Genomic DNA, 57,671 nt, shown 5'->3' on the forward strand with positions numbered 1-57,671 from the left:
CCGTAGGCCATGCCGAGGCTGCCGTCCACGAGCTGCGCGCCGAGGCCGACGAGCGCGAGCAGGGTGAGGGTCTTCACAGGGCAGAGCTCCGGAGGCGGGGGACGCGCCCGGATCCCACCGCGAGCACGTCTCGTCGGGTCGGTTCGGGTGTGTCCACGGGAACTCCTCACGGTGGCCGCGGTGTCTGCGGTAGTGGACAGCTTGCTGGCGCCGCCTCGGCCGCGGCAGCCGTCCAGCGGGGGGACGCCACTCCCACAACTGGGGGAGCGGGACGACGTCCGCCCTGCTCATCGCGCTGGACTCTCCGTCGCCACTGCAGGGTCAGCCGGCCGGGGGACGTCGACGCGCGGCCGGGGCCTGCCTCAGCGCGTGGCGGGCAGGACCACGACGCCGTCGTCGTCCGCCCACAGCTGGTCGTGGGGCCGGAACTCGATGCCGCCGAACGTCACCGGGACGTCCTGTTCACCAGCGCCGGTCTTGGTGCTCGTGCGCGGGTTGGAGCCGAGGGCCTTGATCCCCATGGGGATGCCCGCCAGGACGGCGGTGTCGCGGACGGCGCCGTTGACGACGACCCCCGCCCAGCCGTTGTCGGCCGCCGTCCTGGCGATGACGTCGCCCATCAGGGCGGTGTGCACCGACCCGCCGCCGTCGACGACGAGGACCCGGCCCCGGCCCGGTTGCTGCACCGTCGACTTCACCAGCGCGTTGTCCTCGAAGCACCGGATGGTCGTCACGGGTCCGCTGAAGCTGCGATGCGCGCCGAACTGGCGGAACTGCACGTCGCAGGACGCCAGGTCCGTGCCGTGTTCGTCGTACAGGTCAGCGGTGGTGAAGCCCATGCTGGTCCTCGTCTTCGTGGCGGTGCGGGAGGGAGCAGGCTCGCGTGACCGGGCGACCCGTCCCTGGGCAGGCCGCGGGAGAGCGTAGCGACGACGGTCGGCCGTCCGGCGCTACGGTCCGGGCTCGTGACGTCCCCGTACGACTGGTTCGCGGACTGGGTCGAGGACCACGTGATGGTGACGCTGACGGCGACGCGGGGCCCGGACGCGGCGCGGTTGCTGGCCGAGTTCGGCCGGTACGGCTTCGACCAGGGCGAACGCACGCTGGACGCGACGTACGCCCTGTACGAGCCGACCGTCCGGATCGGGTCGGCAGGGGCCTGGGTCTACGCCGTCGAGCCCAGCACGGTGCACGGAGGCGACCCCGCCTTCTCGCAGCGCCTGACGGCGGACGGCGGCGACGCGCTGGCGTTCTGCCTGACCGCGACGATCAGGGCCCTCCACCACTGCCGGGACGGCGAGTACGTGTTCGGCGTCGACATCGACCTCCCCCACGTCCGCTGGGGCCGAGATGAACACGCCTACGACCAGCAGATGGCCGACGCCGGACTGCTCACCCGTGACGGACCTCGACCCGTCGCGGCCGCCGCGGGATTCGTCGATCGCGTCTTCGGCTTCCCCGTCTCCCGCGGCATGCTGGAAGCCCGGCTGCCGTGCGCCACGGTCCGGCCGATCGGAGGCTGACCTCGACCGGGAGCCGGGCTCGCTCCGAGGCCGAGGTGCTCAGGCCTCCTGCTCGACCGTCGCGTGCTCGGCGAGCCATGCGGCCCTCCTGCGGGCGGAGGCCTGGGCGAGCCAGGCGTCCTGCACCAGTTCGGCCAGCTCCTGCCTGGTGATCTCGCCGAGCCGGCTCGCCTGCACCAGCACCGAGTCGTGCCCGTCGAAGTGCGGCGTGGTGAAGAACGGCGTCGTCTCGTCCTGGACGAGGGCCAGCTTGTCGGCCTCGGACTCGACCCAGAAGACGATGACGTCGGGGAGACGTTCCCCGGTCGTGGCGTCCACGGCGTCCGGCCGCGGGGTGCGGAAGAAGACGAAGGACTTCCCACCCACCTGGTACACGGCGTTGCCGCGCGTCCCGTGGACGACGGTCACGTGCGGGAGCCCCATCGCGAGCTCGTGCACGTCCTCCACCCGTGCCGGCCGATCAGCGGTCACGCCGGGCAGCGTAGGAGCCGATCCCGCGGCTGGGCAGGGACAGCACCATGGCAGAGCGGACTCGCGGGATCGTGTGTGACGTGCACCCAGGGGAGCGAGGCGGCGACGGAGGACGTGACGTGAGCGACGAGTCGGCGGTGAGGGTCCGCTCGGCGGAGGCCCGCGATCTCGACGGGGTCCTCGCGATCCAGGAGGAGGACCAGCCGGAGAACGGCGGAACCCTCTCGGCGCGCTTCTCGCGCGAGTGGTTCGCGCAAGCGGCGGAGGACGAGTTCCTCATCGTCGCGGAGGTGGGGGATCGCGTCGCTGGATACGTGGCGTTCACCCCCCGTGAGGCGCAGGCCCACGTCGGGGTCGTCCGCGCCATGCTCCGTGCCCACCCCGACCCCGGCGCGTACCTGCACGGGCCGATCTGCGTGGGCCGCGAGTTCCGCCGGCGCGGGCTGGCGGTCGCGCTGTTCCGCGCCCACCGTGAGCGGATGCACGGTGCTCCCGTCATGGCCTTCATCCGTGCCGACAACGTCTCGTCACGAGCCGCGCACGTGGGGATGGGGATGCGCGAGGTGGCCGAGTTCGAGTGCGACGGCGTCCGGTACGTCGTCGTGGCGGCGTGAGCCGGCGCGCCCACCCGCGTGAGAGTTCCCCCTTCCGCCCGGTGTCACGCCGGGTCCAGGTCGGTCTGGTGCAGGACGGTGCCCCCGACGTCGCGCAGTTGCACCGCCATGACGCCGCTGTCGCCGTCGATGCGGACGTGGCCGAGGAACTGCAGCCCGTCGCTGGGGGGCTGGACGGGTCGATCGGCGGCGCGCGAGAACACGACCTCGGGACCGAAGGTGCTGTCGAGCTCGGTCCGCGGGAAGGTCCCCGCGTGCAGCGGCCCGGACACGAACTCCCAGAACGGGTCGAAGTCGGGAACCGCCGCGCGCTGCGGGTCGTAGTGGTGGGCAGCGGTGTAGTGGACCTCGGCGGTGAGCCAGACGACGTTGCGCACGGCGGAACGCCTCAGGTCCGACAGCAGCCGGGCGATCTCCAGCTCCCGGCCGGATGGCCGGCCGGGGTCCCCGTTGGCGATGCCGTCGTGGGCGACCGGTCCGTCACCGGCCACGAGCCCGATCGGCATGTCGGAGGCGATCACCTTCCACAGCGCGCGGGACGCCCGCAGCCTGCGGCTCAGTGCGACCAGCTGCTCGTCGCCGAGGATGCGGCGGTCGACCGGGCCGTCGTCCCGACCGGAGCCGTCCGGACCGCGGTGGGAGCGCGTGTCCACGCTGAAGACCTCGACCAGGGGCCCGTACCCCAGCACCCGGTCGATCCGGTCCCCGACGAGCGGGACGTACTCGAGGAAGGCCCGGCGGCCCCGGGCGGCGAGGACGTCGACGTCGGTCACCGTGTACCGCTCGTCGGACAGCGTCTCGCCGGGATACCAGTTGTTCGTCACCTCGTGGTCGCTCCAGTGCACGACCGAGGGGACCTCGGCGGCGCAGCGGAGCACGTTGTCGTCGAGCCGGTTGTACCGGTGCTGGCCGCGGTACTCGTCGAGCGTCTCGGCGACCTTGCTCTTCTCCGGCGTCACCACGTTGCGCCACACGCGCCCGTCGGGGAGGTCGACGCGCTCGGCCAGCGGGACGTCGGCGTACACGCTGTCGCCGCAGTGGACGAAGAAGTCCGGTTCCAGCCGGCGCACGGCCTCGAACCCGGTCATCCCGCCGGTGTCGGGAGCGATGCCCCATCCCTGCCCCGCGACGTCCCCGGACCAGGCGAAGCTGACGTCCCGCCGGTCCGTCGGCGCGGTGCGCAGCCGACCGGTGAGCGGCGGGCTGGCGGGGCCCTCCGCGGCGAAGTGCACCCGGTAGAAGAGCTCGGTCCCGGCCGGCAGGCCCTCCAGCAGGACCTTGCCGGCGTGGTCGGTGTCCGGTCCGACGTCGACCGACCAGCGCCCCCGGACGGTGCGGAAGCTCTCCGTCGCGGCGACCTCGACGTCCATCCGGGCGGGGCGGTCGGTCTTGGACCAGATGACGGCCGACGTCGTCGAGACGTCGCCGCTCTGCACACCCCACCGCACCTCGGGCCTCGACCGCCCCAGCGCCGGGACGCCGCTCGTCGTCGGGGCGTTCCCCGTCGTGGGCGGGGAGCCGCCCCCGGACGTGCAGCCGCCCACGCCTCCCGCGACGACCGCAGCCGCCTGCAGCAGGCGCCGGCGGGACAGTCCCGGTGCCGGTGGAGCGCCGCCCTCGGGCGACGGGAGATGGGGAGCCGAGGTCCGGGGCCACTCACTCGTCATGCCGGCGGCGTCCCGTCGGGGATGACGATCCGCGCGGTCACGCCGAAGTGGTCCGACGCCCACAGCGGCGGTGGGGTGGTGCGGAACGGCTGGTCGCCGGTGCGCGCCACGTCGGTGACCGACAGGTCCTCGGAGGCGAGGACGAGGTCGACGCGCGTGTTCTCGCGCCCGACGGCGTCGGCGAACGACGGGGGCTGGCAGCACGTCCACCCGGGGTCGCCTGGTCGCGCCGAGGCCCACGCGTCGTCGAGCACCGCCGTCAGGTCCCGGTAGGTCGGCAGGGTCGCGCCGTCGGCCGGTGAGTTGAAGTCGCCGAGCGCGATCACCGGGTGGGGACTCGCGACGATCCTCGTCACGAACTCCTCGCCCTGCCGGTCCTGGGTCGTGCCGGTGATCGGCTCGACCACCTCGAGGTGGGTGTTGAGGATCCGTACCGTCCGCGTCGGGTCGGGTCGGTAGTCGATCGAGGTCCAGCCGCGGATGGAGTCGGCCCGGCCGATCAGGAAGGTCTCCCGGAACTGTGCGGCATAGCGTCCGTCGTCGGGGTTGCCGACCCTGTCGGCCAGGTCGGCCCGCACCATGAGCACGTCACGATCGGTGAGCCGCACGTCGACCAGGCCGGCTCCCGGGTCCTGCCGCGGGAACTCGACGTCGGTTCCCGTCGACGTGGCCACCGCGGTGTAGGGGACGTCGCGAGCGGTCAGTTCTGCTTGGAGGATGGCCAGGAAGTCGAAGGCCACGTGCGTCGCGTCCGGCGTCGGCTGGGTCAGGACGTCGCCGGGCGTCTGGTCGCGCCAGAGCGTGGCCTCCTGCAGGCCGACGACGTCCGGACGGGACCGCGCGATCTCGTCGGCGAGCGCCCCCGCCCGCGTCGGGAAGTCAGTCGCGAGCAGGTCGGCCCACGCGCGGGTCCCGGCCGCGAGGAGCTCCGGCGTCGACGCCGCCCGGAAGACGTCGCCCACGCTCGCGCCGACGTACAGGTTGCGCGTCATGACGGTCACCTGCACGGCCTCGGGGACCTCGGGGCCCTCGTCCGCCCCGGCGACGCAGGCAGCCAGCGTCGCGACGAGCAGCGAGCCGACGGCGAGCAGCGACCGCGAGCGCAGCGGACGTGCTCGGTCAGGACTCACGGCGGCCTCCCGGGCTGCCCGGACCCAGGCGCGCCGGCCCTCCCGCGAGAAGGGGGTGCGGCCCTGCTGGTCTCGGCCTCACCGGCGTCGGGCTGTGACGAGGTGGCCGAGGTGTTCGATCTGGCGTTCGGTCGAGGGCCGCCAGGGGAACCCGGTGTTCAGGCGCACGAAGTCCCGGTAGCCGCCGCTGGGCGAGAACATCGGGCCGGGGGCGATGCGGATGCCCGCGGCTGCGGCCGCTCCGTGGAGCTCGAGGGCATCGACCCCGTCAGGCAGCTGGAGCCAGAGGACGTGCCCGCCGTCCGGTCGGGTGGCGCAGGTCTGAGGCGGGAAGTGGCGGCTGACTGCGCGGAGGGTGGCGTCCATCTGGTCGCGGTACATGCGGCGCACCCGGCGGAGGTGACGGTCGAAGCCCCCGCCGTCCACGAAGGCGGCGATGGCAAGTTGCGGAGCGGGCGCGGTGGCCTGGTTGACGACCAGCTTGAGCAGTTGCAGCTGATCGCGGTAGCGGCCGGGGATGGCCCAGCCGACCCGCAGGCCCGGGGAGAGCGTCTTGCTGTACGAGCCGCAGTAGAGCACCAGGCCGCGGCGATCGAAGGCCTTGACCGCCCGGGGGCGGGGCCCGGAGAAGGCCAGGTCGCCGTAGACGTCGTCCTCGACCAAGGGGACGTCGTGGGTCTCGAGCAGCCGGACCAGGCGGGCCTTGGCCGCGTCGGGCATGCAGGAGCCGGTCGGGTTGGCGTAGGTGGGGACCAGCGCGACGGCGGCGACCGGTTCGGTGCGCAGCACGTCGGCGAGCTGGTCCAGGTCGATGCCGTGGCGCGGGTGGCTGGCGATCTCGACGGCTCGCAGGCCGAGGGAGGCGAGAACCTCGAGCAAGGCGTAGTAGGTGGGGGACTCGATGGCCACGGTGTCGCCGGGGCGGGTCACCGCCCGGATGGACAGGTAGACGGCCTCCTTGGCGCCGCTGGTGATGACGACGTCGTCGGGGGACACCGCGTAGCCGGCGTCCAGGCCCCGGCGGGCGACCGTCTGCCGCAGGGCGAGGGTGCCCGGCGGGGCGTCATAGGAGTGACAGGCTGACGGCTGGAACCGCAGGGCCTGGCCCAGCAGGCGGTTGAGGGCGTCGACGGGCACCAGCTCGATGCCCTGGACGGCGGCCCCCAGGGTGGGCTCGTGCGGATCACCGATGCCGAGGTTGAGCGTGACCGCCAGAGAGGCGTCCACGTGGCACGCGACGCCCGGGGGAGTGGAGGGCTCCGGCTCGCGCAGGTGCAGGCGGTCGGGTGCGCGCACGTAGTGGCCCGACTGCGGGCGGGCCGCCACGAGTCCCCGGTTCTCCAGGACCTGCAGCGCCGCGAGGGCCGTGGCCACGCTGACCCGGTGCTGCTCCCGCAGCTTGCGCACCGACGGGACGCGGTCGCCGGGCCGGTAGACCCCGGACCGGATGTGGGCCTGGAGGGTGTCGGCGATCTGCTCGTAGAGCGGGGCTGCGCCCGCGGCGCTCACCCGGCGGACTGTATCGGCCTCAGTCGGGCAGCGGCCGGCTTCCGGGCCCGACTGTGCCGGTCCCGAATGGGGCCAACTGTGCATGTCCGGTCGGCGGGCGCGACCCTAGCGTCGGGGCATGCGGACCAGCAGTGAGCGGATCCTGACCACGCACACCGGCAGCCTGCCCCGTCCGGCCGGCCTCGACCGCCACGACCCAGAGGCCGTGCGGGCCGCGGTGCAGACCACCGTGCGCCAGCAGCTGGCGGCCGGCGTCGACAGCGTCAACGACGGCGAGGTGAGCAAGCCCAGCTACGCCACGTACGTGACCGAGCGGCTGTCGGGCTTCGAGGGGGAGCCCGTGCCGCTGGACATGCGCGGTTTCGACGTCTTCCCCGAGTTCGCCCAGCGCACGTTCGGCGACCCGGACCTGGCGGCCGTGATGGCCAACCCCAGCTGCAACGGGCCGGTCGCCTACGTCGACCCGACCGAGGTCCAGGCCGACATCGCCAACCTGCAGGCGGCAGCCGGGGATGCCGGCGAGGTGTTCATGTCCGCGGCGTCGCCCGGCGTCATCGAGATGTTCATGCCGAACCGGCACTACAGCAGCACCGAGGCCTACATCGCGGCGCTGGCCGACGCCATGAAGACCGAGTACGACGCCATCGCCTCCGCCGGCCTGGTCCTCCAGCTCGACTGCCCCGACCTGGCCTGCGCCTGGGCCATCGGCCCTGAGCCGACGCTCCCGGAGTTCCGCCGGGTGGTCACCCAGCGCCTGGAGGCCCTTGACCACGCCACCCGCGACATCCCCCCGGAGCAGATGCGGCTGCACCTGTGCTGGGGCAACTACGAGGGCCCACACCACACCGACATCCCGCTGGCCGACATCATCGACCTCGTCCTGGCCGCCCGACCGGCCGCCATCTCCTTCGAGGCCGCCAACCCCCGCCACGCCCACGAGTGGAAGCTGTTCGAGGACGTCAAACTGCCCGACGGCAAGGTCGTCATCCCCGGGGTGCTCGACTCGAAGACCAACTACATCGAGCACCCCGAGCTGGTCGCCGAGCGTCTCCTCCGCTATGCCGACCTCGTCGGCCGGGAGAACGTCATCGCCGGCAGCGACTGCGGCTTTGCGACCTTCGCCGGGTTCGTCCCCATCGACCCGAGGATCACCTGGGCCAAGCTGGCCGCGATGTCCGAGGGCGCCCGCCTGGCCAGCCAGCAGCTGTGGGCCACATCCAGCGTGCCCTGAGCGGGATTGACCGCACAGCTGTCGGGGCCTGACCACCACCAGGGAGGACGTCGGACCGGCGAAGCGCGGTGGTTTCACCGAACCGCAGACCGCCGAAGGTCAGGTTCTGTGGTCTACGCGCAACGGGGTGTCGACTCCGCTCACGACACGCGTCGGGGGGAGACCAGCCTGTGGCGGTCTCCCCCCGAGTTCTGGCGGTCAGAGACGGCAGTAGCGCCCACCGTCGTTGTAGACCCTCTCCACGAGGCCCGTGTGGTTGAACCTGATCCGCAGGCACCCGTAGCCGGTGTTGGCGGCCTCCATGACACTGCTGAACTGGTTGAACAAGGCGTTGATGAGGATGCTGCATCCCGCACCGGCCGCGTGAGCGACGACTGCCGCGCCAGGGCCGGTGTAGACCGTCACCGCGCCTCCGATCACGGCGCACGCGGCGTATGCACCGGTGTCCACAGCGACCTGGACAGCCAACCGCCACTGCAGGAACGCGTCAGTGAGAGCCTGGGTCTGAGTGCGGGTGAGGTACAACGATCCGGTGCGGATGCCCCAGTCGAAATTCGCGCGGGCAGCTTCAGCCGGGTAGGCCCGGTAGTAGTCGACCATCAGGGCGAACCGGGTTGTGTTGTTGGCATACCGCAGGTCGGGGATGCCGCGCTGCTGCTGGTACGCCTGCAGCGCAGTGATGGTGCTGGGTCCGGCTTGGCCGTCTACGCGAAGTCCTGCGTTTGCGATGGAGTTGAGCGCTCGCTGGAGGACCGCGACGCACTCGCCCTGGGTGCCCATGCCGACGTCGCCGCACATCGGCATCATCGGGTCGAAGCGCCATTGCTGGCCGGTGTCGGTGGTGAACGTCTCCCCTAGGTGGGGCAGGGGCTGAGCGGCGTTCGCGGTGGCGGGGGCGGTGAGGCTCATGCCCAGGAGGATGGCTGCGGCGATGGCGGTGGCGATGAGGCGCTGCCATACCGGTTGACCGGCGGTCCAGGTGAACCGCGTGCGGGTGTCGAGCGCGCCAGTGGACTGCATGGCTACGTCCTTCCTTGAAGTTGCGGCGGGCCGGGTGGTGCGAGGAGGGGTGGTTCAGGAAGCGGCGGGGCGAGTCCGGTTGGTCCACTGCTGGCCGTCGAAATAGCGCTCGACCCCCGCAGTTGCGGACGGGTCCGGCCACCAGCCACCCGAGGTGGCGCCTGCGTTCTGCTGCGGCTGGTAGGAGCCGGTCGTGGGGTAGCCGTGCGCTCCGATGATCACGGGCATACCGGTCATGAGGGAGGGGACGCTACGGCTGGCCATGGCGAGGGAAACGACCCAGCCGATCAGGCTCCAGCCGAGGAGGACGTTGATGACCGCGACGCTGCCCCGATCAGGGACGCGACGCGTGAACGCGATGATCGTGGGGAGCAAGTAGAAGCCCCCGGCGATCAGGAGGAGAATCAGCAGCGCACCGCTGCCGTCGTCACTGGTGGCCGCGTAGATGTCCATGAGGATCGCCTTTTCATCGGGTGAGGCGGCGCCAACGGCACCGATCCGGTGGACAAAGCATGTTGGAAATGGGGGTGGCGGTCTTCGGGAAACTTCTCCAAGTGCAGCCAGTTCTCTTGCCTCACCTACGAACTGACTGACCAGCGGCGGGCCTGGCCTCTTGGGCCAACAGCAAGACATCCTCGCCAGATCGGCCTCTAGGTCTTAGTGCCCGGCCGGGGGGCAAGGGGCAGCCTGGCTAGGCTTGCCCTCCCGCGGTGAGCGGATGGGGAGATGATGGCCGGGCTCGAGGACGACGAGGTCACCGGAAGCTGGTACGACCGTTCCCGTCGCATTGCGGCGTTCGCGTGGCTGTATCACGCCGGCCTGGTGCAACTCGCGGCCGTCGTCCTGCACGGGCGCGGGGACAGGCGGACCCGCGCGGTCTGGTCCAGCTTGGTCGTGCGCGACATGGTGACCGCCGCGCTCTGGCGGCGGCGCACTGCCCCCGCCGCTCTGGCAAGCGTCGCGCTGCTCACCGATGTCGGCGCGGCTGCACTGCTGCGGGACCGGATCTCCGCCTCTCGCATGCAGGCCGACCGATCCATAGGGCAGTTCGGCGTCGCGTCAGGGTGGGCGCTGCTCCTCGACCAACGGAAGGCACGAGTCACCCCGCTGTTGCTCATCCCGCTGGTGCAACAGATGGCGTACTGCCGGATCTGGCGACTCGATCGTCGCAGCACTGCCCAGTACCTCCTGCGGGAGATGGCTTGGGCGACGGCCTCGTTGTGGGCGGTTGCGGGCCTGCGGTCACAACTGGAGGCGGCAGCCCGCACCGAGCAGCGGATCGCGGACGTTCAACGGGAGACGAGAAAGCTGCAGGAGGAGGAGGCTGCCGAGGTCGGGGTGTGGTTCCGTTTCCATGAGCGGCTCTCCGTCTTCAGCAACGTCCGTTCCCGGGCCCAGTTGCAGAGCCTTGCGCAGCCATCGGAGGCACGACCCGGGTACGAGCGGGTCGCGGACCTGGCTCAAGCGGAGCACCACCGCTTCCGGCGTGACCCGTCCTTGATGACACTGAATGCGCTCGTCGCCAGGATGTTGGCCAGCCGACCCCCTGGTGAGGGTTCGTCATGGGCCGATGCACTCGGCAGCGACGAAGTCGTCGAACTGGAAGTCCACATCGACGACGTTCGGTGGCTGGTGGACCTGGCGAAGTCATCGACGAGTCCTTTTGTGATCCAGACCGACATCCGACCCACCGCCGTACATGTGGAGGTCCGTTCGGCACGGTTCGACGTGATGGAGGCGCCCGACGGCTGGTCGGTCGTTGCCGTGGACGCGGGGTCGGTTCTGCGTGGTGCTCTGCCCAGGCTGCTGGCATGACGGCCGAAGACCCGGACCGGTACGACGTCGGACTCGGGTCCTATCGCAGCGTGCTCTTCGGGATCCTCCGTGTGATCGGGACGGAAGCCCTCGCCTGGACCACCTTGGGGATGATCAAAGGTCATACAGCGCCGCGCCGGCTGTTGATCTGCGCCGGGATGAACACCGCCGCAATCGCCAGGCTCGCACGGAAGTTGCGGGCCAGACCTGAGCTGCTCGACGACGCCGGCTGGATCCAACGCGAATCACTGCTGGCGTTCTGCCGATATCTGGTCTACCCGGCCATCACCACCAGACGCAGCTACTGGCGTCGGCCCGCCAGTGACGCGCCGTTCTTCATACAGACCTGGACGCCGATCGCTCTGTACGGAGCAGGGCTCGGAGCTCGCGGCGCGCTCGTCGCAGGCTCGGTCTACGGTCCGCTGGCGCACCTCGCGGCTGCCGCGTTGAACGGGGAACGACAGGATTCCCCGGTCGAGGTCCGCCGTAGCGTTCTCGGGTACTCCGTCGGCACGGTCGTCGCCGGCGTCTTTACCGCCAACATGGCATCCACGCTAAAGGCTGCCCGGACAGACGAGTTGGCGGAGCAAGTCGCTCGCCACGAGAGGCAGCGTGCCGTAGCCGAGAAGGAACTCGCCGAGGTTGCATTCGGTCGATGGAAGGACTCGCTGGCCGACCTCGCTGAAGCAGTCGTGCGTCAACTCGAGCCGGCGGACGCCGTGCAGTTGCTCCGTGAGATAGACGCCGAACTGACCCCGGACATCGATACGGCCGTGACCGCGCGTGGGACCGTCGAGGAGGTGATCGACAGGGCTGAGCGCGACCACGCAGTGCAGGTGACGCGCGACGTCCTCGGGCCCGACCAGGTCAGTCTGCCGTCCCTCCAGGCGATCCACCTGGTGATACACACCGCCCTCGGCAACGTCCGTCGGCATTCTGGAGTAGCGGCGGCCCGGGTGGCCTATCGAGCCTGGCCCGACGGCTTCACCGTCGTCGTCGAGGACGCCGGACGCGGGCCCGGAGAACCGCTCGACATCTTCGACCCACACCACGCGCTCGGCCATGCCGACGCCTATCTGCGCGGCCTCGGCGGAGGACTGAGCCTCGAGCCACGACCAGGCGGCGGGACGATCCTCACTGCTACATGGACGGGAAGATGACAGAACCGACCGACGACTCACCGACCGCAGTTCTGCTGATCGATGACCGCAGTGTGATCCGCGAAGCGGCGGAAGCGCTTCTCCGACCGCACGGCTTCGACGTCCACACCGTCGATGCGGTGGACGCCTTCGAGCGGGCCCTGACCAGCAGGACGTTCGCCATCGTGATGATCGACTACCTCCTGCAGTCCGATCCGGTGAAGCGCCGCGCCGAAGGCACGCCCAATGGGTTGTCTCTGGTGACAGCGGTCCGCGCGACGCAGCCGGGCGCCCGCATCGTGCTCTTCTCCGAAGGCCTCGAGCAGGAGATGGTCCTACGCCAGGCCCGCGAAGCCGGAGTTGACGGGATGATCACAAAAGGAGACACGTGGGAACGGGTGGCCCACGGCTTGAGACAGGTGCTGGATCCGGGTGTCGTCGAGTACGTCTCGCCATCTCTACGCCGGCCCAGCACCCCGCGGCAGACAGGGTTCGGTGCATTGACGCCCGCAGAGGTGAGCTTTCTCAAGAGGTTCGTCGCGCATCCGGGCACGCGCGCGCAGATGATGGCCGACCAAGGTCTGACCCCAGGAAACTTCGACGCCCTGATCAACAGCATCAAGCGCAAGGTCACCGACCACATGAACCTGAGCGGGGACCCGCGCGCCACCGGGGACCGACTGATCTCCAACGAAGTCCTGTTGCAGTGGGCGATGGAACGCGGCGTCGAGTAAGGGGTCATCTCCATACCGCGAATGTGGCGGTGCTGGTCGGGTCGAGGATCCGTCCGCACCCGCTGCACACATCGGGCCACACCATCTTTGCCACCTCGATGGCTGGAACGCCGGCACAGCGGCCGTGGACGGAACCGAGACAGGCCGGACGGAGAAGACGCACGACCCGGGCCTGGTCGGGTTCCCCTCCGCGGGCACGACTGTCATCGCAGTGGCGTCGCCTCGAAACTGGCGTCGGTAAGGCCGCCTTGCGTGACGTGCACGACCGGGCGAGTGGTCCGTCCTCCAAGTCGCGGCAATACCGGGCCGGCGTCGGCCCGATAGCTCAGCGGCGCGAGCGGCAGCTTCGCATCTTCTCCGTGCGTCAAACACTGGCCAGAGCCGCTGATCAGCGGTCAACAGGGCCAGCACCGCCAAGGCACGGAAGGGCGGAGCAGGTCCGGCGCAGCTGCGCAACTGGGCATCTGTACTGGTCGCTGCGTGGAGCGGGTGACCGGGATCGAACCGGCATGGCCAGCTTGGAAGGCGGGGCCTTGTGACCCTATCTGTCCTGGTCAGCGGCTTGCTGAAGCCGCCCGGAAGCCGGATATGACCTATTCATGACCTATCGCTCGGAGGTGGTCCCTCGCTGCCCTTGTCTGGTTCTCCGTCGGCGGCGTGCTGGTAGACGTGGGCGGCGGCGGGGAGGAGTGACCGCCGGCGCATCAGTTCCTTAGAGCTCATTTCAGAATGGCATCCAGGTGCCGGAAGCAGATCAGCGCGCAGGCCAGCTGGAGGAGCCCGAGGTGGAGGTCGGCGCGCCGCTCGTATCGGGTGCGTAGTCGTTTGAAGGCGTGCAGCCAGGCGAAGCCGCGCTCGACGACCCAGCGCTGTTTGCCCAGGCCGGAGCCGTGCGCGACGCCGCGGCGGGCGATCTTCGGGGTGATGCCCCGGTCGCGGAGCTGGCGGCGGTGGATGTCGTAGTCGTAGCCGCGGTCGGCCAGGAGCTGCCGAGGGCGGCGTCGTGGCCGGCCGCGTAGCCCGCGGATCGGCGGTATGGCGTCCACCAGGGGCAGCAGCTGGGTGACGTCGTTGCGGTTGCCGCCGGTGATGCTCACCGCCAGCGGGAGGCCGCCGGCGTCGCAGATCAGGCGGTGCTTGCAGCCAGGACGAGCGCGGTCGACCGGTGATGGGCCGACGTGGGCCCCCTTTGAGCGCGCGCACGTGGGAGCCGTCGATCGCGCAGACGTCGAGGTTCAGCTCGCCGAGTGCGCGTAGCTGGGCCAGCAGCTGCTCGTGCAGGGCGGGCCAGACGCCGGCGGCGGTCCAGTCCCGCAGCCGCCGCCAGCAGGTGATGCCCGAGCAGCCGACCACCGAGGCAGGGAGCTGGTTCCAGGCGATGCCGGTCTTGAGCACGAACACGATGCCGGCCAGGGCGGCCCGGTCATCGACCGGCCGGCGACCCGGATGCCGGTAGCGACGGGGCTTGGGCGGTGGGAGCAGCGGAGCGATCTGCTTCCAGAGCCGGTCAGGGACGAGGTCCTTGATCACCTCCCCGAGGGTCGCCAGCAGCCACCGAGGCGCGAAGCAGACGCGCCGACGTCATTCAGAAACGATCTCTTAGTCGTCGCACCGGTCGCCGGAGCAAGGGTGGCGCTGGTGTGGCGGAGCTCGTGGGGCCGGACGGCCGGCAGGTCGATGGCGTCCGTGGCGCGCCGGAACGTCGAGTTCCAGTGGCTGCCCGCTAGCTAGCCGCCGACCTGGTGGCGAACAGGAGCGCGTCTGGAGTAGCGACGACGTCCTTCTCCAGAGGCTGCTCTAGGCGACCGCAACGGCGTCCAGGAGGTCGCGGTGGAGACGTCAACCAGCGTACCCCTGATGTCGACTTGCTTTCCGGGTCATCGCACCATCACTATAGCTGCGTCGACTCTAGGGGGAGGTCGAGCGTGGCCATCGGATATAACGACGGTCGACTCCTTATTCATCTTCACTTTCAAAAACCGAGCCGCTGGATGCACAGGCGTGTAGAGCGCGTCGACTTCATAAGCGACAACCTGTGTAGACACCACGTCAGCCTAGATTTCGACGTGCAGCGTGCCTCCGTAGTACAAGTTGCGCGGACCGCAGGATGGATGCCGACTTCCCTCTTGCTGCCGCTCGGACTGATGGCCAAAGACCCGCCGCTTACCAGTTTTGACCTTCGCGACGACGCCGGAGTCAGTCGTCCATTGCTCACTAGTCAGGAGACGGCCGAGGCGGCTCACCAGGCACTACGCTACGTGGCATCTAAAATTCTGCAACCTCAGGTTCTGAGCGATGCTAGCCGGCGCACGCTATGGGACATCGTTAGTCGCCCGGCGAGCGAGGCTGAGAGTGCCCTCAAGGGCTGGTATGACCCGACTACGCACACCTATGCAGCCGGCTCGGAGGAGAGTCGCCTCATGGGTGATGCTGCATTCAAGCTGATCGTCAGTGAACTGGTGGATAACTACATCGCCCTGACTCCCATTGATCCAACCACGACACGGCAACTCTTGAAGTACTCTTACGTGTCTGATGTCCCGTGGGAGGCGCCGCGCCTCGTTGATCGAATTTTCGGAACGTCGGCACGGTTTACTTTCCCGGTCGCGGCCGGAGCGAGTTACAGTTACCATTTCGAGCTCGCAGCCCCTGAGAATTCGGATGTTAGACGGCTCGCCTTGAGCGAGGTGGCAGGGGATCCTCCATCAGCAGCAAATGCTAAGAACTTAATGCGTGTTGACGGCAGGCGAGAGCAAATGCACGTATACGCACATGAGGCTGATCGCTCCGCGAACCACGCCGTAGTTGTGGACCTCGTTCCTCAAAGGAGAGGGTTGGTTAGGTACGCCTGGTTCGGCGCTCTCTATGCGAGCGTTGCACTCGTGTCTGGCTACCTTTGGCAACTCTTCACTCGCCGGCTCGAAGACGCCAACGTTGAGGCACTTGGAGCCGCACTGCTACTCGTACCCGCTTTGATAGCTGTCTACGTCAGCCGGCCCGGAGAACATGGTATGGCCGCCCGGTTCGCCTTCGGGGCCCGTGTGGCTATGGTCTTGGCCGCAGCGGCTGCAGTGCTCGGCAGCATTGCACTAGCCTTAGGATTCAAGGGGCTCGCGCTCGCCAACTTCTGGCTCGGCTCAAGCATTGGGGCGGTCCTGCCGACCCTGTACCTGTGGTATGTGTACCGGCGCTCCGGTGAGGTTATTGACTACGAGACCACTCGTGGCTAGGCTGCACGCTTCCCTGAGGAGGGGTCTCATGTCGGTGGTGGCTCGCTGGTTGGACGACCGCCGGGTGGACTTCGGTGTCATGGATGTCGCCGAGGGCAAGCGCCCAGGAGCCGTTCTAGGGGACAAGGACCTACAGCGGCGTGCCGACGACAGGCTGCGCGAGCTTGAGCGCGAGCTCGAGTGTGAGCTCGCCGCCGCTGGCTCACCTAAGTGAGGCAGCGGTAGGGCGGCTGCCTTCGGGGGTCCCGCAGTTGCCTAGGGCCTGCGGGGTTGCTGGCTGCCTTTGACCTTGCACGCAACGTCTGCGCCACGCTCGGCCGTCAAGGAGTTGCTGGCCCGTCGGATCTACAGGGTGGCGCCTGTTAGTCGACGTCACCGTGGCCGCTCGATGTCGTCGTCCCGCGTCCTGGTGATCGCCCCGAGCATGGCGTCGAGGGCGCGGGCGATCTCGGCGTCGCGGTCGTCGGCAGCGTGCTGGTAGACGAGGGCGGCGGCGGGGGAGGAGTGGCCGAGCCGGCGCATGAGCTCCTTGGTGGTCGCGCCGGTGGCCGCGGCGAGGGTGGCCCCGGTGTGCCGCAGCTCGTGCGGCCGGACTGCCGGAAGGCCGATGGCGTCGGCGGCACGCCGGAAGGTCGAGTTCCAGTTGCTGCGGGCGAGATATCCCCCGGAACCGGTGGAGAACAGGAGGGCATCTGGAGAACCGCCTACGTGCTTCTTTAGGTGAACCTCCAGTGACGCCGCGGTCGCGGCGGGGAGGGTCACGGTCCGGCGTCCGGCATCGGTTTTGGGTTCGCCGATCACCCACCGGTTGTCGATGCGCCGGACGGATCGTTCGACGCGAAGCCGGCCGCCGGCCAGGACATCCGACCGGCGTAGTGCGGTGGCCTCACCGAACCGGAGACCACCGAAGGCCAGCACGAGCAACAGCGCTCGATAGCGCTCCGTTCTCCTGTTTCGCCCCAGTTGCTCGGCCAGTCGCAAGGCCTCCGAGGCGGTGAGCGCTCGGGACGGCCGGGTGGCCTTGGGTGTGCCGGCGCCCCGCAGCTTGCACGGGTTGGACGGAATGGCCTCGTCCGCGACCGCCACGTTGAGGATGGCGCGCAGCAGTCGGTAGGACTGAGCCAGAGCAGTCGGGCCGGTCGTTCGGCCGGCCTTTACGTGCCAGGAGCGGACGGCGGCCGGGGTCACCTCCTCAACAGGAACGGCCCCCCAGGCATCGGTCAGGTGGTGACGCCACAGCGACGCGTACAGGCTGCGGGTGCCTTCACGGAGGTCGTTGCGGGCGAGGTAGTCGTCGGCGTACTCGCCGACGGTCCGGCGGCCAGCCTCCGGGGCTCGCCAGCTCTTCCGGACGAGGGCGGCCTCTTGAGCCGACAGCCATGCCCGAGCATCTGCCTTGACGGTGCCGAAGACCTTGGACCGGCGCCGACCGTCCGGCCCGACGTAGCGGGCGCGGTACCGGCCGTTGGGGAGTCGGTCGATGTTCCCGAAGCCTGGTCCTCTGCCCATGCCGTGACCCTGGGCGGCAGGTCAGCGGATGTCCGCCGATGTCATCGCTGGCTGGGGATGCGCCCTTTGTCCACAAGGGCGTCTAGCGCTGACCGCTCCAGGCGCACATACTTGCCGACTTTCACGAAGGCGATCCGGCGCTCGGTGATGAGCCGGCGGATGAATCGCTCTCCCGTGCCGAGGTACTCGCCGGCCTGCGCGACGGTGAGCAGCGGGTCACTCGCGGAGTACCGCTCTTCGCTCATCCGGTGCGCCGTCATGATCGAAGCCTCGTCACAACCCTCCAGTAGGCCTCCAGAACTTTCTCGCCCCGCGGACCCGCTCCAGGCCACTGGCGACCTGCTGCCCGACGCAGACGTCCCTAAGCGGCGCCACGCTCGAGTGCGGGACCTTGTCCGTCACGGGGTAGGAACCGTCGTCAGCCAGCGAGTCCCATGCCTGGGTCTCCTCGCGGTAGGACGCGTCCGTGCTCGCGTAGGCCTCGCGGATGGCCTCGAACCGCGCATGCCGGTCCGCCTCGTCGAGCAGTTCGGCGATCACTTCGGCGGCGGTCATCTGTTGCTGACTTGCCCGTGCGGCGATGCGCTCGCGCAGGCTCCGCGGCACCTTGATGGTGGTCACCGTGTCGGGCATACCGACGAGGATGCCCGCAAGATCCGCGGTAGCGAACACCGACGCCTCGCGATCTCAAGATGCGCCGCTCTCGCCTGGCCGCCGGACCCAACGAGCTCAAGATCACCGACCGACACACCTCATGCACTGTCGGGCCAGCAACTCGTTGTGACGAGTAGATCGAGGCAGCCACGACGTGCGGGTGGGGCTTGGCGCCCGCGGGCGAAGACAACCTCCCATGGTCGCCGCCGTCCCCGTCGCCGAGATGCAAGAGGTGTGATGCCTCGTGATCTTGGAGTCTCCAGTGCTGCTTGGCCCGGGGCGGTCGCGCCGCGAAGCCGGGTCCAGAGCAATGCCTTGCTGGAGCCGACTTAGGCCTCAGGCTTCTCCGTGTCGGCCCGCGTCTTCGTGGGCGTAGCCGAGTGGATCAGCCCCGGCACGTCTGGCCGGCGATAGGCTCGTCTTGGGCGGCTTCATGGGTCTGCTCCTCATGAGCACTCCACCAGCCAGCCGATGGCTTGCCCGGATGCACGCGAATGAACGGCCCCCGAACGGGCGCTGAATCATCGCCTGGCAGCGCTCCCGCGAGGGAGCGGCAGCAGTCGGGGCGCACCCCGGCGTATGTCCTCCGCCAGGGCGCGCATCCTCGAGGCCGCGGTGATCACGAATGCGTTCAGCAGGGCGGTGCTTCCGGGATCAGCGCACGGCCGCAGCGCCGCATCTTGTCGGTGGCGAACCCTAGGCTCGCAGCAACCAACCACGGGGGAATGTCAATGACCGGCTCTTACGCTTCGCACGGACCGACACCCGGCCGATTTCAGGGTGACCGCTTTCAGATTCTTTCACTCGACGGCGGCGGAGCGAGGGCGCTGTTCACTGCACACGTTCTCGCGCACATCGAGGAAGACCTGGGCATCGTGATCACGGACCACTTCGACTTGGTCGCCGGGACCTCGGCCGGAGGCATCGTCGCGCTGGGTCTAGGCGCGGGTCTCAGGCCCAAAGAAATCGCCGAGCACTTCGGTGACCTCGTAGATCGCGTTTTCCCGGCTCGGCTACAACGCCGTGCGCGCTGGAGCCGGCTTCGGCAGCCCGCTTACGACAGCGAAGTCCTTCGTGATGTGCTGCTCGAGGTCCTCGGTCACCGGACTTTGGGCGACAGTTGCATGCGGTTGGTCATCCCGTCGTGGGACATCCAGCGCGGCGAGGTTCACATCTTCAAGACCCGCCACAGCGAACGTCTCACCCGGGATTGGCGAATCGACATGGTTGACGTCGCACTCGCGACCACCGCAGCCCCCACGTACTTCCGAGCAGCCCGTGTCCCCGATGCACCGCTCATCGACGGCGGCGTCTGGGCCAATAACCCTTCTGTATTGGCAATTGGTGAAGCCGTCAGCATGCTGGGCGTTCCGTTAGAGGCTATTCGCGTCTTGAACGTCGGAACCATGGAACCGTTCACGGACAACGCCGACCGACTGGAGAAGGCTGGCATCTTGGGGTGGGGGCCAAAGGCTGCTGGCGTCATCCTCAACGCCAGTAGCCGGGGTGGCATGGGAACCGCCATGCACTTGGTCGGCTTCGATGACTTCGTCCGCTTCGACGCGCCTGTACCGCCGGGCAAGTTCGCCCTCGACCGGATCAACGCACAGTCCGTCCGAGGATATGCGTCCACCACCAGCCGAAACCTCGCCCCCGAGTTCGCCGCCAAGTTCGCCGACCACGCGGCACCTCCCTTTACCCCGCTTCCTCCACCGTCAGCGCCCAGCGGGCCGCGCACCGACACACTGCCCGAAGGAGATTTGTGATGGAACACGTAGGCCACTTCAGGACGCTGCTTGAAGACACCGTCAACCTGCCCGATGGCAAACTAGCCAGCCTTGCTGACCGAGTTGATAAAATTTATGCGGCTATCAAGGCAGCCAAGACCCAATCGCGCGTCCTAAGCAAGAAGCGGCAAGGTTCCTGGGCGCAGCGGACCATCATCAACCCGCCCAAGAACGTCGAGTTCGACGCTGATTTCATGCTCGAACTTAGGGAAGTCGAAGGCTGGACGCCAGCCGACTACAACGACGCCGTGTTCAACGCTCTAGACAATGACCCTGTCTACGGCAGCATGGACGAACCCGTTGAAGCCAAGAACCGTTGCGTCCGCGTCTCATACGCCAACGACATGCACGTAGACGTTGTGCCCTACGTGAACCTCGCGAACGGCGGGGAGCATATCATCAACTCCGAGACCGACGAGTGGGAGGCAAACAACTCTGACGGATTCACACAGTGGATGAAGACAAAAGATGACCTGACCGACGGCAACATGCGTCGAGTCATCAGACTCCTCAAGTATCTCCGCGACCACCACGGGTGGTACGAGGACACGGTCTCAATCATCCTGACCACCGTCGTCGGCAACACGATCAAGCCAGAGAACGTTCTCGCAAATAGTGACTGCTACACCAACGTGCCGGTGACGCTGGCCCGCGTCGTATCCGACCTCGCGACGTGGGTCCGCGCCAATGACACCCGCCCCGAGGTTGAAGCGGACCCCGGTACGACCTTCACGCACCGCTGGACTGAGTCCCGCTACCAGCAGTTCCGCACTGACATCCAGAATCTGGATACGAGGATTGCCGCAGCGCTCGCCGAGACCGACGAAGATGACAGCCTCGACCTTTGGCGCGACCTCTTCGGCGGAGGGTTTAAGGCCCCCGAGTCGTCGACCAAGACGAGCAAGTTTCCGGCACTCGGTACCGGAAGCGGAACCGCGGGGGCAGCGGGTAGTGCAGCCTCAGAAACGTCTACCAGCCGCAGCGGCAAAGTGGGATGACGCGGAAGAGAATCTCACCACCAGCGCTCACTAAGTGGCAGCGGCGAGCGCTGACAGACCTGCGCGCCCAAGCCAAGAATCAGCCGGAAGTCCTCACCATCGGCGCACAAGAGCGCGACGACGACGGCAACGTCTACGTGCGCTTCACGCTGCACACCAAAGATCTACCCGCGCCCAGCGCCGACGGCCTCACCTTCAAGACAGCCGAACAGTTCGTCCTCCTCGTCGCACCTACGGACGACCACCCGCCCACAGTGCTTCTGGAGCATGGCCGGTTCATCGGCATCCCCCACGTCCTGTCCGGTTTCTACCTCTGCCTCTACCTCGACGAGTCCCGTGAATGGGATCCCGAGGTCGGCATCAACGGGAAGAACGGCGTGCTCAGTCGTCTCTGGGACTGGATGGAAAAGGCCGCCCAGAACGACTTTGACCCTGACTCCGCCCTCTTTCACGCAGTCGGAGGGGTCCCACACATCACGCCCGGCACTCCGAGCATCATCGTCAGGCAGCTTCCAGAAACCAGAGCCCGCGTTGCCATCGCCTATCTCAACTGTCGAACCTCCCAGCGGCTCGACCTAGATCGCTACCCGGGACCTGACAGCGAGACAGTTCACACTCCGGTCTTCTTTGCCGACTCCGACATGCCGCTAGGAGCCGGGAATCACTTCCTCGGCCTGCTCCTCGGACTGATCCGGCACCCTCGCCCGCACGGACTCGATGCCTTCATCGCACCACGCCCCACCAGCCAGGTGCACGATCCCGGCCTCGTCGCCCACGCGCTCATCGCGAGCCGCCATCGCACGCGCTCGCACTGGTTCGCGGCGCACAACGTCGAGCCTGTGCCGAGGCCGTATGAGACGACGCCGGACGCTGCCCTGTTCACGACGCTCGCGGCCAGCGCCACTCGCAACCCCGCTGGGACACCGCAGCGCCTCATCCTGGCCGTGCCCCACCCAACGGGAGGACCACGCCACCTACTTGCCCTCCAACTTGCTCCCGCGCTTGCCGACGACCTCCGAGACCTGGTCCGCAACAGAACAACGACACTAATCCCCTATGAGCCCGACCGAATCAACATGGCAGCGCCCATCGAATGGTGCTTTGTGTCGGACGAACGCGCAGCCGTCACGACCCGGCGCGATGCCGGCCGCCCCGTCTCTGCATTGCGCGACAAGACCGTTGCGGTTCTTGGCTGTGGCGGTCTCGGATCGTGGATCGCCGAGTTCGTCGTTCGCGCCGGAGCCAAGCACGTCGTCATCAGCGATTACGGACGGGTCACTGGAGGACTGCTCGTTCGACAGAACTACGTTGAAGACGACAACGGAGGCCCGAAAGCGCTTGGGCTGTATACGCGTCTCAAGGCGATCAGCGACACCGTCCAGATCAATGCACATGGCCATCTCACTACATCCGAACTCACCCAGATCGCACTGACAGCCGACCTAATTATCGACGCAACGGTCAGCCTCAAGATGACGAAGCAGCTGGACACCGTCGCGACCAAGCCTCAGCGAAAGGCGATCATCGCACAAGTCGCTACGGACGCACGCAGCGGAACACTCGGATACGCGACCATCAATCCGCCCGACGGTGACACGACTATGACCGACATGGACCACCACCTGCGCGACCAGGTTCGCGCCGACGGAGCGCTTGAGCGCTACCGGTACTTCTGGGAGGACCCCGCACCTGGCGACGAGTTCGTCCCCACGCGCGGATGCTCAGCGCCGACGTTCCACGGCTCAGCGGCAGATCTCGCTGCACTCGGCGGGGGACTGGCAACCCTTATCGCCAAGCACCTTGCCGTAGCTGCTCAGGGGGCGCACCTAATGGCTCTCCCCCATTCAGACGTAACGCCCGGACACAAGTACCTGCCCTACGAGAGGCCTGTAGTTGGCGCATCACGCCGTGGGTCAGAGCCGACGCTCGCGTGACCCCGCATGCTCCGAGGCTGAGCGAGTGTCCCTGAGTGGGCCGCTCAGGGACAGTTGAACGACCTATTCGAGGGCAACAGGTGCACAACCGATGACATCTCAAGGATCGCTTCGTAGCGACGCGCCAACACGTCCGGCCGCCCATCAACTAGTCGAGCAGCGATCTGGGACCAATGTGAGAAGACCCGGGGATTCGAGTGAGGTTGCGCGGTGACGGTCCTCGATGAGCCGCTGGCGTCGGTCCAATTGGAGCTACTTGATCTGATCTGGGAGCCCATCGGGTCCGCAGTCAATCGGGGTCACGACCCGGACTGGCCCGTGTGGGACTTCGTTCGGCGGTCACTCCTGAGTCGGTATCCGACTCTGGAGACCGCCGAGGAGGTGCTATCCAGCATTCCGGCGCTGGCATGGGGCGGGCCGTCCCGCAGTCGCCGCTATGGGCTCGTCTGGCATGAGGGCCACATCGCCATGAGCCCCGGCAAGGAGAACCGGGTCGGTCTCACCATCGCGGGTCTGGCGATGTTGGCGCGTAGTGGCCGGAATACCGGACCTTTGGCTGACGCATTGGCGGCAATCATCGGCACGGTGGCGGCTGCGGACGAGGCGCTGTCGCCGGATCCGTTCGAGGTGGTTCAGGCAGACGTTCCGCTCAGCGATTACACCGCCAGCGTGGCCACTCTCAGCCGGGAGCAGGGGTACGGATTTCCCGATCGGCTCATCGCAGACGGACTCGGCAATGGTCGCGAGTATGCGTTGATAGCAATCAACCAGATTGGCCGCCTCTTGCCTCTGCAAGTGCTACTCGGGCGCCAAAGCTTGCGCCCGTTTCGCTATGTACGTAACGCGGATGATTACCTAACTTGTATCGATACTGTCGAGGACAGCCAGCGAGAACCGGTTCACTACTCGTCACCGCTTACTCTTGTACAGACGCTGGACTATCTCGGTTACGTGTTGGCGGCGGATCCCCAATGGTTTGGCGGTCCACGTCTGACCGTCGCGCCGGACCTTCAATCCGCAGCGAGCCTCGGGATGCCGGTCACTACGCGAAGCGAGTACGAGTCCGCCTTGAGCGCTCTCTGGAATGTCCTTGCACAACTAAATGTCCCCGCAGTGCCGAAAGACATCCTCGCAGCGCGCTTCCATGGCAAACAGCCTGGGTCAATCGGTCGCTTGCAATCGTGGCTCGAGACGCGCGACGCCGATCCCGCTTCCCGTGAGCGTTGCATGGCCGCCCTGGCTACCGTGCGTCAGGTGGGGCGGCTCCGCACTGAGCCACAGCACGGATCGCCACAGGTGCGGCGCCAAGCGGTCGAAGCTCGGCGAAGGCTCGGCCTGCCTGACGTGGTGCATGACTATGAAGCGGCTTGGTCTCGAACGCTTGATGTCTTAGCCGGCGCCTTCAACGTTATCCGCGAGGAGGTGCAGGGAGTTGCCGGCCTTAGTGCCGTGGACTGACCGCAACAAAATGGCGTCGGCGTCTGCCGCTCGACCTTGACCGGCAGTGGAGTTCGTTCGCGGTCGCGTGCATGCGTTCGCTGTCGCTCGAGTATGGCTCCCCAAACAGATGCAGTTGGCGGACTGCTGTGAACAGGGCGGCCGGTACCGGAGGGGCAGAGGCGACCCGAATCGATTGAGCGGTCTCGGTCGCCGTGCGCGTATGCGTGCCGATGGTTGCTATCGACCGTTCGTTGCACGCGTCATTCGGCGGGCGTACCCGACAAGGTGTCATCCCGGTAGACTGTCGCGTACACGAACGAGTCACCCTCGGCGGGCGACAAATCTGTCATCGAGTTCGCTGATGCGCCCTGCGCAACATGCCTGTGGGCCATCTCGATGAGCGCCGCTCGCATGCTGGCGACGGCGATAGGCATGTACAGGCAAGTGCTTATTACCTGGTCGGTGACGGTCACAGGCTCAAACCCGGGGACATCCAATGTCACCTGGGCGGCGCCGGACCTACGGTTTGGCGTCAAGGTTGCTCGTCTACCTCCGGAGTCGAACTCGGCAGCCAGCGCCCCGAGGTCAGCGCACCGCATCAGGCGCAGGTGACCCTCAATCAGCTGCAGGCGGGCTTCACCGGGGAGTGGATAGCTAGACGGAGCCCACAGACGGTGACTGCTGGCTTCAATGAGGTCGGAGTAGAACGCAATCACCGGCAGGACTGCGGTACGTCCGAGCGGCAATGCCGCTCCGATCGCATCCAGCGGCGTGTCCGGCGTAAAGGCAACTAGCGTGTCGTCCTCACCGAATGCGTGGGTGGCAACTAGGGATTGCGACCCCACACACCGCGCGAGGAGCGACCTCACCACATCGAAGTCCGGCTCAGGCAGGGACCAGTCGAAGGCCTGCTTGACCGTTCCGTCCGGCTCGTCCGCCCGGCTGTTCGTCAGGTAGCTCTCAACCTGCTCACCGCGTTCCCGCTGGCGGGCCAAACGCCCAGACGTGCTCATCCGTGGCGGCATAGTCGTGTTCTTGCACTCCAGGACCACCACTCCGGAAGTCGAAATCCCGACCACATCGCCTACCCCGATGAGAGTCGTGAGGTCGGCGACGATCGGAATTTGCCCGCTCGATATCAGCGAACGGGCGCACGCAAAGACGAAGTCGAAATCCGCTCCCTGTCCGGCAATCGACGGTGGTTTGCCCCGGTGCTGCGACAGGGCTCGGATCGTGTGGCTGTCGAGCAACGTGTGAACCAGTCCATCCGCCATCACCCGAAGAAGGTGGCGGTGTCTCTTGCGGTCTGACGGGTCGATGTCGTCCGCGTTGGCTTCCACCTCGATCAGGGAGTCAGCGAGCCGGCGCTGCCACTCAAGCACGTCTCCCTGGGCAGGTAGAAGGGCGAGCTCAAGCATGAGCGCCCGCCTCACCTCTGCCAGATGATCTGGTCCACGACGGTCGGTCATGTGGCGTCGGGCTGAGTGTCGCCTCGAAGGAGGGCGCGGCCGGCGGCGAGCTGCGCGTGGATCATGGGTGCTGTTATCGGGATCGAAGCTTCGCCGCGGCGTCTGACGATGCTGATGAAGGTCCCTTCCACGCGACCATCAATGATCGCGCCATGAACGAGGAAGGGCTTCAGCTCCTCGGGTTGCGGTGGTACGTCGATCAACATCACCATCCCGCCGTTCACCGTCACGTGCTCAACGGTGAGCCCGTACACCGGTGGGAAAACCCGCTCGTCTAAAGCCTGGTGGTACCGACGCACCATACGGGCGTCTAGGGGCAGGGGTGTCACACCTCGAATCTCCTCACCTCCCGCAACTCGTTTGGCCGACATGCCGACCACCACCACGCCACCGTCCTCCGCGTTGGCGAAGCGCGAGACTGACTGGGCCAGCGATATCCGTCCGGCGGGCCCACTGAGGTCGTAGTGCTGCGTCTTCACATCGAGCCAGTGCCCCTCTGGCTGTCCGACCAGAGCTGAGAGATGGCCTCCTCGAACGAGCCCTGCCACCGACTCGCGCGTCAGTTCACCTGAGGCGGCCGCCTCTAGCAGCAGCACCATCTCCGTCCCCACATCAAATAGGTCCAGCAGGGAACGGCCTCGCGTCGGACAGCGGAAGGACGCGTGCCACAGCCAAGGTGGTGACGCGTAATTCTCGTCGACCGACCAGTCCAGGACAGTCAGCGCAGATCGGGCCACCACAGGCTGCACCAGAGTGGCGTGGTGGGTGGGAACGCCGTCGTCCTCGTAGTCGTCCGACGCGTAAACGATGTCGAGCGCGAGGTGTCCTCCGTGCAGCGAGAACGACACTGGGGCCACCGGCGCGCCGTCTTCGGCCATGTAGCCCTCATCCGTCGCCGAGACCAAGACCGCGCCGTTGAACCCGCCTGCCTCCTCCAGTTGGCGAAGCACCCGCTGCAGATCGGCGGCGCGACAGCTCGCCAGGTCGTTCGGATGGACGACCACACCGTCGTCGGACAGCCGCCGTACGCGGCCGGCGAACCACCAGACCACCCCTTCAGGGTCGGCGCGGATCGTGTTGCGGTAGGCGGCCGCGGGCTTGAGTGCCACCTGCTCATTGTCGAGCGGCGGCGAGCATCCGCGAGGTCAGACTGCCGTCCTCCATCTGCTTGGACCGTCGCCCGAGGCGGCGTGACTGCGCCGGTCTCGACTCAGAGTGCACTGCGACGACGAAGAGAGCCTGGTTAGGTGCCGAGGGCTAGTGCCACGAGGCCGCCGTCAGGCACACCCGGATCTGGCACCCTTGCGACGCAGGATTCACCGCGCGAGGTTTCGCGCCTGGTTGCAGTTGTGGTTGCAGTTAGGGGCGTTCGCTCCCGTTCCCAATGGATCGCCGTCGTGCAAACGAGCACGTCAGGTCGCTTACGGAACGGTAGCGAACCGTCCCGAACGCGATCATGACGGCCTGGCAGTGCGGTGGCAGGGGCCGGCCGGAGTCGGGCTGCAGCACGACTGCGTGTCCCTATTGGAGCAACGTCGCCTGGGCGAGTCAGTCCTGTTCTTCGATGTCGACGCCGTGGCGGACGGCCAGGTCAGCGAGGTCGTCGGGGTAACCCTGACCGACGGCGCGCCAGCGCCAGGTGCCGTTGCGCTGGTACAGGGTTCCGAGGATGAGGCTGCGCTCGTCGGTGGCGGCGTCGAGCGTGGCGCGGGCGACCGGCGCGCCGTCCTGGTCGCGCAGGATCAACTCGATCGGCCCGACGTCGCCGAACGTCGCCATGTCGTCTATTGCAGCGGCGAGAAGCACTCGGCGCTGGGTCGGGGGAAGGCGGTCCGGTCGCAGCGTGCACATCGCCTCGCCGGCGATCCCGCCGGTGACGGCGACGGCTCCGGTGGGGTGCACGCGGGCGTTGTAGAAGACGAAGTCCTCGTCGACGGTGACCTGCTCGTCGGCGTCGACCACGAAGGCCACAACGTCGATGTCGTAGCTGTCCGCTGCGGTGCGACCCGGGAGCGCCCAGCGCACCTCAACCAGCCATTCCGCCGGTGCCGGGAGGTCCATGACTTCCCCGCGCACGAGGATGTGCGGGGTTGCCGGGATTGTCTGCGTCGGTGCCGCCGCGGGGAGGTGGCTGACCGACGGAACCGTGTCGATCTCTGCCGGATTGTCCGGCCAGAGGCAGGGGGTCAGGGTGTCGGCGTCCAGGGGACGAAGGCCGAGTGCCCGCGCCCGTTCGGTCCGTGGGTCGGGCACCGGGGTAGGAACGAGCACGACATCGGTGACCGAGCCGGTCAGGTTGACCGCGACGCTGGCGCCCGCCTCGAGGACCCGCTCCCGGATGGTGGCCGCCGTTTCGTGGGCGCCGCCGAGGACGACGACGCGACGGCCGCTGAGCGGCCCGCTCGGCACGGGACTCCGTGGCGCCGGAACGGCGGTGCGGCCGGCGGTGACGGTCTCGGCGACCTTCGGCTTTCCGGGCGAGACCGCGGTCAGCAGAGCGACCAGCTCCGGCTCGGTGATGACCGGTGTGCCGTGCTGGCGGGCCCGGGCGGCCTTGCCCGTCTGCTCCTCGACGCGGTTGCAGACCAGGAGGTGGGTGCGGCCGCTGACGGTGTTCATGACGTCGAGCCCGGCATCGGTGCAGCGGCGGGTCAGGATCTCCCGCGGGATGCTGGTCGACCCGGTGATGACGACCTTCATGCCCTGCACCAGCGGCGTTCCCGGCGTCCATGGGCCGGGGGTTCGCCACGGGCAGGGCGTGCGCGGCGCCTTGGCCGGAAAGGGTGCCGGCGCGGTGTCGGTGCAGGCGGACAGCGGCAGGTCCATGTCCAGCCGCGCGGCAGTGACGAGCGAGTGCCGCAGGATCTCGACCAGAACTCGGACGTCGTCCTCGGCGTCGTGGGCGCGCACGGCGCGCACGCCCCAGTAGTCGGCGACCGAGCCGAGCTTGAAGTCGGCGACGGGCAGGTCCAGCCGGCGGGTCAGCGCCAGGGTGCACAGCCGTTCCTCGACCGGTAAGCGCCGTCCGGCGCGCTTCGATTCGGCGGTGAGGAAGCGGTGGTCGAAGTCGGCGTTGTGGGCCACCGCGATGCGCCCGTGGACCCGGCGGGCGATGTCGTCGGCGACATCGGCGTACTGCGGCGCGCCGCGGAGCTTCGCGCGGGTCAGGCCGTGGATGTGCGTGGGGCCGGGATCGCAGCCCGGATCGAGCAGCGTGGACCAATTCGACTCGATCGACCCGTCGGCGGCCATCTGCGTGACCGCGACCTGCAGGACCCGGTCACTGCCAGCGCGCAGACCCGAGGTCTCCACGTCCACCACCGCGTAGCCGTATGGATAGCGGTGTGCGACCTCGGCGGGCAGAACCGCCGAGGAGAGGACCCCCGTCATGTCCGCAAGGTAGTTCCGGTCAGTGACCGTTCCGTGTTCTTGGCCAGGCGTGTCGTGACGCCTGAGCCTTGAGTGCATTAATCGGTTCTGCGGTGGCCACGGACGGGGTGGGCAGCGGCCAACCTCCGCCACATGAGAGTGCCTCGGTCTGACCTCGCCTGCGCCGAGAGCCGGGGCGGGTTTGGCTCTCGCCCTTCCCCACTCAGCCTCGGCCGATCGCACCGACCGGCCCGATGAGGGGGCAACGTGACCCACCCCTGGTCACGGCGAACCCGGCGACGATCTGATCAGCGGTCGTGACCTGCTCTTATCCCGACGTCTCCGTGACCTATTCATGACCTATCCATCGGAAAACAGGGGTCCTGAGAGGGTACAAACGGGCCTTCCGGGGGCTCCTCCGGAGCTTCTCCAGGAGGGCTGACAGGCCATCGGACCTGGGCTTTTACGTGGAGCGGGTGACCGGGATCGAACCGGCATGGCCAGCTTGGAAGGCTGGGGCTCTACCATTGAGCTACACCCGCGAGGTGCCCGCACAGCGTAGCCGCTGCGGTCTCAGCCCTCGCCGAGGCGCGTGGCCGCCCGCTCCACCAGCGTCATCCCCACCCCCGCCGCGATCGTCCGCGCCGCGGCCGCCTCCCGTGCCGCCTCCACCTGTTCCCCGCGTGCGGCGAGCAGCTCCGCCAGTGCCAGCCGCCCCCGCGCCAGCGCCGGCAGGAAGCCGTGCCGCTCCGCCACGGCGACCGCCGCGCGCAGGTGACCCTCGGCCGCCGTCGTCCGGCCGGCCGCGGCCTCGGCGCGGCCCAGGTAGACGCCCACCGGGCCCAGCGCGCCGATGCCGCCCTGCACGGCCAGGTGGTCGGCGAAGGGCAGCAGCCGGTCGGCGATCGCCGCCGGCACGGCCGGGTCCAGGCCCACCCGCGGAGGAGCCGCCAGGTCGGCGGCGATCTGCGCCTGCCAGCAGGTGAGCGAGAGCCAGTCCCACTGCATCGGCAGGGTCCGAAAGCCGTCCTCCGCCGCCATGGCCGCCGCGGCGACCTCGGGCTGCCCGGCCTGGAGGGCCGCCACCGCGGAGATCAGCACCGAGCCACCCCCGCCGCCGGTCTCGGCCGGATCAGGCGCCGTCTCGGCCAGCCGCTCGGGCAGGCAGCCCTGGTCGACCCAGATGAAGGCCCGCATCACCAGGTCCTGCCAGGACTGGGCGTAGAGCTGCGTCCGCTGGTTCAGCGCGGCGGACCGGTCGACGAGCTCCATCGCGACGTCCAGCGAGCCGACGAGCATCGCCCGCGCCGCCTGCATCGCCACCAGCTGCGCCTCCACCAGGGGCATCTCGTGCTCCTGCACCAGCTCCCACGCCCGCTCCCGGTCGTCGGCGTCCCCGTCGACGTCGCCCAGAGCCAGCCGGGCCACGGCCCGGCGGGTCAGGGCGAGCACCTCGAGCCCCGGTGCGCCGGCGGCCGCGCCGAGCAGCTCGTCCGCGCAGGCGATCAGCTCCGGCTCCCGACCGGGCAACCAGGCCGCGGCCAGCTGCGCCTGCAGCGCCGTGGCTAGCAGATCGGACCGCCCCGACCGGCGGGCCGCCGCCACCGCCCGGGCGGCCTCGCGACTGCCGCGTTCCCGGTCGGGGCCGTAGTGACTGACCATGGCGAGCGCCGCCAGGGTCGGCACGCGGGCCGCGGCGTCGCCGTCCGCGGTGGAGGCGAGCAGGGACTCCAGCCGGCCGACCAGCTGCTCGGGATAGGTGCCGTACGCGACCGGGAACCACAGCCCGCCGATCCCCCCGAGCTGCCCGGCCGCGGTGGCGGCCGTGGCGGTGTCCCCGCGGACGAGGGCCGAGTCGATCGCCTCGACGAGCAACCGCTGCGCGGCGGCCCACGCCCCGGTCCGGCCCAGCGTCGTGCCCGCCCGCAGCAGCAGGTCCTGCCGGAGCTCCGGGGATCCGGTGCCCGCGTCGTCGTCGAGCACCTCGAGCGCGCGCTCCCACCACCGGGCCGCGCTCTCGTGCGCGTGGTCCCGCGAGGCCTGCGTGGCCGCGGCGGCGCACGCGGCCACGGTGGCGTCGGCATCCGTGACGGGCCGCCCGGAGACGAGGTGGTGCGCCCGCACGAACGGGTCGGCGGTACCGGGCAGCGCGTCCGCCAGCCGGGCGTGCAGCCGGGCCCGCCGCAGCTCCGGCGTCTCGGCCAGCAACGCCTCCCGGACCAGCGCGTGGGCGAAGCCCAGCCGGCCGGGACCCTCCCGGCGGACCAGCCCCACCGCCTGCGCCGCGTCCAGGGCGTCGAGCAGCTCCTCGTCGCCGCTCCCGGCCGCGCGCTGCAGGAGCGCCACGTCGAAGCGCTGCCCGGCGACCGCCGCCAGCCGCAGCGCCGCCCGTGCGCCGTCGGGCAGCCCGGCCAGCCGGCGGTCCAGAACCGCCCGCACGCCCGCCGGCAGCGTTCCGGTTCCGGACGCCGTCAGCGAGCGGGCCAGCTCGGTGGCGAAGAACGGGTTGCCGCCCGACCGGGCGTGCAGGTCGGCCAGGGTCGCCTCTTCCAGCGGGGAGTCGACGGCCGCGCGTACCAGCGCCCCGGTGCCCGTGGCGTCCAGCGGACCGAGCTCCAGCCCGAGGAAGCCGGGCGTGCGCACCAGCGTCGCCCGCACCCGGGCCAGCCCCTCGTCGAGCACGCCCGAGCGGCAGGTGGCCAGCACCGCGATCGGCCCGTGCCGCAGCTCCACCGCGAGGAAGGACAGCAACCGCAGGGACGCCGGATCGGCCCAGTGCACGTCGTCGAGGACGACGACCACCCGGCCCTCGGACGACGCCGCGACCAGCGACCGCAGCACCCGCTCGAACGCGGCGAAGGCCCCCGCCTCCCCGTCGCTGAGCGGATCGGGGCGCCCCGACAGCGACGAGACGACCTGTTGCCACGGCCACAGGGCGGGGGCGTCGTCGTCCTCGTGGCACCGGCCCCAAGCGACGTGCGCTCCGGCGCCGGCGGTCACCGCCTCGGTGACCAGCCGGGTCTTGCCGATGCCCGCCTCGCCCTCGACGAGCACGAACCGGGGCCCCGACCGCGGCAGGCCGGCCAGGACGTCCCGCAGCCGCGCCAGTTCCGCCGCCCGCCCGACCAGCCCCGGCTCGGAGACCAGCCCCGGCTCGGAGACCGGCCCCGGCTCGGAGATCGGCCCCGGCTCGGAGACCGGCCCGGGCTCGGGGACGTGCGCCGGGTGGGGGCCGGCCGGGTGCTCGCCGCGCAGCACGCGGGCCTGGGCGCTCCGCAGCGCCGGACCGGGCTCGACGCCCAGCTCGTCGTCGAGCAGCCGGTGCACCTGCGCGTAGCGCGCCAGGGCGTCGGCGGAGCGGCCGGCCGCGGCGAGGGCGTCGAGCAGCAGCACCCACCCGCCCTCGCGCAGCGGGTGCTGGGCCACGAGCGCCTCGCCCTCGGCGACGGCCTCCCCGGTGCGGCCCAGCGCGAGCAGCGCCGCCACCCGGTCCTCCCGGCAGGCGTCCCGCAGCGCCTCGAGCCGGCCGCGGACGGCGACGGCGAAGGGGCGGTCGCCGGCGTCCTCCAGCGCCACCGGCCCGCGCCACAGGCCCAGTGCCTCGTCCGCCAGCCGCAACGCCGACGACGCGTCCCCCGAGGCGAGCGCAGCGGCAGCCGCGGAGGCCCGGCCGGTGAAGCGGTCGGCGTCGACGTCGGCGGGGGAGACGTCCAGCCGGTAGCCGGTCGGCGTGCGCTCCAGGGTCCCCGCGCCCAGCAGCCGCCGCAGCCGGGAGACGTAGGTCTGCACCGAGCCGTCGGGGTCGGCCGGCGGCGACCCACCCCAGAGCTCGTCGACGACCCGGTCGCTGGACACCGCCCGGCCGGCCTCGCTGAGCAGCAGCCCCAGCAGCACGCGCTGCAGCGGACTGCCCAGCTCCAGCGGCGCTCCGCCGGGCGAGGAGCGGACCTCGACGGCGCCGAGCACCCCGTACTCCACGCCCACCTCCGGCGGTCCGACCTGCGCGTTCAGCGGACGTCCAGCGGACGACCGGCCGAGGCGGGGGAAGCGTCGCGCCGCGTCGAGTCACCGTCAAGCGGCCCGGCGCACGGTTCTCCCGTCGTCCCGCCCACCCGGTGCGGGAGCCCAGCCCGAGGAGGACGCCATGTCCCGCATCCTGTTCACCACCATGCCGATGGCCGGCCACCTGCGCCCCGGGCTGCCGATGGCCCGGCAGCTGGCCGACGCCGGCCACGAGGTCGCCTGGTACAGCGGCGCCAAGTACGCGGCGCTCAGCGAACGGGCCGGCGCGCGGGTCTTCCCGATGGGCGCCGACCTCGACTTCGACGACGCCGAGATGGACACCCGGGCCAACCGCAGCGGCCGCAAGCCCGGCCTGCAGACGCTCAAGTGGGCGATCCTCGAGGTCTTCATCGGGCCGATCCCCGGCTGGGTGGCCGAGCTCGACGCGGTGATCGACGAGTTCCGGCCCGACGTGGTCGTCGCCGAGCAGGGCTTCATGGCCGGCCCGATCGCGGCGGAGCGCCGCGGCATCCCCAGCGTCGTCTTCTCGGTCTCCCCGCTGGGCCTGTCCAGCGTCGACACCGCGCCCTTCGGCACCGGCCTGCTGCCCTCGTCCTCGCCGCTGGGCCGGCTGCGGAACCGCTCGCTGAACTGGATGCTGCGCAGCGTCGTGTTCGCCGAGTGCCAGCGCGCTGCCGAGCAGGTCCGGATCCGCCTCGGCCTCCCGCCGCTGCCCGGCTACTTCATGGACTGGGGCGCGCAGATCGCCGACCGCTACCTCTGCCCGAGCGTCCCGGAGTTCGAGTACCCGCGCCGCGACCTGCCGGCCACGGTGGAGTTCGTCGGCCCGATGCTGCCCGCCGGCATCGACGCCTTCGACCCGCCGGCCTGGTGGGACGACGTCCTCGCCGCCCGGGCCGCCGGTCGCCCGGTCGTGCTGGTCACCCAGGGCACCCTGGCCACCGACCCGCACAACCTCGTGCTGCCCGCCGTCGAGGGCCTGGCCGGGTCCGACGCCCTCGTCGTCGCCACCGCCATCGGGTACGACGCCGACGCGGTCCTGCCGGCCGACGACCGGCCGGCCAACCTGCGCCTCACCCCGTTCATCCCCTTCGACCGGCTGCTCCCGCTGGTCGACGTCATGGTCACCAACGGCGGGTACGGCGGCGTCCAGATGGCCCTGGCCCACGGCGTCCCGCTGGTCGTCGCCGGGCTGACCGAGGACAAGGCGGAGGTCTCCGCGCGGGTGACCTGGGCCGGCGCCGGGGTGGCGCTGCGCACCGACACCCCCTCCCCGGAGCAGGTCCGGGACGGCGTGACGGCGGTGCTGGACGGGCCGCGCTACCGGGAGCGGGCCCGCGAGCTGGAGGCCGCCTACGCCCGGCACGACGGCGCCGCCCGTGCCGCCGAGGTCGTCCTGGAGGTCGCGGCGTCCCGCCGGACGGTGGGGTGATCGGCGTCCCGGGTGCGCCGGCCGGACCACGGCCGGCGCGCTCGCGTCTGGCGGCCTCCCTGCAGGGTCCCGGCCGCGAGCCTGCGAGCGGTTGGGGGGCAGGGAGGTCCTGTCACTAGACTCGGTCCGCCACGGGGTGTGGCGCAGCTTGGTAGCGCACCCGCTTTGGGAGCGGGGGGCCGTGGGTTCAAATCCCGCCACCCCGACCGGTCCCACGACGTCTCTAGACTCGTGGGTCGACCCGGCGCCGTCCGACCGACCCCGGCGTCCACACCGTCTTTCGATCGAGGAGCACTGCCGCTGTGAAGAGCACCATCGAGGAACTGGGCCCCACACGGGTCCGGATGGCGATCGAGGTGCCGTGGGGGGACCTGGACCACGCCTTCGGTGAGGTCTACAAGGAGCTGGGCAAGCAGGTCCGCGTGCCTGGCTTCCGCCCCGGCAAGGTGCCCAACCGGGTGCTCGACCAGCGCATCGGCCGCCCCGTCGTGCTCGAGCAGGTCGTCCAGCACGCCATCCCGGAGGTCTACTCCGAGGTCGTGCGGGAGAACCAGGTCCGCGTCCTGGGTCAGCCCGACATCGAGGTCACCCGCCTCGACGACAACGACACCCTCGCCTTCACCGCCGAGGTCGACGTCGCCCCCAAGGTCGAGGTGCCGGCGCTGGACGGCCTGGCCGTGACCGTCGACGACGTCGAGGTCACCGACGAGGAGATCGACGCGCAGATCACGGTGATGCGCGAGCGCTTCGGCATGCTCACCGGCGTCGAGCGGCCCGCCGAGGACGGCGACTTCGTCTCCATCGACCTCGAGGCCACCCTGGACGGCCAGGTCCTCGAGGACGGCTCGACCACCGGCATGTCCTACGAGGTCGGCACCGGCAGCCTCATGGCGGGCCTCGACGACGCCGTCCGCGGGCTGTCCGCCGACGGCTCGGCCACCTTCACGACCGCGCTGCTGCAGGGCCCGGACGCCGGCCGCGAGGCCGAGGTCACCGTCACCGTGCGCTCGGTGAAGACCAAGGAGCTGCCCGAGCTCGACGACGAGTTCGCCCAGACCGCCAGCGAGTTCGACACCCTCGAGGAGCTCCGCGAGGACGTCCGCACCCGCCTGGCCCGCACCAAGGTGCTGCAGCAGGGTGCCCAGGCCCGCGACAAGCTGGTCGAGCACCTGCTCGAGGCCGTCGAGGTGCCGATCCCGGAGAACCTCGTCGAGCGCGAGATGCAGTTCCGCGAGCAGGCCATGAGCCGCGAGCTGCAGCAGGCCGGCATGGACTGGGACAGCTACCTCTCGATGGCCGGCATCGAGGACAAGGACGCGCACGACGCCGACCAGCGCAAGAACATCGAGGAGGCGGTCCGCACCCAGTTCATCCTGGACGCGATCGCCGACGAGCGTGAGGTCGCCGTCGACAACGAGGACCTCTCGGCGCAGATCATGGCGCAGGCCCAGCGCAGCCGGATGAGCCCGGAGCAGTACGCCCAGCAGCTGCAGCAGGGCGGCAACATCGCCGAGTTCGTCGCCGACGTCCGCCGCACCAAGACCCTCGCCCAGCTGCTCGAGCAGACCACGATCACCGACGCCTCCGGCAACGTCGTCGACCTCGAGGCCCTGCGCCCGAAGACCGTGCCGGGGCCGACCGCCGACGCCGCCGACGCACCGGCCGAGGACGCCGACGCCCCGGCCGTGGACGACGACGCCGACGCCCCGGCCGTGGCCGGGAGCGACGCCGAGGCCACGACCGACGCCACGACCGCCGCCGCCGAGGCGCCCGCCGCCGTGGTGACCGGGTCCGAGGCCGCGGTCGACGAGGACGTCGCCAAGGGCTGAGAGAGGACCCCTGCAGAGGGGGCCGTGCCGCGGACCGACGCCGTCCCACCCCGGAGCCCCGGGGCGGGACGGCGTCGCCCGTCTCAGCGCCTCCTCGCCGGGCGCCGCTGCGCCCACGGCGAACACCCCCCGCGCCGGGACTGCCTCCCCGCGACCGCGCGTTAGTGTCGACGCAGACCCAGGAGCCCACCGGGGACACCGCGCTCCACCCCGGGCCCGCACCACCAGCCCGTCCACCGAGACCGACTGCACCGATCAGTCCTACGGAGGTCACCGCACCCGTGAGCACCAACCCGAACCCGGCGAGCGCGCCTCTCATGCGTGCCGCAGCCGGGGGGATGAACCTCAACGACTCGGTCTACGAGCGCCTGCTGCGCGAGCGCATCATCTTCCTCGGCAGCCAGGTCGACGACGTGATCGCCAACCAGCTGGCCGCCCAGATGCTTCTCCTGTCCGCCGAGGACCCGAAGCAGGACATCCACCTCTACATCAACTCGCCCGGTGGCTCGGTCACGGCCGGCATGGCCATCTACGACACGATGCAGTTCATCGACTGCGACGTCGCGACCTACGGCATGGGCCTGGCCGCCTCGATGGGCCAGTTCCTGCTCACCGCCGGCACCAAGGGCAAGCGCTACGCCCTGCCGCACGCGCGGATCATGATGCACCAGCCCTCGGCCGGCGTCGGCGGCACCGCGTCGGACATCGCCATCCAGGCCGACCTCTTCCGCCGGACGAAGCGCGAGCTCAACGAGCTGCAGTCCTTCCACACCGGCCAGAGCGTCGAGCAGATCGAGAAGGACTCCGACCGCGACCGCTGGTTCACTGCGGCCGAGGCCCTGGAGTACGGCTTCGTCGACCACGTGGTGAGCAAGGCCGCCATGACCGACAGCACCAACCCGGTCACCGACAACTGACGGCACGGAGGAAACGACGATGAGCTTCCAGATGCCCTCCAGCCGGTACATCCTGCCCTCCTTCGTGGAGCGCACGAGCTACGGCATGAAGGAGTCCAACCCGTACAACAAGCTCTTCGAGGAGCGGATCATCTTCCTCGGGGTGCAGATCGACGACGCCTCGGCCAACGACGTGATGGCCCAGCTGATCACGCTGGAGTCCGCCGACCCCGACCGCGACATCACGATCTACATCAACTCGCCCGGTGGCTCGTTCACCTCGCTGATGGCCATCTACGACACGATGATGTTCGTCCGTCCCGACATCCAGACCGTCTGCATGGGCCAGGCGGCCTCCGCTGCCGCCGTCCTGCTCGCGGCCGGGACGCCGGGCAAGCGGCTGGCGCTGCCGTACTCCCGGGTGCTGATCCACCAGCCGTCGGGTGAGTCCGGCGGCCAGGTGTCGGACCTGGAGATCCACGCCGCGGAGATCCAGCGGGTGCGGGCGCAGATGGAGGAGATCCTGGCGCGGCACACCGGCCAGACCCTCGAGCAGGTCCGCACCGACATCGAGCGGGACAAGATCCTGACGGCCGAGGAGTGCAAGGCCTACGGGATCGTGGACCAGGTCATCCAGAGCCGGAAGCTGAACGCGCTGCCGACTCCCTGATGGCGATCGGTACGGGCCGGGGACGCGCGTGTCGCGGCCTCGACCCGTACCGTTCGGTGGACGCGGGACGCATGGGGTTCGGCAGCGACCAGGCCGGGCGAGTCACCGCCCTCCGACATCGGTGTCGACAGGTACCGTCGTCGAGCGCCCGATCCCCGGCCGACAGCGCTGGGAGGAGAGTCTCGCGGAGTGCGGGGCCGTGCACGGGACATCGGCTCAATTTCACACGCAGGTACCTGGTCCCAGGGCCTGATTCCCCGAGGTGGAGGTCAGCAGGTGGCACGAATCGGTGAGAGCGGTGACTTGCTCAAGTGCTCGTTCTGCGGGAAGAGCCAGAAGCAGGTCAAGAAGCTCATCGCTGGCCCCGGGGTCTACATCTGCGACGAGTGCATCGACCTCTGCAACGAGATCATCGAGGAAGAGCTCTCCGAGTCGTCGGACCTCAAGTTCGACGAGCTGCCGAAGCCGAAGGAGATCCACGACTTCCTCGAGCAGTACGTCATCGGCCAGGACAAGGCCAAGCGGACGCTCTCGGTCGCGGTCTACAACCACTACAAGCGCGTGCAGGCCGGCGGCGCCGGCGGGCGGGACGACTCCGTCGAGCTGGCCAAGTCCAACATCCTGCTGATGGGGCCCACCGGGTGCGGCAAGACCCACCTGGCCCAGACGCTGGCGCGGATGCTCAACGTGCCCTTCGCCATCGCCGACGCGACCGCCCTCACCGAGGCCGGCTACGTCGGTGAGGACGTCGAGAACATCCTGCTCAAGCTGATCCAGGCCGCCGACTACGACGTCAAGCGGGCCGAGACCGGCATCATCTACATCGACGAGGTCGACAAGATCGCCCGCAAGAGCGAGAACCCGTCGATCACCCGCGACGTCTCCGGTGAGGGCGTGCAGCAGGCGCTGCTGAAGATCCTCGAGGGGACGACGGCGTCGGTTCCCCCGCAGGGCGGCCGCAAGCACCCGCACCAGGAGTTCATCCAGATCGACACGACGAACGTGCTGTTCATCGTGGGCGGTGCCTTCGCCGGGCTGGAGAAGGTCATCGAGGCCCGTACCGGCAAGCAGGGCATCGGCTTCGGCGCCGAGATCCGCGGCAAGGCCGAGATCGCCGAGGCCAACGCCTTCGCCGAGGTCATGCCCGAGGACCTGCTGAAGTTCGGCATGATCCCCGAGTTCATCGGCCGGCTCCCGGTGATCACCAGCGTGCAGAAGCTCGACCGCGAGGCGCTGATCAGCATCCTCACCGAGCCGAAGAACGCCCTGGTGCGCCAGTACCGGCGGCTGTTCGAGCTCGACGGGGTGGAGCTGGAGTTCACCGACGACGCGCTCGAGGCGATCGCCGACCAGGCCATCCTGCGTGGCACCGGCGCCCGCGGGCTCCGGGCGATCATGGAGGAGGTGCTCCAGTCGGTGATGTACGACATCCCCAGCCGCGAGGACGTCGCCTCCGTGGTGGTCACCAAGGAGGTCGTGCTGGAGCACGTCAACCCGACGATCGTGCCCCGCAAGCCGACCCGCGCCCCCCGCGAGAAGTCGGCCTGACCACCCGCTGACCAGCGGCCCGCCCCCCCAGGAGGCGGGCCGCTCGTCGTTCGTCCGCCGGTGATGTGCACTCACGGCGCGCGTGGGAGCCGATGTGCGCCGTTGGCGCACATCACGTCCCTGGGAGCAGCGCGCGCCGGGCGCGGCAGACCTGCAGGATCTCGCGCCGGCAGGCGTCCGGTTCGCGGGTCAGCCGGCGGTAGCTGAACCGCAGGACCACCCATCCCAGGGCGGCCAGTGCGACGTCCCGGCGGGTGTCCCGCTCGCGCGCCGCGGCGCTGCCGTGGAACGCCGCCCCGTCGAGCTCCACCGCCACCCTCAGCTCCGGGACGGCAGCGTCCAGGTACACCGTGCCGGACGGCAGGACCACCCGGTGCTGGTGGCTGAATCGCGGCAGGCCCGGGCCGCGGAGGACCTCCTGCACGCCCCAGATCTCCAGCTCGCTCTGGCACCCCTGCTCGACCAGGCGGACCAGCCGGCGCAGCTGTCGGCGTCCGGGCAGGGCCGGGCGGCGGGTCTCCTCGGCGCTCACCTGGGCGACGGTCACCCGCCGATCCCGGAGCGTGTCGATGACAGCCCCCCGGGCACGCTCCACGGCACGTGCGGCGCCACCTCGTCCGTGGGCGACACCCCAGCTGTCGACGAGCGAGCGGGGGAGCAGGGTCACCGCGAACGGACCGAGACGGTCGGCGACCAGGTCGCGCACCCGGTGCACCACGAGGCCGCGGCCCTCGAGGGCACGACGGCCGGCCGGGACGGAGACGTGCACCGGCCCCTCGTGGTCGAGGACCCGCCACACCGCCAGCGCCGTGGTGTGGCTCAGGGTGCCGTCGGTGGCCAGGGCCGCGGCGAGCGCCCGGGTGCGCCAGTCGTCCCAGCACTCGGGGAGGGCCACCACGCCCCGGTGCGGACGCAGGAGCCGACCGGCGGAGACCGCACGACCGATCGTGTGCCGGTCCACGGAGCCGGCGAGGTCGGCGATCCGGGCGACGCCGTCGGGCCCGAGGAGGGGTGCGAGATCACGGGTCACGCACCACGGTGGACCGCGGCGCCTCCGCGGGAGACCCCGCCACGACGCCTGTGGATGCGCCGACGACCTGTGGATCGTCGGGTGATGTGCGGTCGGGGCGCGACCTGCGTCGGAGAACGCACCACGACCGCACACCACCGCCGCGTGGCGGGAGAGCGGTCAGGCCTGCGCAGGTGCCTCGGCGAGGACGACGTCGACGGTCAGCGGGCCCTCGCCGGGGACGACCGTGAGGAGGGCGATCCGGCCGGCCTCCGCGAGGTCCCGGCGGGCGGCCTCCACCAGTGGCACCTGCCCGGCCGGCGCGGTCACGGTCGCCGACTCGACGTCGGCCCGCATCGACTGCTTGGCGTCGGACTTGGCCTTGCGCACCCCGGCCAGCGCCGCCGCCGCGACGGTGACCACCGCCGGGTCCCCACCGGCGGGCAGGTCCGTGGCGGCCGGCCACGGGGCGCGGTGCACCGAGCCCTCCTGCCACCAGGACCAGACCTCCTCGGTGACGAACGGCAGCACCGGGGCGAACAGTCGCAGCTGCACCGAGAGCGCGACCGCCAGCGCCGCCTGGGCCGACCGGGCGGCGTCGTCCGAGCCGTACGCACGGGACTTCACCAGCTCCACGTAGTCGTCGCAGAACGACCAGAAGAACGCCTCGGCGACCTCCAGCGCCCGGGTGTAGTTGAACGCCTCCATCGCCGCCGTCGCCTCGTCGACCACGCCGGCCAGCGCGGTCAGCAGGCCGAGGTCGATCGGCTCGCTGACCTGGTCGGCCCCGAGCCCGGCCGAGGCGCCGAGCCCCAGCACGAACTTGCCGACGTTGAGCAGCTTGATGGCCAGCCGCCGGCCGACCTTCATCTGCGCCTCGTCGAACGGCGAGTCCGCCCCCGGCCGCGCCCCGGCCGCCCGCCAGCGCACCGCGTCGGTGCCGAAGCGCTCGAGCACGTCGATCGGCGTGACGACGTTGCCCTTGGACTTGGACATCTTCTTGCGGTCGGGGTCGACGACGAAGCCCGAGATGGTCGCATGCGTCCACGGCACCGCACCGAACTCGAAGTGCGACCGGACCACCGTCGAGAACAGCCAGGTGCGGATGATGTCGTGCGCCTGTGGCCGCTGGTCCATCGGGAACACGTGCGCGAACAGCTCCGGGTCGGTGTCCCACCCCGAGGCCACCTGCGGCGAGAGGGACGAGGTCGCCCAGGTGTCCATGACGTCGGGGTCGGCCATGAACCCGCCGGGCACGCCGCGCTGGTCCTCGGTGTACCCGGCGGGCACGTCGGACGACGGGTCGACCGGCAGCGCCGACTCGGGGGCGAGCAGCGGCGCCGACCAGTCCGGCTCGCCCTCGCCGTCGAGGGCGTACCAGACCGGGAACGGCACCCCGAAGAAGCGCTGACGGCTGATCAGCCAGTCACCGTTGAGGCCCTCGACCCAGTTCTCGTACCGGTATCGCATGTGCTCGGGCACCCACTGGATCTCCTGGCCGCGGGCGACCAGGGCGTCGCGCAGGTCGGCGTCCCGGCCGCCGTTGCGGATGTACCACTGGCGCGTGGTGACGATCTCGAGCGGGCGCTCGCCCTTCTCGTAGAACTTCACCGGGTGGGTGATGGCCTTCGGCTCGCCCTCGAGGTCCCCGGACTCCCGGAGCAGCTCGACCATCCGCTGCTGGGCGCTGAACACCGTCTTGCCGGCGAGCTCGGCGTACTGCTCGGCCGGGACGCCGGGCGGGGCGTCGGGCAGCAGCCGGCCGTCCCAGCCGACGATCGCCCGGGTCGGCAGCTGCAGCTCCCGCCACCACGTGACGTCGTTGAGGTCGCCGAAGGTGCAGATCATCGCGATGCCCGAGCCCTTGTCCGGCTCGGCGAGGCGGTGGGCGACCACGGGCACCTCGACGCCGAACACCGGCGTCCGCACCGTCGTCCCGAACAGCGGCTGGTAGCGCTCGTCATCGGGGTGGGCGACCAGCGCGACGCACGCCGGCAGCAGCTCCGGGCGGGTGGTCTCGATGGAGACCGGGCCGGCCGGGCCGGCGAAGGAGATCCGGTGGTAGGCGCCGGGGCGCTCGCGGTCCTCGAGCTCGGCCTGGGCGACGGCGGTGCGGAAGGTGACGTCCCAGAGGGTCGGCGCCTCCTGGGCGTAGGCCTCCCCGCGGGCCAGGTTGTGCAGGAACATCCGCTGCGCGGCGGCCCGGGAGCTGTCGGAGATGGTCCGGTAGACGTTGGACCAGTCCACCGACAGCCCGACCCGGCGCCACAGCTGCTCGAAGGCCAGCTCGTCCTCGGCGGTGAGCCGCTCGCACAGCTCGACGAAGTTGCGCCGGGAGACCGGCTGCTGGTCCTTGCCCGGCTTGGCCGGGGGCTCGAAGCCCTCCTCGTAGGACAGCGAGGGGTCGCAGCGGACGCCGTAGTAGTTCTGCACCCGGCGCTCGGTGGGCAGGCCGTTGTCGTCCCAGCCCATCGGGTAGAAGACGTGCTTGCCGCGCATCCGCTGGTAGCGGGCGACGATGTCGGTGTGGGTGTAGCTGAACACGTGCCCCACGTGCAGGGAGCCGCTGGCCGTCGGCGGCGGGGTGTCGATCGACCAGGTCTGCTCCCGCGGGGCGGCGAGGGCCGCCGTCCGGTCGAAGGCGTACGTGTCGTCGGCCGCCCAGCGGGCGACCCACTTGGCCTCGAGGCCGTCCAGCGTGGGCTTCTCCGGTACGCCCACCGACGCTCCCGGGGCGGTGGTGTCCGGGGTCGCGGTGTGGGGAGCCATGTCCCTCATCCTAGGAACCCGGCGGCTGGCATCCTGAGCAGGATGAGCAGCACCGGTCCCCACGGGCGGACACCCGAGCACCCCGAGCTGGCCCGTGTCGAGAACGCCCTGCTCGCGCGGTGGCCCGAGAACCGGCTGGAGCCCTCGCTCAGCCGCATCTCCGCCCTCGTGGACCTGCTCGGTTCCCCGCACCGCGCCATGCCGGTGGTCCAGGTCGCCGGCACCAACGGCAAGACGACGACCGCCCGGATGATCGACGAGCTGCTGCGTGGCTTCGGCCTGCGGGTCGGGCGGTTCACCAGCCCGCACCTGCAGACGATGCGCGAGCGGATCGTCCTCGACGGCGAGCCGGTGAGCGCGGAGCGGTTCGTCGAGACCTACGACGACATCGCGCCCTACGTCCAGATGGTCGACGCGGCCGGCGAGCACCCGATGTCGTTCTTCGAGGTCATGGTCGGGATGGCCTACGCCACCTTCGCCGACGCCCCGGTGGACGTCGCCGTCATCGAGGTCGGCATGGGCGGCACCTGGGACGCCACCAACGTGGCCGAGGCCCGGGTCGCCGTCGTCACCCCCGTCGCGATGGACCACGCCGAGTACCTGGGCCACGACGTCCCGACGATCGCGGGGGAGAAGGCCGGGATCATCAAGGCCGACTCGATCGCGGTGCTGGCCACCCAGCAGCCCGGCGCGATGGACGTCCTCGTGCGCCGCGCCGTCGAGGTGGACGCCGTGGTGGCCCGGGAGGGGACGGAGTTCGGCGTCCTGGAGCGGAAGGTGGCCGTCGGCGGGCAGCAGGTCCGGCTGCAGGGCCTCGGCGGTGAGTACGACGAGGTCTTCCTGCCGCTGTTCGGCGCCCACCAGGCGCAGAACGCCGCCACCGCGCTGGCCGCCGTCGAGGCGTTCCTCGGCGCGGGTGCGGCGACCGGGCCGATCGAGCAGGAGACCGTCCGCGCCGCGTTCGCCGCCGTCCGCTCGCCGGGCCGGCTCGAGCGCGTGCGCACCTCGCCGACCGTCCTCGTCGACGCCGCGCACAACCCGGCGGGCATGGCGGCCACGGTCGAGGCGATCCGGGAGTCCTTCGACTTCACCCGGCTGATCGGGGTGGTCGGCGTCGTCAGCGGCAAGGACGTCGGCGGCATCCTCGAGGCGCTCGAGGAGATCTGCGCCGAGCTGGTGGTCACCCAGAACACCTCCGACCGCGCGCTGCCCGCCGACGAGCTGGGCGCCCTCGCGGTCGACGTCTTCGGCGCCGACCGGGTGAGCGTGCACCCGCTGCTGACCGAGGCGCTGGAGTCGGCGATGGAGCTGGCCGAGGCCGGGCCGGACGACGCGCTGGGCGGTTCGGGCGTGCTGGTCACCGGCAGCGTCATCACCGCCGGGGAGGCCCGCGCCCTCATGGGTGGCCGGACCGCATGACCGCCCCGGACCCGGTCCGCGCCGCCCGGGCGCTGCGCGGGGCGGCCGCCGGGGTGCTGGCGCTCGAGGGCATCGCCGTGCTGTTCGTCCCGCGGGGCATCGCGCAGAGCGGGGACGGCCTGTCCGGCGGTCGGCTGACCGCGCTGCTCGTGCTGGCCGTCGTCCTCGTCCTCGCCGCGGGGGTGCAGCGCCGTCCCGGCGGGGTGCTGGCCGGCACCGTGCTGCAGGTGCCGCTGCTGCTCACCGGGCTGTTCAACAGCGTCATGTGGTTCGTCGCGGGTGCCTTCGTGCTGATCTGGCTGTACCTGCTGCAGATCCGCAAGGAGCTGCTCGGGACGCCGTTCCGCGACCCCCGGCCCACCCCACCGGACGGGCCGGGAGCCGCGGGGGAGGGCACCCCGTAGGCTCCGGCCCCGTGACTGATCGCACCCTGGTCCTCGTCAAGCCCGACGGTGTCGCCCGCGGCCTGGTCGGCGAGGTGATCTCTCGGCTGGAGGCCAAGGGCCTGCGCCTGGTCGCCGCCGAGCTGCGCACCCTGACCCGCGAGGTCGCCGAGACCCACTACGGCGAGCACCGCGAGCGGCCGTTCTTCGGCTCGCTGGTCGAGTTCATCACCGGCGGTCCGCTGCTGGCGCTGGTCGTGGAGGGTCCGCGCGCGGTCGAGGCGTTCCGCGCGATGGCCGGCGCCACCGACCCGGTGAAGGCCGCTCCGGGCACCATCCGCGGCGACTTCGCCCTCGAGGTGCAGAACAACATCGTGCACGGCTCGGACTCCGACGAGTCCGCCGCCCGCGAGATCGGCCTGTTCTTCCCCGACCTGTCCTGAGAGAGGGCCACCTCGCCCGCCACTCGCGGGCTCGCGGGCTCGCGGCGGGACCCTGCGAGGCGGCCGACCACGCGGGCCGTTCGGCCGCCGGGGGAGGCGGCTACCCTGGACCGGTCATGACTGGTGAGACTCTCTACCCCCGCCTCGAACCACTTCTCGCGCAGGTGCAGAAGCCGATCCAGTACGTCGGCGGTGAGCTGAACGCGCAGGTCAAGGCGTGGGAGGACGTCGCCGTCCACTGGGCGCTGATGTACCCCGACGCCTACGAGGTCGGGCTGCCCAACCAGGGCCTGATGATCCTGTACGAGGTGCTCAACGAGCGCCCCGACGCCCTGGCCGAGCGCACCTACGCCGTGTGGCCGGACCTCGCCGCGCTCATGCGGGAGGCCGGCGTCGGGCAGTTCACCGTGGACTCGCACCGGGCGGTCCGGGACTTCGACCTGCTCGGCGTCAGCTTCGCCACCGAGCTGGGCTACACCAACCTGCTCGAGGCGCTCGACCTCGCCGGTGTGCCGCTGCACGCCGCCGACCGCGACGAGTCGCACCCGGTGGTGGTCGCCGGCGGGCACGCCGCGTTCAACCCCGAGCCGATCGCCGACTTCGTCGACTGCGCCGTCCTCGGGGACGGCGAGCAGGTCGTCGGGGACGTCACCGACGTCGTCAAGGCGTGGAAGCAGCAGGGCCGGCCCGGTGGGCGCGTCGAGCTGCTGGCCCGCCTCGCGCGGGTGGACGGCGTCTACGTGCCGCGGTTCTACGCGGTCTCCTACCGCCCGGACGGCGCCATCGCGGCGGTCACCCGCAGCCGCGACGACGTCCCGGCCCGGGTCGGGAAGCGCACCGTCATGGACCTCGACGAGTGGCCCTACCCCAAGCAGCCACTGGTGCCGCTGGCCGAGAGCGTGCACGAGCGGATGAGCGTGGAGATCTTCCGCGGCTGCACCCGCGGCTGCCGCTTCTGCCAGGCCGGGATGATCACCCGGCCGGTGCGCGAGCGGACGATCACCGGCATCGGCTCCATGGTCGACGCGGGGCTCAAGGCGACCGGCTACGAGGAGGTCGGGCTGCTCTCGCTGTCGTCGGCCGACCACTCCGAGATCGGCCAGCTGGCCACCGAGCTCGCCGACCGCTACGAGGGCACCAACACCGGCCTGAGCCTGCCCAGCACCCGGGTCGACGCCTTCAACGTCACCCTCGCCAACGAGCTGTCCCGCAACGGGCGGCGCAGTGGCCTGACCTTCGCCCCCGAGGGCGGCAGCGAGCGGATCCGCCGGGTCATCAACAAGACCGTCTCCAAGGACGACCTGGTCCGCACCGTCACCACCGCCTACGCCAACGGCTGGCGCCAGGTGAAGCTCTACTTCATGTGCGGTCTGCCCACCGAGACCGACGAGGACGTGCTGGAGATCGCCGAGCTGGCCGTCGACGTCATCCGCGCCGGCCGGGAGGCCAGCGGGTCCAAGGACGTCCGGTGCACCGTCTCGATCGGCGGGTTCGTGCCCAAGCCGCACACCCCGTTCCAGTGGGCGGCCCAGGCCAGCGCGGAGACCATCGACCACCGCCTGCGGGTGCTCCGCCAGGCGATCAACGCCGACCGCCGCATCGGCCGGTCCATCGGGCTGCGCTACCACGACGGCAAGCCCGGCGTGGTCGAGGGTCTGCTCTCCCGCGGTGACCGCCGCGTCGGCCGGGTCATCGAGCGGGTCTGGCGCGAGGGCGGCCGGTTCGACGGCTGGAGCGAGCACTTCTCCTACGAGCGCTGGACGGCGGCCGCGGCGCAGGAGCTCCCGCCCCTCGGCGTCGACCTCGACTGGTTCACCACCCGCGAGCGCACCCAGGACGAGGTCCTGCCCTGGGACCACCTGGACTCCGGCCTCGACAAGGAGTGGCTCTGGGACGACTGGCAGGAGGCCCTCTCCGAGGAGGAGGTCGCCGACTGCCGATGGACCCCCTGCTACGACTGCGGCGTCTGCCCGACCAACGGCACCGAGATCCAGATCGGGCCGACCGGGCGCAGCCTGCTGCCCCTGACCGTCGTCTGATGGCCCGCCAGCCCGAGGGCCCGCCCCCGCCGCCCACGGTGCAGAAGCTGCGGCTGCGCTACACCAAGCGCGGCCCGCTCCGCTTCGCCTCGCACCGGGACCTGGCCCGGGCACTGGAGCGGGCGCTGCGGCGGGCCCAGGTGCCGATGGCCTTCTCGGCGGGGTTCAGCCCGCACCCGAAGATCTCCTACGTCGGGGCGGCGCCCACCGGCGCGGCCAGCGAGGCCGAGTACGTCGAGATCGGCCTGGCGCAGGCGCGCGACCCCGACGCCGTGCGGGCGGCCCTGGACGCCGCGCTGCCGCCCGGCATCGACGTCGTCGAGTGCGTCGAGGCGGCCGAGGGCGGGGGCTCGCTGGCCGACCGGATCGACGCGGCGACCTGGCGGGTGGAGCTGCCGGGCGTGGAGCCGGCCGACCTCGGCGCCGCCGTCGAGGCCCTCCTGGCCCGCGCCGAGGTCACCGTGGCCAAGCGCACGAAGAACGGCCCGCGGGACATCGACGCGCGCGCCGCCGTGGCCAGCGCGTCGGCGGGTGGGACAGCAGGTTGTGCCATACTGACCGTGGTCGTCCGGCAGGTGACGCCCTCCGTTCGACCCGACGACGTGTTGGCTGCTCTGACTGCCGTCGCCGACCTGCGCCCGCCGTTGCCCCCACGGGCCGTGCGTGAGGCGCAGGGCCGGCTCGACGACAGCGGAACCGTGGCCGACCCGCTCGGACCGGATCGTGCGGCGCGTGCCCGCTGCCAGGGGGAGCGCGCGACGGTCTGACCGGTGGGGCCGGGGCCTCGCGACGTCGAGCGGCACGACTGCCAGACGTGACGCACCCGAGCACCACCGCAGACCTGCTCCACCGCACCACCGCACACCGGCTCCCGGCCGCGGCAACGCAGCATCCGGTAGCCGGACCACAGACTTCGCGAGTCGGACTCCAGCCGTCGGTCCACCGGCGCGACCGCCCGACCCGCCCAACCCGTGCTCCTGCGCGGCCGCCAGTCGAACCGATCGGCGCCCGGGAGCACCACACAGGAGGCGAGCCCTCGTGGCCGACCAGACCGACGACGACACCATCACCACCCGCCCCGCGGCCGGGGAGATCACCCCCGTGGCCGGCTTGGGCCCGGCCGACGACGGGCTCGACCCGACGATCCCGCCGGTCGAGCCCGAGGGCGCCGAGCCCGCGGACGGCGGTGCGGCCCCCGCCGAGCCGACCGCCCTCGCCGAGCCCGAGTCGGAGCCGGAGCCGGAGCCCGCGCCCGCGCCCGAACCGGAGCTGGAGCCCGACGACCTCCCGGTCTCCCCGTTCGGCGCCCAGTTCAGCTCCCCGGAGCCCACCGCGGTCATCGCCCGGCCGCGCCGCCGCGCCACCCGCCCGGCCGCGACGGCCGACCCGGATGCCTACGAACCCCCCGCGCCCACGGCGCCGGCGGTGCCGGCGTTCGTCAGCTTCGTCGCGCCCGCCGAGGCCGAGGCCCCCCCGGCGCCGCGGCGCCGGAGCCGGCGACCGGTGGCGGAGTCACCCGTCGTCGACGAGGCCGACGAGGCGTCGGCCGAGGACCTCGACGAGGAGACCCCGGCGCCGCGCTCCCGGCGTGGTCGCTCCCGCCGCCGGTCCGGCGGCGACGAGCCCGTCGCCACCACCGCCGTCGAGGAGGTGGACGCCGACACCGACGAGGACGACACCACCGACACCACCGACGTGGACGCCGACGCCGAGGACCGCGACGAGGGCGCCGGGGGCAGCCGGCGCCGCCGCCGTGGCCGCCGCGGCCGGGGCCGCGGGCGCAGCGGTGAGGACTCCGCGGACGAGGACGCCGACGACGCCGAGGAGTCCGACGAGGACGAGGACACCGGCACCGAGGAGCCCGACGAGGACGACGCCGAGGCCGGCGAGGACTCGGCCGAGGGCGAGGAGGGCGAGGGCGGCTCGAGCACGAGGCGCCGCCGCCGCCGGCGTCGCCGGGGCGGCAGCGACAGCGCCGACGTCCCCGCCGAGGCCGACGACGACCGCCCGGAGCGGGCCGGCCGCAACGGCCGCACCACGAGCGACGACGACGTCCGCGGGGTCGCCGGGTCCACCCGGCTGGAGGCCAAGCGGCAGCGCCGCCGGGACGGGCGGGACAGCGGCCGGCGGCGCGCGCCGATCCTCACCGAGTCGGAGTTCCTCGCCCGCCGCGAGGCGGTCGACCGGAAGATGGTCATCCGTCAGCGCGGCGAGCGGACGCAGATCGCCGTCCTCGAGGACGACGTGCTGGTCGAGCACTACGTGACCCAGGCGCAGGCGACGTCCTTCGCCGGGAACGTGTACCTCGGCCGGGTGCAGAACGTGCTGCCCAGCATGGAGGCCGCGTTCGTCGACATCGGCAAGGGCCGCAACGCCGTCCTCTACGCCGGTGAGGTCAACTGGGACGCCGCCGGTCTCTCGGGCAAGCAGCGCTCGATCGAGACCGCGATGAAGTCCGGCGACAAGGTCCTGGTGCAGGTGACCAAGGACCCGATCGGCCACAAGGGCGCCCGGCTGACCCAGCAGATCAACCTGCCCGGCCGCTTCCTGGTCTACGTGCCCGGCGGCTCGATGACCGGGATCAGCCGCAAGCTGCCCGACACCGAGCGCCAGCGGCTCAAGGACGTCCTCAAGAAGATCGTCCCCGAGGACGCCGGCGTGATCATCCGGACCGCCGCGGAGGGCGCCTCGGAGGAGGAGCTCACCCGCGACGTCGCGCGGCTGCAGGCGCAGTGGGACGTGATCTCCAAGAAGGCCGAGACGACGTCGAGCGCGCCGACGCTGCTCTACGGCGAGCCCGACCTCGCGATCCGGGTGATCCGCGACGTCTTCAACGAGGACTTCAAGGACCTCGTCGTCCAGGGCGACGACGCCTGGGACACCGTCGAGGCCTACGTCGCGCACGTCTCCCCGGAGCTGACCGGGCGGCTGACCCGCTTCACCGGCGAGGGCGACGTCTTCCACGACCTGCGCATCGACGAGCAGCTGATGAAGGCGCTGGACCGCAAGGTCTGGCTGCCCTCGGGTGGCTCGCTGGTGATCGACCGCACCGAGGCGATGACCGTCGTCGACGTCAACACCGGCAAGTTCGTCGGGTCCGGCGGCAACCTCGAGCAGACGGTCACGCGCAACAACATGGAGGCCGCGGAGGAGATCGTCCGCCAGCTCCGGTTGCGCGACATCGGCGGCATCATCGTCATCGACTTCATCGACATGGTCCTGGAGAGCAACCGCGACCTGGTGCTGCGGCGGCTCACCGAGTGCCTGGGCCGCGACCGCACCAAGCACCAGGTCGCCGAGGTGACCTCGCTGGGGCTGGTGCAGATGACCCGCAAGCGCGTGGGTCAGGGGCTGCTCGAGGTCTTCTCCGAGCCGTGCGAGCACTGCCGCGGCCGCGGGGTGCTCGTGCACACCGACCCGGTCGACGAGCGGCGTCGCGGGGGCGGCAACGGCTCCCCGCCGGCTCCGCCGGCCGTTCCCGCCGGCGGCAACGGCCGGCGCGACCCGAACCGGTCCGAGCAGAACCGGTCGGAGCGGTCCCGGAACGACGCGCCGAAGGACGCCGTCGCCACCGACGTCACCGAGCCGAGCCCGGCCGGCGCCGAGGCGCCCGCAGCGGGCGCCCCGGACGGCGAGGCCGAGCCGACGCGCTCCGGCGGCCGGCGCAGCCGTGGCCGTCGCAACCGCAGCCAGGCGGGCGAGGAGCGGGCCGCCGAGGACGCCGCCGTGCTCGGGCTCACCGACGACGTCCCGGCCCCGCCTGGAGCGACCGAGCCGGCACCCGCCGAGCCAGGGACCGCCGAGCCGGCAACTGCCGAGCCGGCGAGCGTCGAGCCGGAGACCCCCGCGGTCGCGACGACGGAGCAGGAGGCCGCCGAGCCGGGAACCGACGGGTCCGCGACGAGCGCCCCCGGGGACGACGGCACGACGGCCGTCCAGGAGCCGGACCAGCCCGACGCCGTGGTGCCCGACGTGGCCCCCGAGCCCGGGCCGGTGGAGGTCGCTCCGCAGGTGCAGCTCGTTGACCCGCCGACGCCGGCGGCCGTCGTCCCCGCGCCCGAGCCCGAGCGCCGGGAGGTCCCCGTCGACGGCAGTGGCGACGTGGGCCTGCCGGCCGGCCCCGCCGACCCGGGCCCGGCGGGCGACCCGCCGGGCGCCGCCGTCACCCGGCCGCGCCGTCGCCGCGCTGCCAGTCGCCCGGCCGGCCCGCCGGCCTCGTGAGCCCCTGAGGCCCCCTGCTGGGTCCCGCCGCGAGCGTTCGAGCGGTGGGGGCAGGGGGTCCTTCGACCGGGTCGACCCCGTTGCGGCGGCTCGGGTACGCTGGTCGGGTTGCACCGCCCAGGGCGGGGCGCCTCCGGGTGCCGTCCGGGAGGCGGGCAGCCCGTCCAGCACCCGGCGCCCGCCGCCGGGGTGCGCGCAGGACATGAAGCAGCGATCGAGGAGTCAGTGGTGTACGCAGTCGTGAAGGCCGGTGGCCGGCAGCACAAGGTGGCCGTGGGCGACCGGTTCACGGTCAACCGTCTCGTGGGTGCGGCGGGCGACTCCGTCACCCTCCCGGCCCTGCTCCTGGTCGACGGGGACACCGTCACCAGCGACGCGCAGGCCCTGGCCGGCGTGACCGTGACCGGCGAGATCGTCGGCCACGGCAAGGGCCCGAAGATCCGCATCCACAAGTTCAAGAACAAGACCGGCTACCACAAGCGGCAGGGGCACCGTCAGCCCCTGACCGACGTCGTGGTCCGCGACATCACGAAGGGCTGACGACGACATGGCACACAAGAAGGGCGCCTCGTCCTCCCGCAACGGCCGCGACTCGAACGCCCAGCGCCTCGGCGTCAAGCGCTTCGGTGGCCAGGTCGTGAAGGCCGGCGAGATCATCGTCCGCCAGCGCGGCACCCACTTCCACCCGGGCCTGGGCGTCGGCCGCGGCAGCGACGACACGCTGTTCGCGCTCGCCCCCGGCGCGGTGACCTTCGGCACCCGGCGCGGTCGCAGGACCATCTCCATCTCGGCCGTCGAGGCCTGAAGAAGGACCCCGCTGCCCCCCACCCCTCGCGAGCTCGGGGCGGGACCCTGCAGCGGGGCCGACCACCACATGCGTGCTGACGAGCGCACGGGCCGACGGCCCGTGCGCTCGTGGCGCTGGACAACCAGGTAGGGGGCGGCGGACATGGCCGCTTTCGTCGATCGCGTGATCGTGCACGTGGCCGCGGGCAACGGCGGGCACGGTGTCTCGTCGGTGCACCGCGAGAAGTTCAAGCCGCTCGGCGGTCCCGACGGCGGCAACGGCGGCAACGGGGGCGACGTCGTCCTCGAGGTCGACCCGAGCGTGCACACGCTGCTGGACTTCCACCACCGCCCGCACCAGAAGGCCGGCAACGGCCGCCCGGGCGAGGGCAGCAACCGGCACGGCGCCCGCGGTGAGGACCGCGTCCTGCGCGTGCCCGCCGGCACCGTGGTGAGCACCCCCGACGGCCGGGTCATCGCCGACCTCGTCGGTGCCGGCACCCGCGTCGTCCTCGCCTCCGGGGGCCGGGGCGGGCTGGGCAACGCCGCGCTGGCCAACGCCCGGCGCAAGGCGCCCGGCTTCGCGCTGCTCGGCGAGCCCGGCGAGGCGTTCGACGCCGTCATCGAGCTCAAGAGCATCGCCGACGTCGGCCTGGTCGGTTTCCCCTCGGCCGGGAAGTCCTCGCTGATCGCGGCGATGTCCGCGGCCCGGCCCAAGATCGCCGACTACCCGTTCACCACCCTCGTGCCCAACCTCGGCGTGGTCCGCTCCGGCGACACCTCCTACACGATGGCCGACGTGCCGGGGCTGATCCCCGGCGCGTCCGTCGGCAAGGGCCTGGGGCTGGAGTTCCTCCGCCACATCGAGCGCTGCGCCGTCCTGGTGCACGTGGTCGACATGGCGACGATGGAGCCCGGGCGCGACCCGGAGAGCGACGTCGAGGCCCTCGAGTACGAGCTCGCCGAGTACAGCGGCGAGGAGATCGACCTGGTCGGGCGACTGCAGATCGCCGTCCTCAACAAGATCGACGTCCCGGACGCCCGCGAGCTGGTCGACCTGGTCCGCGGCACGCTCGAGGAGCGGGGCCTGCAGGTGTTCCCGATCAGCGCGGCGACGGGGGAGGGGCTCAGGGAACTGGGCTTCGCCCTGGCGGCCGCCGTCGAGGCGCACCGCGCGGCCCTGCCCGAGCCGGAGCCGGCGCGGATCACCCTCACCCCGCGGGCGGTCGACGACAACGGCTTCACCGTCACCCGCGACCCCGAGGACGACGAGGCCTTCGTGGTCCGCGGCGTCAAGCCCGAGCGCTGGGTGCGCCAGACCGACTTCACCAACGACGAGGCCGTGGGCTTCCTCGCCGACCGGCTCAACCGGCTGGGTGTGGAGGAGGAGCTGGCGAAGGCCGGCGCCCGCGAGGGTGACGCGGTGACCATCGGCGACGTCCAGTTCGACTGGGTGCCGACCCTGCCGGCCGGCACCCTCACCGCCGAGGAGTCCGCCGGCCTCGGCGGCCGCGGCACCGACTCCCGCATCGACGCCCCGCACCGGGTGCGCGCCGAGGAGCGGCTGGCCGCCAAGAAGCTCCGCCGGGTGCCCTACGAGCTGTCCGAGACGTGGGACGACGAGGACCTGCCGGACGACGCGACGTGAGCACCCGACCGGAGATCGCCGGCGCCCGCCGGGTCGTGGTCAAGGTCGGCTCGTCCTCGCTGACCACCCTGCCCGGCGGGCTGGACGAGACGCGGCTGTCCGCGCTGGTCGACGTCCTCGGTGCCCAGCGGACGGCCGGCCGCGAGGTCGTGCTGGTGTCCTCCGGCGCGATCGCCGCCGGGCTGGCCCCGCTGGGCATCGACGGCCGTCCGCGTGACCTGGCCACCGCCCAGGCCGCGGCGAGCGTGGGGCAGCTGCGGCTGGTGCAGACCTACGCCGACGCCTTCGCCCGGCACGGGGTGACGGTCGGCCAGGTGCTGCTCACCGCCGACGACCTCACCCGGCGCAGCCACTACCGCAACGCCCACCGGACCGTCGAGCGGCTGCTGGCCCTCGGCGTGCTGCCGATCGTGAACGAGAACGACACCGTCGCCACCGAGGAGATCCGCTTCGGCGACAACGACCGGCTCGCGGCGCTGGTCGCGCACGTCGCCCAGGCCGACGCGCTGCTGCTGCTCTCCGACGTCGACGGCGTGTACGACGGGGACCCCCGCTCGGGCCCGGCCCAGCTGATCGACACCGTCACGAGCCCGGCCGACCTGGCCGCGGTCACCCTCGGCTCGGCCAGCCGCAACGGGGTGGGCACCGGCGGCATGGCGACCAAGGTGGAGGCGGCGATGATCGCCGCGCACGCCGGGGTGCCCGTCGTGGTGACGTCCACGGCCCAGGTCGGCGCCGCGCTCGCGGGGGAGCGGGTGGGCACGCTGTTCGCCGTCGCCGGGCGGCGTCCCGGCGCCCGCCAGTTCTGGCTGCGCTACGCCAGCCGGCCGCGCGGGTCGGTCCTGCTCGACGAGGGCGCGGTCCGCGCGGTGCGGGAGCGGGGCGCCTCGCTGCTGGCCGCCGGGGTCGTCGGGGCGACCGGGGACTTCCTCGCCGACGACCCGGTGGAGCTGGTCGGCCCGGACGGCGCCGTCGTCGCCCGCGGCCTGGTCGCCTACGACGCCCGCGAGCTGCCGGCGCTGTTCGGCCGCAAGACCGGTGAGCTCGACCCGGAGTACCGCCGCGAGGTGGTGCACCGCGACGAGATGGTGCTGGTCGGCCCCCGGCCGGTCAGGGCCGCACCCCCCGGCTGAGAGACTGCCGGCGTGACCATCCGACCGATCCGCGAGCTCGGGGACCCCGTGCTGCGCACCCCCGCCGACGAGGTGCGGGCATTCGACCGGGAGCTCGCCGCGCTGGTGCGCGACCTCGAGGAGACCGTGGACAACCCCGGCCGCGCCGGGGTCGCCGGGCCGCAGATCGGCGTCAGCCTGCGGGTGTTCGCCTACAACGTGGACGGCGTCATCGGGCACATGGTGAACCCCCGGATCGTGGAGTCGTCCGAGGAGACCCAGGACGGCGACGAGGGGTGCCTGTCCATCCCCGGCATCTGGGCGCCGACGGTGCGGGCGATGCACGCCGTGGCCGAGGGCTTCGACGTCTCCGGCGAGCCGCTGCGGCTGGAGGGGACCGGGCTCATGGCGCGGGCGCTGCAGCACGAGGTCGACCACCTCGACGGGAAGGTCTTCATCGACCGGCTGACCGGCGAGGCGCGCAAGACGGCGCTGCGGGCGCTGCGCGACCGGTGAGCCGGCCGAGCCCCGTGAGCCGGCCGAACCCGCCGCGTTGGCCGAGCCCGGTGACGCTGACCGGCGAGCTGGTCACCCTGGAGCCGCTGCGTCCCGAGCACCACGACGAACTGGTGGCCGCGGCCGGCGACGGCCGGCTGTGGGAGCTCTGGTACACGTCGGTGCCCGACCCGGAGGGGATGGCCGCCGACATCTCCGCCCGGCTGGCGCGGCAGGCAGCGGGCGAGATGCTGCCGTTCACCGTGCGGTCCGCCGCCGGGGCGGTCGTGGGCATGACCACCTACCTCAACGTCGAGCCCGAGGCGCCGCGGCTGGAGATCGGGGGCACCTGGACGGCGGCCTCGGCGCAGCGGACCGGCGTGAACACCGAGAGCAAGCTGCTGCTGCTCGGTCACGCCTTCGACGTCCTGGGCTGCATCGCGGTCGAGTTCCGGACGCACTGGCACAACCGGCGGTCCCGGGCCGCGGTCGAGCGGCTGGGTGCCAAGCAGGACGGCGTCCTGCGCAACCACCGGCGGCTGCCCGACGGCTCGCTGCGGGACACTGTCGTCTACTCGATCCTCGACTCGGAGTGGCCCGCCGTCCGGGCCGGCCTGCGGCACCGGCTGGCCCGCGGCCGCTGAGCCTCAGACCGCCACACCCCCGCGCGGCAGGACCAGCCCGCGGACGTCGAACTCCGTCGCGACCGGCGCCCCGGCCGGAGGCGGGCCGCCCACCCCGGCCATCACCGGGGCGACCACCTCGGCCTCGTAGCGTGCGAACGCCGCGCGCGACTCCCAGACCTCGACCACCTGGAAGCCGCCGGCGGTCGGCCGGGCCAGGTGCACGAGCAGGCCCTCGACCGCGCCGCCCGTGCGCCGCAGCAGTTCGGCGTGCACGGCGTCGTAGACCTCCACCGGTGCCGGGACGTCGACGGTCACACCCCACGTCATGTCGCTCTCCTGGTCTCCTCGCGGCGCCGCAGGCTGCGGACGCCGTCCCCGGTGAGCTGGTCGAGGGCGGCCTCGCGACCGGTGACCAGCAGCAGCAGTGCGGTGATCGGACCCTCGACGGGGGCACCGTCCCCCACGGTCCAGTCGGTGTCGGTCGCCGACAGGCGGAGCCCGCGCAACCGGCGTCGGGCACGGAAGGGGAAACCCGTGTCCCAGACCCGCTGGGCCGACGCGGCGGCGGCCGACGGCGGCATCGGCCGCGTCCGGCCCAGCGGCAGGGCGATGTCCTGACCGTGCACCAGGACGTCGGTCAGCGGCTCCATGGGCGTGATGAACGGTGCCGTGCGCCGGGAGCCGACCATCGCCCGCAGCCGTCGCGCGCACTCCGCGGGCGACAGCGGGGCGGCGCGCAGCGCGCTGTCCCGGATCATCCGGTCGAAGCTGCCGCCCGCCCGGGCCGCGGCCACCAGAGCGGCCGCGAGCCCCATGTGCGCCTGGGTGAGGTGGACCGCGACGTCGCCGACCCGCCAGCCGTCGCACAGCGAGGGCGTTCCCCACTCGGTCGGGGAGAGGTCCTCCAGGAGGTCGGCCAGGCTCGACCGCTCTCCGTCGATCGTCCGCCACACGTCGTCGAGGTCCATGACCCCTCCTCAGGAAGTAAGATCGCCTGACCATTTTCGTCAGAGGGTCTGACCATCGTCAAGGGGTGCAGTGACCGCGGAACCGAACGGACGGCAGAACCTGGGGCTGCTG

At 71.0% G+C, this 57,671-nt stretch carries 49 protein-coding genes and 2 tRNA genes (1 of these 51 running past the window's edge); 31 read left to right on the forward strand and 20 right to left on the reverse strand.

All coding sequences use genetic code 11. The annotated features are described in order from the left end of the window. Positions 1 to 362: 362 nt before the first annotated feature. Positions 363 to 839 (reverse strand): ribonuclease E activity regulator RraA, encoded by a 477-nt coding sequence (rraA, locus tag GCU56_RS20370; protein WP_163483724.1) that lies wholly within the window; start codon positions 837 to 839, stop codon positions 363 to 365. A 126-nt stretch (positions 840 to 965) separates the two neighbouring features. Between rraA and GCU56_RS20375 the strand changes: the two genes are divergently transcribed. Next, entirely contained in the window at positions 966 to 1,523 is a 558-nt protein-coding gene (locus GCU56_RS20375; RefSeq protein ID WP_163483726.1) for a hypothetical protein, read from the forward strand. A gap of 39 nt (positions 1,524 to 1,562) precedes the next feature. Here GCU56_RS20375 and GCU56_RS20380 read toward each other — a convergent pair whose 3' ends face one another. Next, entirely contained in the window at positions 1,563 to 1,994 is a 432-nt protein-coding gene (locus GCU56_RS20380; RefSeq protein ID WP_345771975.1) for an MmcQ/YjbR family DNA-binding protein, read from the reverse strand. A gap of 119 nt (positions 1,995 to 2,113) precedes the next feature. On the opposite strand from GCU56_RS20380, the gene GCU56_RS20385 reads away from it, so the two are divergent. Next, positions 2,114 to 2,608: a GNAT family N-acetyltransferase gene (locus tag GCU56_RS20385; protein WP_163483728.1), complete on the forward strand. Its 495-nt coding sequence runs from the start codon at positions 2,114 to 2,116 to the stop codon at positions 2,606 to 2,608. A gap of 44 nt (positions 2,609 to 2,652) precedes the next feature. On the opposite strand, the gene GCU56_RS20390 is transcribed toward GCU56_RS20385, so the two are convergent. From GCU56_RS20390 to GCU56_RS20400, 3 genes are all read right to left on the reverse strand, one after another. Beyond that, entirely contained in the window at positions 2,653 to 4,044 is a 1,392-nt protein-coding gene (locus GCU56_RS20390) for an alkaline phosphatase D family protein (protein WP_204332550.1), read from the reverse strand. 227 nt (positions 4,045 to 4,271) lie between these two features. Continuing rightward, positions 4,272 to 5,405 (reverse strand): endonuclease/exonuclease/phosphatase family protein, encoded by a 1,134-nt coding sequence (locus GCU56_RS20395; RefSeq protein ID WP_163483732.1) that lies wholly within the window; start codon positions 5,403 to 5,405, stop codon positions 4,272 to 4,274. A 78-nt stretch (positions 5,406 to 5,483) separates the two neighbouring features. After that, a complete protein-coding gene (locus tag GCU56_RS20400) occupies positions 5,484 to 6,914 on the reverse strand; it encodes an aminotransferase class I/II-fold pyridoxal phosphate-dependent enzyme (RefSeq protein ID WP_204332551.1) in 1,431 nt (476 codons plus the stop codon). Positions 6,915 to 7,032: 118 nt separating this feature from the next. Here GCU56_RS20400 and GCU56_RS20405 point away from each other — a divergent pair, with 118 nt between their 5' ends. Further along, positions 7,033 to 8,145, forward strand: coding sequence for a cobalamin-independent methionine synthase II family protein (locus GCU56_RS20405; RefSeq protein WP_163483736.1), 1,113 nt, complete (start codon positions 7,033 to 7,035; stop codon positions 8,143 to 8,145). Between the two features lie 198 nt (positions 8,146 to 8,343). On the opposite strand, the gene GCU56_RS20410 is transcribed toward GCU56_RS20405, so the two are convergent. Together GCU56_RS20410 and GCU56_RS20415 are read right to left on the reverse strand one after the other, a co-directional pair. Next, a complete protein-coding gene (locus GCU56_RS20410; protein ID WP_163483738.1) occupies positions 8,344 to 9,165 on the reverse strand; it encodes a peptidoglycan-binding domain-containing protein in 822 nt (273 codons plus the stop codon). A 54-nt stretch (positions 9,166 to 9,219) separates the two neighbouring features. Beyond that, complete coding sequence (locus tag GCU56_RS20415; RefSeq protein ID WP_163483740.1) at positions 9,220 to 9,618, reverse strand: superinfection immunity protein; 399 nt, start codon at positions 9,616 to 9,618, stop codon at positions 9,220 to 9,222. 276 nt (positions 9,619 to 9,894) lie between these two features. Here GCU56_RS20415 and GCU56_RS20420 point away from each other — a divergent pair, with 276 nt between their 5' ends. From GCU56_RS20420 to GCU56_RS20430, 3 genes are read left to right on the forward strand one after another with little or no spacing between them, the layout of a single operon-like run. After that, entirely contained in the window at positions 9,895 to 10,980 is a 1,086-nt protein-coding gene (locus GCU56_RS20420; RefSeq protein WP_163483742.1) for a hypothetical protein, read from the forward strand. Then, positions 10,977 to 12,140, forward strand: coding sequence for a hypothetical protein (locus GCU56_RS20425; RefSeq protein WP_163483744.1), 1,164 nt, complete (start codon positions 10,977 to 10,979; stop codon positions 12,138 to 12,140). The genes GCU56_RS20420 and GCU56_RS20425 overlap by 4 nt, the downstream gene beginning before the upstream one ends. Continuing rightward, on the forward strand, positions 12,125 to 12,853 hold the full coding sequence (locus GCU56_RS20430) for a response regulator (protein WP_163483746.1): 729 nt from the start codon (positions 12,125 to 12,127) through the stop codon (positions 12,851 to 12,853). Before GCU56_RS20425 ends, GCU56_RS20430 begins: the two co-directional genes overlap by 16 nt. A 719-nt stretch (positions 12,854 to 13,572) precedes the next feature. On the opposite strand, the gene GCU56_RS20435 is transcribed toward GCU56_RS20430, so the two are convergent. Continuing rightward, a protein-coding gene (locus GCU56_RS20435; protein WP_440588754.1) for an IS5 family transposase occupies positions 13,573 to 14,383 on the reverse strand; the annotation gives its coding sequence in 2 pieces (ribosomal slippage) (positions 13,573 to 14,032 and positions 14,031 to 14,383; 813 coding nt in all). Positions 14,384 to 14,778: 395 nt separating this feature from the next. On the opposite strand from GCU56_RS20435, the gene GCU56_RS20440 reads away from it, so the two are divergent. After that, positions 14,779 to 16,083 (forward strand): hypothetical protein, encoded by a 1,305-nt coding sequence (locus GCU56_RS20440; RefSeq protein ID WP_163483750.1) that lies wholly within the window; start codon positions 14,779 to 14,781, stop codon positions 16,081 to 16,083. A gap of 28 nt (positions 16,084 to 16,111) precedes the next feature. Continuing rightward, entirely contained in the window at positions 16,112 to 16,297 is a 186-nt protein-coding gene (locus tag GCU56_RS20445; RefSeq protein WP_163483752.1) for a hypothetical protein, read from the forward strand. A gap of 158 nt (positions 16,298 to 16,455) precedes the next feature. On the opposite strand, the gene GCU56_RS20450 is transcribed toward GCU56_RS20445, so the two are convergent. The 3 genes from GCU56_RS20450 to GCU56_RS20460 are packed head-to-tail and all read right to left on the reverse strand — an operon-like array spanning position 16,456 to position 18,213. Then, the gene (locus GCU56_RS20450; RefSeq protein ID WP_163483755.1) at positions 16,456 to 17,592 is read right to left on the reverse strand and encodes a tyrosine-type recombinase/integrase; all 1,137 of its coding nucleotides are present in this window, start codon (positions 17,590 to 17,592) and stop codon (positions 16,456 to 16,458) included. Positions 17,593 to 17,633: 41 nt separating this feature from the next. Further along, complete coding sequence (locus tag GCU56_RS20455) at positions 17,634 to 17,852, reverse strand: excisionase family DNA-binding protein (protein ID WP_239522651.1); 219 nt, start codon at positions 17,850 to 17,852, stop codon at positions 17,634 to 17,636. Positions 17,853 to 17,865: 13 nt separating this feature from the next. Continuing rightward, positions 17,866 to 18,213, reverse strand: coding sequence for a hypothetical protein (locus tag GCU56_RS20460; RefSeq protein ID WP_163483757.1), 348 nt, complete (start codon positions 18,211 to 18,213; stop codon positions 17,866 to 17,868). A gap of 764 nt (positions 18,214 to 18,977) precedes the next feature. Between GCU56_RS20460 and GCU56_RS20465 the strand changes: the two genes are divergently transcribed. The 4 genes from GCU56_RS20465 (at position 18,978) to GCU56_RS20480 (ending at position 24,423) form a co-directional block, all read left to right on the forward strand. After that, positions 18,978 to 20,012, forward strand: a complete 1,035-nt coding sequence (locus GCU56_RS20465) for a CBASS cGAMP-activated phospholipase (RefSeq protein ID WP_204332552.1) — start codon at positions 18,978 to 18,980, stop codon at positions 20,010 to 20,012. Then, positions 20,012 to 21,031, forward strand: coding sequence for an SMODS domain-containing nucleotidyltransferase (locus GCU56_RS20470; RefSeq protein WP_163483760.1), 1,020 nt, complete (start codon positions 20,012 to 20,014; stop codon positions 21,029 to 21,031). The genes GCU56_RS20465 and GCU56_RS20470 overlap by 1 nt, the downstream gene beginning before the upstream one ends. Beyond that, positions 21,028 to 22,965, forward strand: a complete 1,938-nt coding sequence (locus GCU56_RS20475) for a ThiF family adenylyltransferase (RefSeq protein ID WP_163483762.1) — start codon at positions 21,028 to 21,030, stop codon at positions 22,963 to 22,965. Before GCU56_RS20470 ends, GCU56_RS20475 begins: the two co-directional genes overlap by 4 nt. 210 nt (positions 22,966 to 23,175) lie before the next feature. Continuing rightward, entirely contained in the window at positions 23,176 to 24,423 is a 1,248-nt protein-coding gene (locus GCU56_RS20480) for a hypothetical protein (protein ID WP_163483764.1), read from the forward strand. 242 nt (positions 24,424 to 24,665) lie between these two features. Here GCU56_RS20480 and GCU56_RS20485 read toward each other — a convergent pair whose 3' ends face one another. The 5 genes from GCU56_RS20485 to GCU56_RS20505 form a co-directional block, all read right to left on the reverse strand. After that, positions 24,666 to 25,823 carry a hypothetical protein gene (locus GCU56_RS20485; RefSeq protein WP_163483766.1) on the reverse strand — a complete coding sequence of 386 codons (1,158 nt, stop codon included), beginning with the start codon at positions 25,821 to 25,823 and terminating at the stop codon, positions 24,666 to 24,668. 47 nt (positions 25,824 to 25,870) lie between these two features. Then, positions 25,871 to 26,983 (reverse strand): ATP-binding protein, encoded by a 1,113-nt coding sequence (locus GCU56_RS20490; protein ID WP_163483768.1) that lies wholly within the window; start codon positions 26,981 to 26,983, stop codon positions 25,871 to 25,873. A gap of 439 nt (positions 26,984 to 27,422) precedes the next feature. Continuing rightward, the gene (locus GCU56_RS20495; protein ID WP_163483770.1) at positions 27,423 to 29,264 is read right to left on the reverse strand and encodes a TerD family protein; all 1,842 of its coding nucleotides are present in this window, start codon (positions 29,262 to 29,264) and stop codon (positions 27,423 to 27,425) included. Positions 29,265 to 29,711: 447 nt separating this feature from the next. Continuing rightward, positions 29,712 to 29,785: transfer RNA gene (locus tag GCU56_RS20500), tRNA-Gly, on the reverse strand. Positions 29,786 to 29,816: 31 nt separating this feature from the next. Continuing rightward, positions 29,817 to 33,221, reverse strand: coding sequence for a BTAD domain-containing putative transcriptional regulator (locus GCU56_RS20505; RefSeq protein ID WP_163483772.1), 3,405 nt, complete (start codon positions 33,219 to 33,221; stop codon positions 29,817 to 29,819). A gap of 166 nt (positions 33,222 to 33,387) precedes the next feature. Between GCU56_RS20505 and GCU56_RS20510 the strand changes: the two genes are divergently transcribed. The 6 genes from GCU56_RS20510 to clpX all read left to right on the forward strand — a co-directional run bounded on the left by GCU56_RS20510 (position 33,388) and on the right by clpX (position 39,641). Then, on the forward strand, positions 33,388 to 34,698 hold the full coding sequence (locus GCU56_RS20510) for a glycosyltransferase (RefSeq protein WP_163483774.1): 1,311 nt from the start codon (positions 33,388 to 33,390) through the stop codon (positions 34,696 to 34,698). Positions 34,699 to 34,830: 132 nt separating this feature from the next. Next, a tRNA-Pro gene (locus GCU56_RS20515) sits at positions 34,831 to 34,904 on the forward strand. A gap of 96 nt (positions 34,905 to 35,000) precedes the next feature. Further along, positions 35,001 to 36,527, forward strand: coding sequence for a trigger factor (tig, locus tag GCU56_RS20520; protein ID WP_163483776.1), 1,527 nt, complete (start codon positions 35,001 to 35,003; stop codon positions 36,525 to 36,527). Between the two features lie 281 nt (positions 36,528 to 36,808). Beyond that, positions 36,809 to 37,444: an ATP-dependent Clp protease proteolytic subunit gene (locus GCU56_RS20525; protein ID WP_440588756.1), complete on the forward strand. Its 636-nt coding sequence runs from the start codon at positions 36,809 to 36,811 to the stop codon at positions 37,442 to 37,444. A gap of 19 nt (positions 37,445 to 37,463) precedes the next feature. Beyond that, positions 37,464 to 38,093: an ATP-dependent Clp protease proteolytic subunit gene (locus GCU56_RS20530; protein ID WP_163483778.1), complete on the forward strand. Its 630-nt coding sequence runs from the start codon at positions 37,464 to 37,466 to the stop codon at positions 38,091 to 38,093. 276 nt (positions 38,094 to 38,369) lie between these two features. Beyond that, complete coding sequence (clpX, locus tag GCU56_RS20535; RefSeq protein WP_163483780.1) at positions 38,370 to 39,641, forward strand: ATP-dependent Clp protease ATP-binding subunit ClpX; 1,272 nt, start codon at positions 38,370 to 38,372, stop codon at positions 39,639 to 39,641. A gap of 112 nt (positions 39,642 to 39,753) precedes the next feature. Here clpX and GCU56_RS25385 read toward each other — a convergent pair whose 3' ends face one another. Together GCU56_RS25385 and valS are read right to left on the reverse strand one after the other, a co-directional pair. Beyond that, entirely contained in the window at positions 39,754 to 40,671 is a 918-nt protein-coding gene (locus GCU56_RS25385; protein WP_163483782.1) for a DUF559 domain-containing protein, read from the reverse strand. 159 nt (positions 40,672 to 40,830) lie between these two features. Further along, positions 40,831 to 43,419, reverse strand: coding sequence for a valine--tRNA ligase (valS, locus tag GCU56_RS20545; protein ID WP_163483784.1), 2,589 nt, complete (start codon positions 43,417 to 43,419; stop codon positions 40,831 to 40,833). Positions 43,420 to 43,461: 42 nt separating this feature from the next. On the opposite strand from valS, the gene GCU56_RS20550 reads away from it, so the two are divergent. The 12 genes from GCU56_RS20550 (at position 43,462) to GCU56_RS20605 (ending at position 56,609) form a co-directional block, all read left to right on the forward strand. Continuing rightward, complete coding sequence (locus GCU56_RS20550; RefSeq protein ID WP_163483786.1) at positions 43,462 to 44,838, forward strand: bifunctional folylpolyglutamate synthase/dihydrofolate synthase; 1,377 nt, start codon at positions 43,462 to 43,464, stop codon at positions 44,836 to 44,838. Continuing rightward, positions 44,835 to 45,242, forward strand: a complete 408-nt coding sequence (locus tag GCU56_RS20555) for a DUF4233 domain-containing protein (RefSeq protein WP_163483787.1) — start codon at positions 44,835 to 44,837, stop codon at positions 45,240 to 45,242. Before GCU56_RS20550 ends, GCU56_RS20555 begins: the two co-directional genes overlap by 4 nt. A gap of 11 nt (positions 45,243 to 45,253) precedes the next feature. Further along, positions 45,254 to 45,664 carry a nucleoside-diphosphate kinase gene (gene ndk / locus GCU56_RS20560; RefSeq protein WP_163483788.1) on the forward strand — a complete coding sequence of 137 codons (411 nt, stop codon included), beginning with the start codon at positions 45,254 to 45,256 and terminating at the stop codon, positions 45,662 to 45,664. A gap of 116 nt (positions 45,665 to 45,780) precedes the next feature. Beyond that, positions 45,781 to 47,703, forward strand: coding sequence for a TIGR03960 family B12-binding radical SAM protein (locus GCU56_RS20565; RefSeq protein WP_163483789.1), 1,923 nt, complete (start codon positions 45,781 to 45,783; stop codon positions 47,701 to 47,703). Then, positions 47,703 to 48,470, forward strand: coding sequence for a TIGR03936 family radical SAM-associated protein (locus GCU56_RS20570; protein WP_163483790.1), 768 nt, complete (start codon positions 47,703 to 47,705; stop codon positions 48,468 to 48,470). Before GCU56_RS20565 ends, GCU56_RS20570 begins: the two co-directional genes overlap by 1 nt. 271 nt (positions 48,471 to 48,741) lie before the next feature. Then, positions 48,742 to 51,924 carry an Rne/Rng family ribonuclease gene (locus tag GCU56_RS20575; RefSeq protein WP_345771976.1) on the forward strand — a complete coding sequence of 1,061 codons (3,183 nt, stop codon included), beginning with the start codon at positions 48,742 to 48,744 and terminating at the stop codon, positions 51,922 to 51,924. 228 nt (positions 51,925 to 52,152) lie between these two features. Continuing rightward, complete coding sequence (rplU, locus tag GCU56_RS20580; RefSeq protein ID WP_163483791.1) at positions 52,153 to 52,464, forward strand: 50S ribosomal protein L21; 312 nt, start codon at positions 52,153 to 52,155, stop codon at positions 52,462 to 52,464. A gap of 7 nt (positions 52,465 to 52,471) precedes the next feature. Next, entirely contained in the window at positions 52,472 to 52,729 is a 258-nt protein-coding gene (gene rpmA, locus GCU56_RS20585) for a 50S ribosomal protein L27 (protein WP_163483792.1), read from the forward strand. A gap of 144 nt (positions 52,730 to 52,873) precedes the next feature. Further along, positions 52,874 to 54,358 carry a GTPase ObgE gene (obgE, locus tag GCU56_RS20590; protein ID WP_163483793.1) on the forward strand — a complete coding sequence of 495 codons (1,485 nt, stop codon included), beginning with the start codon at positions 52,874 to 52,876 and terminating at the stop codon, positions 54,356 to 54,358. After that, on the forward strand, positions 54,355 to 55,491 hold the full coding sequence (proB, locus tag GCU56_RS20595) for a glutamate 5-kinase (RefSeq protein WP_163483795.1): 1,137 nt from the start codon (positions 54,355 to 54,357) through the stop codon (positions 55,489 to 55,491). The genes obgE and proB overlap by 4 nt, the downstream gene beginning before the upstream one ends. Before the next feature lie 12 nt (positions 55,492 to 55,503). Next, a complete protein-coding gene (gene def, locus GCU56_RS20600) occupies positions 55,504 to 55,986 on the forward strand; it encodes a peptide deformylase (RefSeq protein WP_163483796.1) in 483 nt (160 codons plus the stop codon). A 50-nt stretch (positions 55,987 to 56,036) separates the two neighbouring features. Then, positions 56,037 to 56,609 carry a GNAT family N-acetyltransferase gene (locus tag GCU56_RS20605; protein ID WP_345771977.1) on the forward strand — a complete coding sequence of 191 codons (573 nt, stop codon included), beginning with the start codon at positions 56,037 to 56,039 and terminating at the stop codon, positions 56,607 to 56,609. A 3-nt stretch (positions 56,610 to 56,612) separates the two neighbouring features. Here the strand turns inward: GCU56_RS20605 and GCU56_RS20610 are convergent, their stop codons facing one another. Both GCU56_RS20610 and GCU56_RS20615 read right to left on the reverse strand, forming a co-directional pair. Beyond that, positions 56,613 to 56,918 (reverse strand): hypothetical protein, encoded by a 306-nt coding sequence (locus GCU56_RS20610; RefSeq protein WP_163483798.1) that lies wholly within the window; start codon positions 56,916 to 56,918, stop codon positions 56,613 to 56,615. Continuing rightward, a complete protein-coding gene (locus GCU56_RS20615; RefSeq protein WP_163483799.1) occupies positions 56,915 to 57,559 on the reverse strand; it encodes a maleylpyruvate isomerase family mycothiol-dependent enzyme in 645 nt (214 codons plus the stop codon). Before GCU56_RS20615 ends, GCU56_RS20610 begins: the two co-directional genes overlap by 4 nt. A gap of 70 nt (positions 57,560 to 57,629) precedes the next feature. Here GCU56_RS20615 and GCU56_RS20620 point away from each other — a divergent pair, with 70 nt between their 5' ends. Further along, positions 57,630 to 57,671: the 5' portion of a MarR family winged helix-turn-helix transcriptional regulator gene (locus GCU56_RS20620; RefSeq protein WP_345771978.1), read on the forward strand. It continues 405 nt past the right edge of the window; 42 of the gene's 447 nt are visible here — the first part of the coding sequence; the start codon lies at positions 57,630 to 57,632; the stop codon falls past the right edge of the window.

Origin of the sequence: Geodermatophilus sabuli, assembly GCF_010686765.1 — a bacterium.
GTDB lineage: Bacteria > Actinomycetota > Actinomycetes > Mycobacteriales > Geodermatophilaceae > Geodermatophilus > Geodermatophilus sabuli_A.

Coding starts and splice junctions, on each gene's coding strand:
- rpmA (WP_163483792.1), top strand. CDS start 52,472: ATGGCACACAAGAAGGGCGCCTCGTCCTCCCGCAACGGCCGCGACTCG.
- GCU56_RS20495 (WP_163483770.1), bottom strand. CDS start 29,264: ATGACGGGGGTCCTCTCCTCGGCGGTTCTGCCCGCCGAGGTCGCACAC.
- GCU56_RS20510 (WP_163483774.1), top strand. CDS start 33,388: ATGTCCCGCATCCTGTTCACCACCATGCCGATGGCCGGCCACCTGCGC.
- GCU56_RS20420 (WP_163483742.1), top strand. CDS start 9,895: ATGGCCGGGCTCGAGGACGACGAGGTCACCGGAAGCTGGTACGACCGT.
- GCU56_RS20410 (WP_163483738.1), bottom strand. CDS start 9,165: ATGCAGTCCACTGGCGCGCTCGACACCCGCACGCGGTTCACCTGGACC.
- GCU56_RS20415 (WP_163483740.1), bottom strand. CDS start 9,618: ATGGACATCTACGCGGCCACCAGTGACGACGGCAGCGGTGCGCTGCTG.
- GCU56_RS20405 (WP_163483736.1), top strand. CDS start 7,033: ATGCGGACCAGCAGTGAGCGGATCCTGACCACGCACACCGGCAGCCTG.
- GCU56_RS20450 (WP_163483755.1), bottom strand. CDS start 17,592: ATGGGCAGAGGACCAGGCTTCGGGAACATCGACCGACTCCCCAACGGC.
- GCU56_RS20475 (WP_163483762.1), top strand. CDS start 21,028: ATGACGCGGAAGAGAATCTCACCACCAGCGCTCACTAAGTGGCAGCGG.
- GCU56_RS20565 (WP_163483789.1), top strand. CDS start 45,781: ATGACTGGTGAGACTCTCTACCCCCGCCTCGAACCACTTCTCGCGCAG.
- GCU56_RS20485 (WP_163483766.1), bottom strand. CDS start 25,823: ATGCTTGAGCTCGCCCTTCTACCTGCCCAGGGAGACGTGCTTGAGTGG.
- GCU56_RS20615 (WP_163483799.1), bottom strand. CDS start 57,559: ATGGACCTCGACGACGTGTGGCGGACGATCGACGGAGAGCGGTCGAGC.
- GCU56_RS20470 (WP_163483760.1), top strand. CDS start 20,012: ATGGAACACGTAGGCCACTTCAGGACGCTGCTTGAAGACACCGTCAAC.
- obgE (WP_163483793.1), top strand. CDS start 52,874: ATGGCCGCTTTCGTCGATCGCGTGATCGTGCACGTGGCCGCGGGCAAC.
- GCU56_RS20555 (WP_163483787.1), top strand. CDS start 44,835: ATGACCGCCCCGGACCCGGTCCGCGCCGCCCGGGCGCTGCGCGGGGCG.
- GCU56_RS20445 (WP_163483752.1), top strand. CDS start 16,112: ATGTCGGTGGTGGCTCGCTGGTTGGACGACCGCCGGGTGGACTTCGGT.
- GCU56_RS20455 (WP_239522651.1), bottom strand. CDS start 17,852: ATGACGGCGCACCGGATGAGCGAAGAGCGGTACTCCGCGAGTGACCCG.
- GCU56_RS20430 (WP_163483746.1), top strand. CDS start 12,125: ATGGACGGGAAGATGACAGAACCGACCGACGACTCACCGACCGCAGTT.
- rraA (WP_163483724.1), bottom strand. CDS start 839: ATGGGCTTCACCACCGCTGACCTGTACGACGAACACGGCACGGACCTG.
- valS (WP_163483784.1), bottom strand. CDS start 43,419: ATGGCTCCCCACACCGCGACCCCGGACACCACCGCCCCGGGAGCGTCG.
- GCU56_RS20570 (WP_163483790.1), top strand. CDS start 47,703: ATGGCCCGCCAGCCCGAGGGCCCGCCCCCGCCGCCCACGGTGCAGAAG.
- GCU56_RS20465 (WP_204332552.1), top strand. CDS start 18,978: ATGACCGGCTCTTACGCTTCGCACGGACCGACACCCGGCCGATTTCAG.
- GCU56_RS20530 (WP_163483778.1), top strand. CDS start 37,464: ATGAGCTTCCAGATGCCCTCCAGCCGGTACATCCTGCCCTCCTTCGTG.
- GCU56_RS20610 (WP_163483798.1), bottom strand. CDS start 56,918: ATGACGTGGGGTGTGACCGTCGACGTCCCGGCACCGGTGGAGGTCTAC.
- GCU56_RS20550 (WP_163483786.1), top strand. CDS start 43,462: ATGAGCAGCACCGGTCCCCACGGGCGGACACCCGAGCACCCCGAGCTG.
- GCU56_RS20425 (WP_163483744.1), top strand. CDS start 10,977: ATGACGGCCGAAGACCCGGACCGGTACGACGTCGGACTCGGGTCCTAT.